Annotated in this window: 49 protein-coding genes, 1 tRNA gene and 1 pseudogene (2 of these 51 cut by a window edge); 28 read left to right on the plus strand and 23 right to left on the minus strand. The window is 53.6% G+C overall.

Translation table 11 applies throughout. The annotated features are described in order from the left end of the window. The 4 genes from yfaE to ubiG all read right to left on the minus strand — a co-directional run. On the minus strand, positions 1–9 hold the 5' end (the start) of the coding sequence (gene yfaE, locus HV037_RS08670; protein ID WP_016153800.1) for a ferredoxin-like diferric-tyrosyl radical cofactor maintenance protein YfaE. The gene continues 246 nt to the left of window position 1, outside the view; the window shows 9 of its 255 coding nt (coding positions 1–9); the start codon lies at positions 7–9; its stop codon lies off the left edge, out of view. After that, complete coding sequence (gene nrdB, locus HV037_RS08675) at positions 9–1,139, minus strand: class Ia ribonucleoside-diphosphate reductase subunit beta (RefSeq protein WP_016153799.1); 1,131 nt, start codon at positions 1,137–1,139, stop codon at positions 9–11. Before nrdB ends, yfaE begins: the two co-directional genes overlap by 1 nt. A gap of 112 nt (positions 1,140–1,251) precedes the next feature. Next, a complete protein-coding gene (gene nrdA / locus HV037_RS08680; RefSeq protein ID WP_016153798.1) occupies positions 1,252–3,537 on the minus strand; it encodes a class 1a ribonucleoside-diphosphate reductase subunit alpha in 2,286 nt (761 codons plus the stop codon). A gap of 443 nt (positions 3,538–3,980) precedes the next feature. Beyond that, the gene (ubiG, locus tag HV037_RS08685) at positions 3,981–4,709 is read right to left on the minus strand and encodes a bifunctional 2-polyprenyl-6-hydroxyphenol methylase/3-demethylubiquinol 3-O-methyltransferase UbiG (protein WP_016157023.1); all 729 of its coding nucleotides are present in this window, start codon (positions 4,707–4,709) and stop codon (positions 3,981–3,983) included. 158 nt (positions 4,710–4,867) lie between these two features. Between ubiG and gyrA the strand changes: the two genes are divergently transcribed. Further along, positions 4,868–7,504, plus strand: coding sequence for a DNA topoisomerase (ATP-hydrolyzing) subunit A (gene gyrA, locus HV037_RS08690; RefSeq protein WP_049281471.1), 2,637 nt, complete (start codon positions 4,868–4,870; stop codon positions 7,502–7,504). Between the two features lie 43 nt (positions 7,505–7,547). Here the strand turns inward: gyrA and HV037_RS08695 are convergent, their stop codons facing one another. From HV037_RS08695 to atoS, 6 genes are all read right to left on the minus strand, one after another. Then, complete coding sequence (locus tag HV037_RS08695; protein ID WP_103284032.1) at positions 7,548–8,732, minus strand: acetyl-CoA C-acetyltransferase; 1,185 nt, start codon at positions 8,730–8,732, stop codon at positions 7,548–7,550. Between the two features lie 30 nt (positions 8,733–8,762). Next, entirely contained in the window at positions 8,763–10,085 is a 1,323-nt protein-coding gene (locus HV037_RS08700) for a TIGR00366 family protein (protein ID WP_016153794.1), read from the minus strand. Further along, complete coding sequence (locus HV037_RS08705; protein WP_016153793.1) at positions 10,082–10,732, minus strand: 3-oxoacid CoA-transferase subunit B; 651 nt, start codon at positions 10,730–10,732, stop codon at positions 10,082–10,084. The genes HV037_RS08700 and HV037_RS08705 overlap by 4 nt, the downstream gene beginning before the upstream one ends. Positions 10,733–10,734: 2 nt before the next feature. Then, a complete protein-coding gene (atoD, locus tag HV037_RS08710; RefSeq protein ID WP_016153792.1) occupies positions 10,735–11,394 on the minus strand; it encodes an acetate CoA-transferase subunit alpha in 660 nt (219 codons plus the stop codon). A 199-nt stretch (positions 11,395–11,593) separates the two neighbouring features. Further along, positions 11,594–12,979, minus strand: a complete 1,386-nt coding sequence (atoC, locus tag HV037_RS08715) for an acetoacetate metabolism transcriptional regulator AtoC (RefSeq protein ID WP_103284031.1) — start codon at positions 12,977–12,979, stop codon at positions 11,594–11,596. Next, positions 12,976–14,814, minus strand: a complete 1,839-nt coding sequence (atoS, locus tag HV037_RS08720; RefSeq protein WP_032947136.1) for a two-component system sensor histidine kinase AtoS — start codon at positions 14,812–14,814, stop codon at positions 12,976–12,978. Before atoS ends, atoC begins: the two co-directional genes overlap by 4 nt. Positions 14,815–14,982: 168 nt before the next feature. On the opposite strand from atoS, the gene rcsC reads away from it, so the two are divergent. Beyond that, positions 14,983–17,829 carry a two-component system sensor histidine kinase RcsC gene (gene rcsC, locus HV037_RS08725; protein WP_103284030.1) on the plus strand — a complete coding sequence of 949 codons (2,847 nt, stop codon included), beginning with the start codon at positions 14,983–14,985 and terminating at the stop codon, positions 17,827–17,829. A gap of 111 nt (positions 17,830–17,940) precedes the next feature. On the opposite strand, the gene rcsB is transcribed toward rcsC, so the two are convergent. Then, positions 17,941–18,591, minus strand: coding sequence for a response regulator transcription factor RcsB (rcsB, locus tag HV037_RS08730; RefSeq protein ID WP_003027592.1), 651 nt, complete (start codon positions 18,589–18,591; stop codon positions 17,941–17,943). Between the two features lie 16 nt (positions 18,592–18,607). Continuing rightward, the gene (gene rcsD, locus HV037_RS08735; RefSeq protein ID WP_016157016.1) at positions 18,608–21,277 is read right to left on the minus strand and encodes a phosphotransferase RcsD; all 2,670 of its coding nucleotides are present in this window, start codon (positions 21,275–21,277) and stop codon (positions 18,608–18,610) included. Between the two features lie 737 nt (positions 21,278–22,014). Here rcsD and HV037_RS08740 point away from each other — a divergent pair. From HV037_RS08740 to mgtE, 6 genes and pseudogenes are all read left to right on the plus strand, one after another. Then, positions 22,015–23,139, plus strand: a complete 1,125-nt coding sequence (locus HV037_RS08740) for a porin OmpC (RefSeq protein WP_016157015.1) — start codon at positions 22,015–22,017, stop codon at positions 23,137–23,139. A 115-nt stretch (positions 23,140–23,254) separates the two neighbouring features. Continuing rightward, complete coding sequence (gene apbE, locus HV037_RS08745; RefSeq protein WP_016157014.1) at positions 23,255–24,307, plus strand: FAD:protein FMN transferase ApbE; 1,053 nt, start codon at positions 23,255–23,257, stop codon at positions 24,305–24,307. Positions 24,308–24,386: 79 nt separating this feature from the next. Beyond that, positions 24,387–25,451 carry a bifunctional DNA-binding transcriptional regulator/O6-methylguanine-DNA methyltransferase Ada gene (ada, locus tag HV037_RS08750; RefSeq protein WP_049040858.1) on the plus strand — a complete coding sequence of 355 codons (1,065 nt, stop codon included), beginning with the start codon at positions 24,387–24,389 and terminating at the stop codon, positions 25,449–25,451. After that, positions 25,451–26,141: pseudogene (gene alkB, locus HV037_RS08755) on the plus strand (DNA oxidative demethylase AlkB). The gene ada and the pseudogene alkB overlap by 1 nt, the downstream one beginning before the upstream one ends. A gap of 35 nt (positions 26,142–26,176) precedes the next feature. After that, entirely contained in the window at positions 26,177–27,820 is a 1,644-nt protein-coding gene (locus HV037_RS08760) for a multidrug ABC transporter permease/ATP-binding protein (RefSeq protein WP_016157011.1), read from the plus strand. A gap of 104 nt (positions 27,821–27,924) precedes the next feature. Next, positions 27,925–29,361, plus strand: a complete 1,437-nt coding sequence (mgtE, locus tag HV037_RS08765) for a magnesium transporter (protein ID WP_016153782.1) — start codon at positions 27,925–27,927, stop codon at positions 29,359–29,361. On the opposite strand, the gene HV037_RS08770 is transcribed toward mgtE, so the two are convergent. Then, the gene (locus HV037_RS08770; RefSeq protein WP_016157010.1) at positions 29,324–30,571 is read right to left on the minus strand and encodes a SulP family inorganic anion transporter; all 1,248 of its coding nucleotides are present in this window, start codon (positions 30,569–30,571) and stop codon (positions 29,324–29,326) included. The two genes, mgtE and HV037_RS08770, sit on opposite strands and share 38 nt — an antisense overlap. A 278-nt stretch (positions 30,572–30,849) precedes the next feature. Here HV037_RS08770 and mqo point away from each other — a divergent pair, with 278 nt between their 5' ends. After that, positions 30,850–32,511, plus strand: a complete 1,662-nt coding sequence (mqo, locus tag HV037_RS08775; protein WP_016153779.1) for a malate dehydrogenase (quinone) — start codon at positions 30,850–30,852, stop codon at positions 32,509–32,511. 47 nt (positions 32,512–32,558) lie between these two features. Here the strand turns inward: mqo and eco are convergent, their stop codons facing one another. After that, positions 32,559–33,056 carry a serine protease inhibitor ecotin gene (gene eco, locus HV037_RS08780; RefSeq protein WP_029139607.1) on the minus strand — a complete coding sequence of 166 codons (498 nt, stop codon included), beginning with the start codon at positions 33,054–33,056 and terminating at the stop codon, positions 32,559–32,561. Positions 33,057–33,469: 413 nt separating this feature from the next. On the opposite strand from eco, the gene napF reads away from it, so the two are divergent. The 15 genes from napF to HV037_RS08855 all read left to right on the plus strand — a co-directional run bounded on the left by napF (position 33,470) and on the right by HV037_RS08855 (position 45,655). After that, positions 33,470–33,961 (plus strand): ferredoxin-type protein NapF, encoded by a 492-nt coding sequence (gene napF / locus HV037_RS08785; RefSeq protein WP_016157008.1) that lies wholly within the window; start codon positions 33,470–33,472, stop codon positions 33,959–33,961. Further along, positions 33,951–34,214 (plus strand): chaperone NapD, encoded by a 264-nt coding sequence (napD, locus tag HV037_RS08790; protein ID WP_016153776.1) that lies wholly within the window; start codon positions 33,951–33,953, stop codon positions 34,212–34,214. The genes napF and napD overlap by 11 nt, the downstream gene beginning before the upstream one ends. After that, positions 34,211–36,697 (plus strand): nitrate reductase catalytic subunit NapA, encoded by a 2,487-nt coding sequence (napA, locus tag HV037_RS08795; RefSeq protein WP_016153775.1) that lies wholly within the window; start codon positions 34,211–34,213, stop codon positions 36,695–36,697. Before napD ends, napA begins: the two co-directional genes overlap by 4 nt. Before the next feature lie 6 nt (positions 36,698–36,703). After that, positions 36,704–37,399 (plus strand): ferredoxin-type protein NapG, encoded by a 696-nt coding sequence (gene napG / locus HV037_RS08800; protein WP_016153774.1) that lies wholly within the window; start codon positions 36,704–36,706, stop codon positions 37,397–37,399. Continuing rightward, positions 37,386–38,249, plus strand: coding sequence for a quinol dehydrogenase ferredoxin subunit NapH (napH, locus tag HV037_RS08805; RefSeq protein WP_016153773.1), 864 nt, complete (start codon positions 37,386–37,388; stop codon positions 38,247–38,249). The genes napG and napH overlap by 14 nt, the downstream gene beginning before the upstream one ends. Continuing rightward, positions 38,246–38,695 carry a nitrate reductase cytochrome c-type subunit gene (gene napB / locus HV037_RS08810; protein WP_016153772.1) on the plus strand — a complete coding sequence of 150 codons (450 nt, stop codon included), beginning with the start codon at positions 38,246–38,248 and terminating at the stop codon, positions 38,693–38,695. Before napH ends, napB begins: the two co-directional genes overlap by 4 nt. A 9-nt stretch (positions 38,696–38,704) precedes the next feature. Beyond that, entirely contained in the window at positions 38,705–39,307 is a 603-nt protein-coding gene (gene napC, locus HV037_RS08815) for a cytochrome c-type protein NapC (protein ID WP_003027548.1), read from the plus strand. Between the two features lie 20 nt (positions 39,308–39,327). Further along, a complete protein-coding gene (ccmA, locus tag HV037_RS08820) occupies positions 39,328–39,948 on the plus strand; it encodes a cytochrome c biogenesis heme-transporting ATPase CcmA (RefSeq protein ID WP_016153771.1) in 621 nt (206 codons plus the stop codon). Further along, complete coding sequence (gene ccmB, locus HV037_RS08825; protein WP_003027542.1) at positions 39,945–40,604, plus strand: heme exporter protein CcmB; 660 nt, start codon at positions 39,945–39,947, stop codon at positions 40,602–40,604. The genes ccmA and ccmB overlap by 4 nt, the downstream gene beginning before the upstream one ends. A 76-nt stretch (positions 40,605–40,680) precedes the next feature. Continuing rightward, positions 40,681–41,418, plus strand: a complete 738-nt coding sequence (locus tag HV037_RS08830; RefSeq protein ID WP_016153769.1) for a heme ABC transporter permease — start codon at positions 40,681–40,683, stop codon at positions 41,416–41,418. Continuing rightward, positions 41,415–41,627 (plus strand): heme exporter protein CcmD, encoded by a 213-nt coding sequence (gene ccmD, locus HV037_RS08835; protein ID WP_016153768.1) that lies wholly within the window; start codon positions 41,415–41,417, stop codon positions 41,625–41,627. The genes HV037_RS08830 and ccmD overlap by 4 nt, the downstream gene beginning before the upstream one ends. Continuing rightward, positions 41,624–42,103, plus strand: a complete 480-nt coding sequence (ccmE, locus tag HV037_RS08840) for a cytochrome c maturation protein CcmE (protein ID WP_016153767.1) — start codon at positions 41,624–41,626, stop codon at positions 42,101–42,103. Before ccmD ends, ccmE begins: the two co-directional genes overlap by 4 nt. Then, entirely contained in the window at positions 42,100–44,055 is a 1,956-nt protein-coding gene (locus HV037_RS08845) for a heme lyase CcmF/NrfE family subunit (protein WP_016153766.1), read from the plus strand. Before ccmE ends, HV037_RS08845 begins: the two co-directional genes overlap by 4 nt. After that, positions 44,052–44,609 (plus strand): thiol:disulfide interchange protein DsbE, encoded by a 558-nt coding sequence (gene dsbE / locus HV037_RS08850; protein ID WP_103284029.1) that lies wholly within the window; start codon positions 44,052–44,054, stop codon positions 44,607–44,609. The genes HV037_RS08845 and dsbE overlap by 4 nt, the downstream gene beginning before the upstream one ends. Beyond that, the gene (locus HV037_RS08855; protein ID WP_103284028.1) at positions 44,606–45,655 is read left to right on the plus strand and encodes a cytochrome c-type biogenesis protein CcmH; all 1,050 of its coding nucleotides are present in this window, start codon (positions 44,606–44,608) and stop codon (positions 45,653–45,655) included. Before dsbE ends, HV037_RS08855 begins: the two co-directional genes overlap by 4 nt. A gap of 59 nt (positions 45,656–45,714) precedes the next feature. Here the strand turns inward: HV037_RS08855 and narP are convergent, their stop codons facing one another. From narP to HV037_RS08875, 4 genes are all read right to left on the minus strand, one after another. Then, on the minus strand, positions 45,715–46,362 hold the full coding sequence (narP, locus tag HV037_RS08860) for a nitrate/nitrite response regulator protein NarP (RefSeq protein WP_016153764.1): 648 nt from the start codon (positions 46,360–46,362) through the stop codon (positions 45,715–45,717). A 207-nt stretch (positions 46,363–46,569) separates the two neighbouring features. After that, positions 46,570–46,646, minus strand: a tRNA-Pro gene (locus HV037_RS08865). A 74-nt stretch (positions 46,647–46,720) separates the two neighbouring features. Continuing rightward, the gene (gene yejM / locus HV037_RS08870; protein WP_016153760.1) at positions 46,721–48,481 is read right to left on the minus strand and encodes an LPS biosynthesis-modulating metalloenzyme YejM; all 1,761 of its coding nucleotides are present in this window, start codon (positions 48,479–48,481) and stop codon (positions 46,721–46,723) included. 31 nt (positions 48,482–48,512) lie between these two features. Next, positions 48,513–48,740, minus strand: a complete 228-nt coding sequence (locus tag HV037_RS08875; protein ID WP_003027506.1) for a YejL family protein — start codon at positions 48,738–48,740, stop codon at positions 48,513–48,515. Between the two features lie 134 nt (positions 48,741–48,874). On the opposite strand from HV037_RS08875, the gene yejK reads away from it, so the two are divergent. After that, positions 48,875–49,882 (plus strand): nucleoid-associated protein YejK, encoded by a 1,008-nt coding sequence (yejK, locus tag HV037_RS08880; RefSeq protein ID WP_103284027.1) that lies wholly within the window; start codon positions 48,875–48,877, stop codon positions 49,880–49,882. A gap of 120 nt (positions 49,883–50,002) precedes the next feature. On the opposite strand, the gene rplY is transcribed toward yejK, so the two are convergent. Then, on the minus strand, positions 50,003–50,287 hold the full coding sequence (rplY, locus tag HV037_RS08885) for a 50S ribosomal protein L25 (RefSeq protein ID WP_181500247.1): 285 nt from the start codon (positions 50,285–50,287) through the stop codon (positions 50,003–50,005). 124 nt (positions 50,288–50,411) lie between these two features. Beyond that, entirely contained in the window at positions 50,412–52,172 is a 1,761-nt protein-coding gene (locus HV037_RS08890; RefSeq protein WP_032931694.1) for a DEAD/DEAH box helicase, read from the minus strand. Positions 52,173–52,322: 150 nt separating this feature from the next. On the opposite strand from HV037_RS08890, the gene rsuA reads away from it, so the two are divergent. From rsuA to HV037_RS08905, 3 genes are all read left to right on the plus strand, one after another. After that, positions 52,323–53,030, plus strand: a complete 708-nt coding sequence (gene rsuA, locus HV037_RS08895) for a 16S rRNA pseudouridine(516) synthase RsuA (RefSeq protein WP_016153756.1) — start codon at positions 52,323–52,325, stop codon at positions 53,028–53,030. Positions 53,031–53,045: 15 nt separating this feature from the next. Then, the gene (locus HV037_RS08900; RefSeq protein ID WP_016157000.1) at positions 53,046–54,236 is read left to right on the plus strand and encodes a Bcr/CflA family multidrug efflux MFS transporter; all 1,191 of its coding nucleotides are present in this window, start codon (positions 53,046–53,048) and stop codon (positions 54,234–54,236) included. Between the two features lie 333 nt (positions 54,237–54,569). Then, positions 54,570–54,914, plus strand: a complete 345-nt coding sequence (locus HV037_RS08905; RefSeq protein ID WP_029139605.1) for a YejG family protein — start codon at positions 54,570–54,572, stop codon at positions 54,912–54,914. A gap of 3 nt (positions 54,915–54,917) precedes the next feature. On the opposite strand, the gene yejF is transcribed toward HV037_RS08905, so the two are convergent. The 3 genes in view from yejF to HV037_RS08920 are tightly spaced (at most 1 nt apart) and all read right to left on the minus strand, a layout consistent with a single transcriptional unit that may run on beyond the window. After that, a complete protein-coding gene (yejF, locus tag HV037_RS08910; RefSeq protein ID WP_049268560.1) occupies positions 54,918–56,507 on the minus strand; it encodes a microcin C ABC transporter ATP-binding protein YejF in 1,590 nt (529 codons plus the stop codon). Between the two features lies 1 nt (position 56,508). After that, positions 56,509–57,534, minus strand: coding sequence for an ABC transporter permease (locus tag HV037_RS08915; RefSeq protein WP_016153752.1), 1,026 nt, complete (start codon positions 57,532–57,534; stop codon positions 56,509–56,511). Further along, on the minus strand, positions 57,534–57,671 hold the end of the coding sequence (locus tag HV037_RS08920) for a microcin C ABC transporter permease YejB (RefSeq protein ID WP_016153751.1). It continues 957 nt past the right edge of the window; 138 of the gene's 1,095 nt are visible here — the last part of the coding sequence; its start codon lies off the right edge, out of view; it ends in the stop codon at positions 57,534–57,536. Before HV037_RS08920 ends, HV037_RS08915 begins: the two co-directional genes overlap by 1 nt.

A 57,671-nucleotide genomic window follows, 5' to 3' on the forward strand; every position in this document is an offset into this window, starting at 1 on the left:
GCGGCCCATCAGAGCTGGAAGTTACTCAGGTCGTCGGTATCGACTTCCGAATCGATCTGGCCGACCAGGTAAGAGCTGACTTCCACTTCCTGCGGCGCAACCTGCACGTTATCAGACACCAGCCAGGTGTTGATCCATGGGATTGGGTTAGAGCGGGTCTGGAACGGCAAGTCGAGTCCGACAGCCTGCATACGGATGTTGGTGATGTACTCAACGTACTGGCACAGAATGTCTTTGTTCAGGCCAATCATTGAGCCGTCACGGAACAGATAATCCGCCCACTCTTTTTCCTGCAGCGCGGCCTGTACGAACAGGTCGTAGCATTCTTGTTTACACTCTTCGGCGATTTCCGCCATTTCCGGATCGTCCACGCCGCTGCGCAGCAGATTCAGCATATGCTGGGTCCCGGTCAAATGCAGGGCTTCATCGCGGGCGATCAGGCGAATAATTTTCGCGTTGCCTTCCATCAGTTCACGTTCGGCGAAGGCGAAGGAGCAGGCGAAGCTGACGTAGAAGCGGATCGCTTCCAGCGCGTTCACGCTCATCAGGCACAGATACAGCTTCTTCTTCAGTTCACGCAGGCTTACGACAACCGTTTTACCGTTAACGGTATGCGTGCCTTCGCCCAGCAAATGCCAGTAGCTGGTCATCTCAATCAATTCGTCGTAATAGCTGGAAATGCCTTCCGCGCGTTTCTGGATTTGCTCGTTGGTGACGATGTCATCAAACACCACCGCCGGATCGTTCACGATGTTACGAATGATGTGGGTGTAGGAACGGGAGTGGATCGTTTCTGAAAACGCCCATGTTTCCACCCAGGTTTCCAGCTCAGGGATCGAGATTAACGGCAGCAGCGCCACGTTCGGGCTACGTCCCTGAATGGAGTCCAGCAGCGTCTGATATTTCAGGTTGCTGATGAAGATATGCTTTTCATGTTCCGGCAGCGCCTGGAAGTCGATGCGATCGCGAGAAACATCAACTTCTTCCGGACGCCAGAAGAAAGAGAGCTGCTTTTCGATCAGTTTTTCGAAGATGTCATATTTTTGCTGATCGTAGCGGGCGACGTTCACCGGCTGGCCGAAGAACATCGGTTCCAGAAGTTGGTTATTTTTCGTCTGTGAAAAAGTGGTGTATGCCATTGATGTGAATCCTTTGTGGGATGAGTGCCGGATGGCGTTACAAGCACCCTTTCCGGCCTACAAACCAAGCTACTGTAGGCCGGGTGAGCCTGGTGCCACCCGGCATCGTTCATCAGATCTTACATGCGCCGCTTTCGCAGCCGTCGTCCTGAATGGACGGCACCAGATCGTCCTGAGAATCTTCCGCACCGTCACGGGTGTTTTGATAATACAGCGTTTTGACACCAAATTTGTAGGCGGTGAGCAGGTCTTTCAGCAACTGCTGCATCGGTACTTTTCCGGATGGGAAGCGCGACGGATCATAGTTGGTGTTGGCGGAAATCGACTGATCGATAAATTTCTGCATGATACCTACCAGCTGCAAATAGCCATCGTTGTTCGGCATTTCCCACAGCAGTTCGTACGCGTCGTGCAGGTGTTCGTAGTCCGGCACGACCTGGCGCAGAATACCGTCTTTCGACGCTTTGATGCTCACATAGCCGCGCGGTGGTTCAATACCGTTGGTGGCGTTAGAGATCTGCGAAGAGGTCTCCGATGGCATCAGGGCTGACAGCGTGGAGTTACGCAGACCGTGCGTTTTGATGGATTCGCGCAGTTGTTCCCAGTCCAGATGCAGCGGCTCGTTGACAATAGCATCGAGATCTTTTTTATAGGTATCGATCGGCAGAATACCTTTGGAGTAGGTCGTTTCGTTAAACCACGGGCACGCGCCTTGCTCTTTCGCCAGCTCGTTAGAGGCTTTCATCAGGTAATACTGAATGGCTTCAAAGGTTTTGTGAGTCAGGTTGTTCGCGCTGCCGTCAGAATAACGCTTACCGTTTTTCGCCAGCCAGTAGGCGTAGTTGATCACGCCAATACCCAGCGTACGGCGACCCATCGCGCCGCGTTTGGCGGCAGGAATCGGATAATCCTGATAATCGAGCAGCGCATCCAGCGCGCGTACCGCCAATTCGGCCAGCTCTTCCAGCTCGTCCAGGCTGTTGATAGCACCGAGGTTAAATGCGGACAGCGTACACAGCGCAATTTCGCCGTTTTCGTCGTTAACGTCGGTCAGCGGTTTGGTCGGCAGGGCGATTTCCAGGCACAGGTTAGACTGGCGCACCGGAGCGACAATGGGATCAAACGGGCTATGGGTGTTGCAGTGGTCAACGTTCTGAATATAGATACGCCCGGTAGAGGCACGTTCCTGCATCATCAGTGAGAACAGCTCAACGGCTTTGACGCGTTGCTTGCGGATACTGTCGTCGTTTTCATATTTGGTGTACAGACGTTCGAATTCGTCCTGGTCAGCGAAGAACGCATCATACAGGCCTGGAACGTCGGACGGGCTGAACAGCGTGATGTCGCCGCCCTTCAGCAGACGGGTGTACATCAGTTTGTTGATCTGTACGCCGTAGTCCATGTGACGCACGCGGTTGCCTTCGACGCCACGGTTGTTTTTCAGGACCAGCAGGCTTTCAACTTCCAGGTGCCACATTGGGTAGAACAGCGTTGCAGCACCGCCGCGTACGCCGCCCTGGGAGCAGGATTTTACCGCGGTCTGGAAGTGCTTGTAGAACGGAATACAACCGGTGTGGAACGCTTCACCGCCGCGGATCGGGCTACCCAGCGCACGGATGCGACCGGCGTTGATACCGATGCCGGCGCGCTGGGAAACGTATTTCACAATCGCGCTGGAGGTGGCGTTGATGGAGTCCAGGCTGTCGCCGCACTCGATCAGTACGCAGGAGCTGAACTGACGGGTAGGGGTACGCACGCCGGACATAATCGGCGTCGGCAGTGAAATTTTAAACGTAGAAACGGCGTCGTAGAAACGTTTTACGTATTGCAGACGCGTTTCACGCGGATAGTTAGAGAACAGGCAGGCCGCTACCAGAATGTAGAGGAACTGCGCGCTTTCATAAATCTCACCGGTAACACGGTTTTGTACCAGGTATTTACCTTCTAACTGCTTCACCGCAGCGTAGGAGAAGGTCATATCACGGTCGTGTACGATGAACGAGTCCATCTGCTTGAACTCTTCTTCCGTGTAGTCTTCCAGCAGATGATTGTCGTATTTGCCCATTTCAACCATTTTCACGACATGGTCGAACAGTTTCGGCGGTTCAAACTCGCCGTAGGCTTTTTTGCGCAGATGGAAAATTGCCAGGCGAGCAGCCAGGTATTGATAATCCGGTGCCTCGCGGGAGATCAGGTCGGCGGCAGCTTTGATGATTGTTTCATGGATATCGGATGTCTTGATACCGTCATAAAACTGAATGTGGGAGCGCAACTCGACCTGAGAAATCGATACGTTATTCAGTCCTTCTGCCGCCCAATCCAGAACTCGGTGGATTTTGTCGAGATTGATGCGCTCTGTACTACCATCACGCTTTGTCACCAGCAGACTCTGATTCATGTGGTTTTTTACCTGTCCGTGAAAGAAAAAATATCCCCCATATTATCCACAAAGTCATGTTGTGACTAAGTCTGTGGATAAATACTATATGTAGGGGTTGTTTGATAAAGTAGACGCTATATGGTGAGTATTCTAGTAGGGATTCTTTTCAGTACAAGAGTTGATTTTGAGGTTAAATTGAGGTTGCAAAAGGGTAATAATCGCTAAGTGCGCGTCTTATAAGGCCTGGCGAGGATGTCAATAATTGAGAAAAAAAATAGAAAATTTGATCGAGTGCTGATTTCTTCATCTAAGGCAAGGTAAGTTCTTATGACCTAGCGCAAAAATTGCCCTGACGATCCTACTCAGGATTGGTAGGCGATGCGCAGGCCCGAAAGCTGCGCACTATCGGGCACGGTGCCGGATTGCGGCGTTGCACGCCTTATCCGGCCGGGTGGAGGAGGTTAATCTGCTTGCGCGGTAGTGTGTAGCATATAGTTCACATCAACGCCGGGGCCGAGTTTAAAACTGTTGGTGATCGGGTTGTAGTGCAGGCCGGTCATATGACGCTCTTTCAGCACGGTCTGGTCAACCCACTCTAACAGTTCAGCCGGCTTAATGAATTTTTTCACATCATGCGTGCCTTTCGGCACCATACGCAAAATATATTCCGCGCCGACCACCGCCATTAGCCAGGATTTGCCGTTGCGATTAAGCGTGGAGAAAAACACTTCGCCGCCCGGTTTGACCAGTCTGGCGCAGGCCCTGACCACCGACTGCGGGTCCGGTACGTGCTCCAGCATTTCCATGCAGGTCACAACGTCATACTGATGCGCATGTTTTTCCGCATGTTCTTCAACCGTTTCTTGAACGTATTCCACCTGGATGCCACTCTCCAGCGCATGCAGTTTTGCTACCTGTAACGGTTCAAAGCCCATGTCCAGCCCGGTGACGGTTGCGCCCTCGCGCGCCATGCTTTCCGCCAGAATGCCGCCGCCGCAGCCGACGTCGAGTACCTTTTTACCAAACAGGCCGCCTGAGCGCTCCGTGATATAGCCCAGGCGAAGTGGGTTAATACGGTGCAGTGGCTTAAATTCACCCTCAAGATCCCACCAGCGTGACGCGACTGCTTCAAACTTGGCAATTTCTTCCTGATCAACGTTGTGAGTTACCGGAGGTTTTTCGGCATTCATTGGGGCTTCTACTCCTAAATTTGCGATGCAAATGAGTATATCAGCCTGACGGGATGAATAAAGCCTCTGTCAGGGGGAATCCATTTACCTGAATCTGCACGGATGTGTTATAATTTGCGACCTTTGAATCCGGGATACAGTAGAGGGATAGCGGTTAGATGAGCGACCTTGCGAGAGAAATTACACCGGTCAACATTGAGGAAGAGCTGAAGAGCTCCTATCTGGATTATGCGATGTCGGTCATTGTTGGCCGTGCGCTGCCGGACGTCCGAGATGGCCTGAAGCCGGTTCACCGTCGCGTACTTTACGCCATGAACGTATTGGGCAACGACTGGAATAAAGCCTATAAAAAATCTGCCCGTGTCGTTGGTGACGTAATCGGTAAATACCACCCTCATGGTGATATCGCCGTTTACGACACCATTGTTCGTATGGCGCAGCCATTCTCCTTGCGTTACATGCTGGTAGATGGTCAGGGTAACTTTGGTTCTGTCGATGGCGACTCCGCAGCGGCGATGCGTTATACGGAAATCCGTATGTCGAAAATCGCCCATGAGCTGATGGCTGACCTGGAAAAAGAAACGGTGGATTTCGTCGATAACTACGACGGCACCGAACAAATTCCTGACGTCATGCCAACCAAAATTCCTAACCTGCTGGTGAACGGCTCGTCCGGTATCGCGGTAGGTATGGCGACCAACATTCCGCCGCACAACCTGACGGAAGTGATCAACGGCTGCCTGGCATACATTGACGATGAAGACATCAGCATTGAAGGGCTGATGGAACATATTCCGGGTCCGGACTTCCCGACCGCCGCGATCATCAACGGTCGTCGTGGTATTGAAGAAGCCTACCGTACCGGCCGTGGCAAGGTGTACATTCGCGCGCGCGCGGAAGTCGAAGCGGATGCCAAAACTGGCCGTGAAACCATCATCGTCCATGAAATTCCGTATCAGGTGAACAAAGCGCGCCTGATCGAGAAAATCGCCGAGCTGGTAAAAGACAAACGCGTTGAAGGTATCAGCGCGCTGCGTGACGAGTCTGACAAAGACGGTATGCGCATCGTGATTGAAGTGAAACGCGACGCAGTCGGGGAAGTGGTTCTGAACAACCTCTACTCCCAGACCCAACTGCAGGTTTCTTTCGGTATCAACATGGTTGCGTTGCACCATGGACAGCCGAAAATCATGAACCTGAAAGATATTATTGCTGCGTTTGTACGTCACCGCCGTGAAGTCGTAACCCGCCGTACTATCTTTGAACTGCGTAAAGCCCGCGACCGTGCGCACATCCTTGAAGCACTGGCGATTGCGCTGGCGAACATCGATCCGATCATCGAACTGATCCGCCGTGCGCCGACCCCGGCAGAAGCGAAAGCAGCGCTGGTCGCGCGTTCGTGGGAGCTGGGTAACGTTTCTGCCATGTTGGAACGTGCCGGCGATGATGCCGCGCGTCCTGAATGGCTGGAACCGGAATTTGGCGTGCGTGACGGTCAGTACTACCTGACTGAACAGCAGGCCCAGGCCATTCTGGATCTGCGTTTGCAGAAACTGACCGGCCTTGAGCACGAAAAACTGCTCGACGAATACAAAGAGCTGCTGGAGCAGATCGCTGAACTGCTGCACATTCTGGGCAGCGCCGATCGTCTGATGGAAGTCATCCGTGAAGAGATGGAGCTGATTCGTGAACAGTTCGGCGACGCACGTCGGACCGAAATCACCGCGAACAGCGCTGACATCAACATCGAAGATCTGATTAGCCAGGAAGATGTTGTCGTGACCTTGTCTCATCAAGGCTACGTGAAATATCAGCCGTTAACCGATTACGAAGCGCAGCGTCGTGGCGGTAAAGGCAAATCTGCAGCACGAATTAAAGAAGAAGACTTTATCGACCGCCTGCTGGTGGCCAACACCCATGACACGATCCTCTGCTTCTCCAGCCGCGGTCGTTTGTACTGGATGAAGGTTTATCAGTTGCCGGAAGCAAGCCGTGGTGCGCGTGGACGTCCTATCGTCAACCTGCTGCCACTGGAAGCTAACGAACGTATCACCGCAATTCTGCCAGTACGTGAGTACGAAGAAGGCGTCAACGTCTTCATGGCAACCGCCAGCGGTACCGTGAAGAAAACAGCGCTGACCGAGTTCAGCCGTCCGCGTTCAGCCGGTATCATTGCGGTTAACCTGAACGAAGGCGATGAGCTGATTGGCGTTGACCTGACGTCTGGCAGTGACGAAGTTATGCTGTTCTCTGCTGCCGGTAAAGTGGTGCGCTTCAAAGAGGGGGCTGTTCGTCCGATGGGACGTACCGCGACCGGCGTACGCGGTATCAAACTGGCGGAAAGTGACAGCGTGGTATCGCTGATCGTTCCGCGCGGTGAAGGTGCTATCCTCACCGTTACCCAGAACGGCTACGGTAAACGTACGGCGGCGGAAGAGTATCCGACCAAGTCTCGTGCGACCCAGGGCGTTATCTCCATCAAGGTCACCGAGCGCAACGGTTCCGTTGTCGGCGCAGTGCAGGTTGAAGATACCGACCAGATCATGATGATCACCGATGCAGGTACGCTGGTGCGTACTCGCGTGTCGGAAATCAGCGTGGTAGGGCGTAACACCCAGGGCGTTATCCTCATCCGTACTGCGGAAGATGAAAACGTTGTGGGTCTGCAACGCGTTGCTGAACCGGTTGATGATGAAGAGCTCGACTCCATCGACGGTAGCGCTGCTGAAGGGGACGAGGATATCGCGCCTGAAGCGGAAAGCGATGACGATGCAGCGGACGACGCTGAAGAGTAATTAAGACGTGATAAAAAGGGCCGGAAATATCCGGCCCTTTTTTTTAATTCATTCGCTCCACTATCATCGCAATGCCCTGACCGCCGCCGATGCACAGCGTGGCCAGTCCAAGCGTTTGATCCCGTGCCTGTAGCGCATGCAGCAGCGTCACCAGTATTCGCGCGCCGCTGGCGCCAATAGGGTGTCCCAGCGCAATTGCCCCACCGTTGACGTTAACCTTTTGCGGATCAAATCCCAGCGTTTTACCAACGGCAAGAAACTGAGCAGCAAATGCCTCGTTAGCTTCGATCAGATCGATATCAGAAAGCTGTAAGCCGCTCAGTTGCAGTGCCTTCAGCGTGGCGGGAACCGGCCCCATGCCCATCATAGCCGGAGCTACGCCGCCACTGGCCCAGGCTTTGATTCGCGCCAGTGGCTTCAGCCCAGCCTCCAGTGCTGCCGACTCTTCCATTATCACTAATGCCGCTGCACCGTCGTTGATCCCCGAGGCGTTACCTGCGGTGACGGTTCCTGCTTTATCAAAGGCTGGACGCAATGCGGCGAGGCCTTCTGCCGTCGAGTCAGCTTTGGGGAATTCGTCACGCTCAAAGATGATGGTTTTCTTCCGTGATGACACGCTGACGGGCACGATTTCAGCCTCAAATGCGCCAGACTCGATTGCGGCAACGGCTTTACGCTGTGACTGCAGAGCCAGTTCATCCTGCATTTCGCGGCTGATGCCATACTCTTTGGCAACATTTTCTGCAGTGATCCCCATGTGGTAACCATGCTCGGCGCAGATCAGACCGTCGCGCAGAATCACGTCGGACAATTGCCCGTCACCGAGGCGATAGCCCCAGCGGGCTTTTGCGTCTAACAGGTAGGGGGCCAGGCTCATGTTTTCCATCCCACCCGCGACGATCGCCTGGGCTTGTCCGGCCTTGATAGCGAGGGCGGCAAGCGCCACGCTTTTCAGGCCAGAGCCGCACACTTTGTTGACGGTAAAGCCGCAAATGGTGTCGGACAGGCCGCTTTTTAATAATGCCTGACGCGCTGGGTTTTGCCCGAGTCCTGACTGCAGCACGTTGCCCATAATCACCTCGTCCACGCGCTGTGGGTCAAGGTGCGCGCGTTCAAGAGCGGCTCTAATGACGGTTGATCCAAGCTCGACGGCACCCGTAGTTGCCAGTGCGCCGTTAAAACTGCCGATTGCGGTACGTGCCGCGCTGACGATGACACAGTTTTTCATTTTTCAGTTCCTTTAATTAAGTTGTTGCCGTCAGAACAAGGTCAATCCAATAACAAAAATGACGCCGGAGAAGAGCAGGGCGGTGATGCAGTAGCCCATAATGTCGCGTACTCCGAGACCGGCGATGGCCAGCGCGGGTAGCGCCCAGAACGGTTGTGCCATGTTCATCCACTGCTCACCGTAGGCGATGGCCATGACTGATTTGCCAAGATCGGCACCCAGCGCCTGAGCGGCAGGCATGACGAACGGTCCCTGAATAACCCAATGGCCACCGCCGGATGGCACGGCAAAGTTAATCAGGGCTGAACTGAAGAAAGTCATCAGTGGGAAGGTATCTTTGTTGGCAACGTTGATGAAAAATTCAGTAATGAGCCCACCGAGGCCGGAGTGCTCCATCATCAACTGAATGCCGGCATAGAAGGGGAATTGCACCAGAATCCCGGCGGTACTCCGTGCGGCAGCACTAACGGCACGCATATAGGCCATCGGCGTTTTGTGCAGCAGCAGACCGGCAATCATAAACATCAGGTTGACGGTGTTGATGGTGATGTTGAAACCTTTCTCGGCAAAGTAGATACCCAGATAGGCAATCCCTAATGCACCGATGATCAGCGCCAGAATGCGGCTCTCTTCCAGTTTTTCAGATGGCGGCGCATCCGGCGGCAGTTTCTTTTGAAAATCAGCTTCTTCCAATAAAAGTTTTGGATCGATGCTCACCACATCTGAAGGTTTTGGCGTCATCATCCGGGTGATAAACGGCATCACCACAATCAGGCCGAGCGTGATGAAAATATTGAAGCCGGTGAACAGGGTATCCGCGACAGGAATGAGGCCCGCTACGTGCTCGACCGGGTTGCCAGGCGTTGCCGCCAGCAAAGGCATTGAGCCGGAGAAGCCGCCGCCCCAGGTCAGGAACCCGATGTAGGCGCAGGCAATCAGTAACGGATAATCGGAACCCGGTACCCGACGAGCAACTTCGCGGGCGAACATCGCCCCGACCACCAGACCAAATCCCCAGTTAATAACGCAGGCAACTGAACCAAAAAAAGTCACCAGCATGACGCCCTGAGCGGGGGTTTTGGCGGCGGATGCCGCCGTACGCAGCAGGCTTTTCACCGGCCCGGAACTGGCTAACGCATGGCCGGTTACGATGATCAGCGCCATCTGCATACCAAACGCCAGCAGGTTCCAGAAACCGTCACCCCAGAATTTCACCATGCTGATGGGGGTCTGCGGCGTTAACCACAGCGCGATGCCAAAGGTCAGCAACGTTAATAACATGGCGAAAATCAGTGGGTCGGGCAGCCAGCGGCTGACTACCCGTGTCATAAAGCGAGCGATGCGGCCAATCATGCGTCACCTCGCAGGATGCGCAGATCGTCGGCAATTTCAAACTGTGCTTCGGTTTTTTCACATAGCGTGGCGATGTCGCATCCTTCGATGATTTCAGTCAGCCACATCTTGCCATCTATAAAGCGGAATACAGCCAGCTCGGTGACCAGCATATGCACAGCATGCTGTGCAGTGAGCGGCATGGTGCATTGACGCAGGATTTTTGCGGAGCCGTCTTTTGCGCAATGCTCCATGGCGATAATGACTTTACGCGCACCGGTCACCAGATCCATTGCGCCACCCATGCCGGGCACCATCTTGCCGGGAACCACCCAGTTGGCGAGGTTTGCCTGCTCGTCGACCTGCAACCCGCCAAGCACACAGGCATCAACATGACCGCCGCGAATCAACGCGAACGACATGGCGCTATCAAACATCGCCGCGCCCGGCAAAATACCGCACGGTTGGCCGCCCGCGTTCACCAGGTCAGGATGGGCGGTGGTGACTGGGCCCAGTCCCAGAAAACCGTTCTCAGATTGCAGCGTAATGTGAATATCAGCAGGTAAGTAGTTAGCTACCATCGTTGGCAGGCCGATACCTAAGTTGACGATATCGCCATCGCGAAGTTCTTGCGCCACCCGGCGCGCAATACGTTGTTTAGCATCCATGATTAGCTCTCCTGTGGAATGACGATATGGTCGATAACGGCGGCGGGGGTCACAATCTGGTCAGGCTGCAGCTCCCCTGTTTCAACCATTTCGTCCGGTTCGACCAGCGTGATATCAGCGGCGAGGGCAATCAGAGGGTTAAAGTTACGGGCGCTGAGCTGGTAGGTGAGGTTGCCAAGCATGTCAGAGCGGTGGGCGCGAATAAGCGCTAAATCGGCGCGTAATGGGCGTTCAAGCAGCCAGGTTTTACCCTCAAGCGTCATGGTTTGCTTGCCTTCTTCCACGATGGTGCCAACGCCAGTGGGGGTCAGAAAGCCGCCAAGACCCGCGCCGCCGCAACGAATCTGCTCGATCAGGGTACCTTGCGGAACCAGCTGTACATCCATCTCGCCGGCAATCATGCGACGACCGGTTTCCGGGTTTGTACCAATGTGCGAGGCAATCACTTTGCTCACCCGCCCATTGACGATCAGGGGGCCGATACCGGTATCGACAAAGGCGGTATCGTTAGCAATCAGTGTCAGATCTCTGACGCCGGATTCCAGTAGGGCTTCAACCAGACGAGGTGGTGTGCCAACGCCCATAAAACCACCGACCATGATGGTCATGCCGTCACGAAAGAAGCCCGCAGCGTCTTGTAAGGTAATCAGTTTTGTTTTCATTATGTTTCCCTTTTTGCATACTCCATTTTGGGTACGCTCAGGGAATTGCAAGCAGGGTGCCAGAATGACTAAAGAAACGTATTAATGTTTAGTTTATTGAATTTATTGGTTTATTTTTGTGGTCTTGGTGAAAGGAGACCACGAGGGGTTATGCAGAATTTTGCGCAGTGTGCAAAATTCTGCATAGCAAACTTGCGTATCAGGAACCCGATGGGTCGATGCCGTACTCTTGTAATTTATACATTAAAGCGCGACGGCTAATTCCCAGCATCAGCGCCGTGCGGGTGCGATTGCCGTCCTGACTGTCGAGGACTTCGAGGATAATTCGTTTTTCCTCACGCTTAATCTCTTCTTTCAGATTGCGTTCCCCGGAGTAAGTCGGTTTTGTCTCTGTTGTGGCGCTAACCGGGATGCGTAACGGGTCGGGGAGATCGTCGGCAAAGATCACCGCGCCGGTATTCATAACGACTGCACGTTCGATGACGTTTGACAGTTCGCGAATGTTACCGGGCCAGGGCCAGGCGGTGAGGATCGACATCGCCGTCGGGTCGATCTCGATAATATCCCGCTGATTTTCAGAGCTGAATTTTTGTAAAAAGTGGTTTGCTAATAAGGCAATATCTTCACGACGCTCGCGTAATGGCGGCAAAGTCAGATGGATAACGTTGAGCCGGTAAAACAGGTCTTCGCGAAACGTTCCTTCCTTCACCATCGTTTGCAGACAGCGGTTGGTGGCGGCGACGATTCGAATGTCAACGCGAATGGTCTGGTGCCCGCCGATGCGTTCAAACTCCCTCTCCTGCAAAATGCGCAGCAGCTTGGCCTGCAGCACCAGCGGCATCTCGCCAATTTCATCAAGCAATAAAGTTCCCTGATGAGCGCGTTCGAACAATCCCTGGCGCAACGTCTGTGCCCCGGTAAACGCGCCTTTTTCGTGACCAAATAGCTCGCTTTCCAACAACGACTCCGGCAGGGCCGCGCAGTTAATTTTGATAAAAGGGCCATTGGCGCGTTTGCTGTTGTAGTGAATGGCGCGGGCGATCAGCTCTTTTCCTGTGCCGCTTTCACCGCTAATCAACACGTTTGCCTGGGAGAGGGCGATTTTCGCCGTGTCTTTACAGATATCCATCATACGCGGGCTGGTGGTCAGAATGTGTCCCCACTGCCAGCTGGTGGTCAACGCTTTATGCAGATTGCGGATTTCCTGTTTCATCTCCTGCAGTTGCAATGCGTGTTGAATCACCATGCTTAGCTCGTCGAGATCAAAGGGCTTAATCACGTAGTCGAATGCGCCGCTACGTAAAGCTTCTACTGCGGTTTCTACTTCAGCGTAAGCGGTCATCAGAATGACGGGGATCCGTGGTTGCTGCGTGCGCATAACTTTCAGCGCGTCGATACCGTCCATCTCTGGCATGCGAATGTCCATCAGCACCACGTCTGGCTGCGTTTCGCTAAACAGGCTCAGCGCGGCTTTCCCGTCGCTGGCGCAATGTGTCTCATGCCCTTGCAGGGAAAATGCGGTGGCAAGCATACGGCGAACATTTTCTTCATCATCAACGATGAGAATACGATAGGTCGTTTTCATTCTGACGGATTTCCCTGCGGGTTAAGAGGTAAAATCAGAGTGAATATCGCCCCGCAGCCAGGCTGGCTGGTTACGTGGATATCCCCCTGATGCGCGTTAATGATGCGCTGGCTCAGCGCCAGTCCAAGACCGGTGCCTGATGCTTTTGTCGTAAAAAAGGGATCGAATATTTTCTTCTGTATGGCGAGATCGATACCGTTGCCATTATCTTCAATCATCACGGCCTGTTGCGAGGCCGAGTATTGCCAGGTACGGATGCGAATTTCGCCTCGCGCAGCGATCGCCTGTACCGCATTGATTAAAATATTGAGGATCACCTGTTTGAGAAGCTCGCGATCGGCGACGATCGGCGGCAGGCTGGGATCTAATTCCGTTGTAAAGGCGATCCGTGCCTGCAGGCCAGCGGTTTGCACCAGGATTAGCGTCTCTTCAATGAGCGCATTGAGCCGAATCTGTTGCCACTGGCTTTGTCGTGGGCGTGAGAAATCTAACAGTTGTTGAATAACTTTATTGATGGAATCAATTTCATTCAGCACAACAGATAAATATTCCTGATGTTCCGGCAGCGAGGTTTGCTGGCGGATGATCTGGACGTACCCACGAATTGCGGTCAGCGGGTTTCGCACTTCATGCGCGACGCCGGCCATCAGCTCACCCAGGGTGGCAAGCCTTTCGGTTTGCGCCAGTCGACGCTGGGTCTCTTTACGGGCGGTTAAATCGGAGAAAATAACCAGCGCGCCAATCAGCTCGCCGTGTGCGTTATGGATCCGACTGGTGGTTACACTGATCTCAATGGTGCGTTCTCGTCCTGGAAAGCTAATCTCCTGGGCCACATGTTCAGTACCGTGCTCAAGGGTGTCCAGTACCGGGCTATAAAACTGCGTATTGGCAAAGAGCGTCGCATAGGGCTGTCCGACCAGCTCATGCAGCGTGTAGCCCGTTATCTGTTCTGCCGCCGGGTTCATGGTGGTAACGTCGCCTTGCCTGTCGATGGCGATCACGCCATCTGCGGCATTTTCAATGATCAGATCGTTAAGGGTTTTGGTTTCCCGTAGCGTTTGTGCCAGCGCATTGACGCTACGGCTGATTTGTCCTAACTCGCCGGGGAGTTCAGGCAATCGGGTAGGGGTTTTTTGTGCCAGCGTGGAAAGCCCATCGGTGATGATGTCGATATTCGCACTGAGTCGGCGTGAGAAGTGCACGATGAGCAGCAGACTACAGATGAGCCCGGCAACCAGTACGGCAATAATCCTGACATCCATTCTCCAGGCCTGCTGGCGGATATCTTCGGTGAGCTCATTGGCCCAGATATACCCAATAACCTCTCCCTGGCGCGCTATTGGGATCATCGAGTTGAGTATGTCGCCGCGAACCTGTCGCCCGGAATAGACCACAGGCGCGTTGCTACTCATCACTTCGCGTCCGGGATGATCCTCGGTGATGGTGATACCTACGTTGCCTTGGTAAAGCGCGGAGGGAGCGTAGGTGATAATGGCATCCAGCGCTTTGTGATAATACCCGGCGCCAATGCCGGGAAACGCTTGCGTAATGCGCTCGGTGATGGGGGCCAACTCTTGATTAAGCGCGCGAATGCGTGCTTCACGCGGCAAATTTGGGTAGTGACTAAAGCGGTCGCCCAGCGCATCGTTTAGCAGGGTTATCACCGATGACAGTTTTTTCTCTTTTTCAGATAAGACTGCTGAACGGCCTTCAGTTTCTACGATATAACCTATAGATATCGTCGGAATGATGACCATCAGGATGGCCATCATGATCATTTGGTTGCGTAATCGTCGTGGGTATAACCGACGAGCCAGCCATCTCAGGTCGCGCATTCTGACATCCGTGCAGTGTTTTTCAGGCAAACGATGATTATCACGGGTTAAGACAATGGTTTCAGAGCGGTGTATCATATTCCCGTAAAGAGAGGGCATTGCGACGCCGGACATTTACCGCTACCTTAACCACACTCTATTAATGCCCTGAGGCGGAGCTTCGCCCCTTTGAAATACCTTGCTTCCGTTCATTCAACGCTAAAAGTCTCACGCTATCTGTTCAGGGCGTTGGCGCTCCTGATCTGGGGGCTAATCGCATTTGCCTCCGTTTTCTACATCGTGAATGCGCTGCACCAGAGAGAGTCCGAGATTCACCAGGAGCTTAACCTCAGTTCCGATCAGGCCCAACGTTACATTCAGCGCACCTCTGATGTGATTAAAGAGCTGAAATATATCGCGGAGAATCGCTTAACGGCGGAAAACGGCGTGATGTCGTTGCGCGCGCGAGATGATAAAACTGCCGTGCCAAACTTCGAGCCGCTGTTTGCCGACTCCGACTGCTCGGTGATGGGCAACGCCTGGCGAGGTTCTCTGGAATCGCTGACGTGGTTTATGCGCTACTGGCGGGATAACTTTTCCGCGGCCTATGATTTGAATCGTGTGTTCCTGATCGGCAGCGACAACCTTTGCATGGCCAATTTCGGTCTGCGTGATATGCCTGTCGAACGTGACGGGGCGTTGAAGGCGCTGCATGAGCGCATTATTAAGTATCGCAATGCACCGCAGGACGAAAACGGTAATAACCTGTTCTGGATTAGCCAGGGGCCGCGGCCGGGGATAGGCTATTTCTATGCGCTGACGCCGGTTTATCTCGCTAATCGCCTGCAGGCGCTGTTGGGTGTGGAACAGCCTATCCGCATGGAGAACTTTTTCACGCCGGGCAGTTTGCCGATGGGAGTGACCATCCTTGATGAAAATGGTCATGCGCTGATTTCGCTCACCGGCCCCGAGGGGAATATTAAGGCTGAACCTCGCTGGATGCAGGAGCGCTCCTGGTTTGGCTATACGTCGGGTTTTCACGAACTGGTGCTGAAGAAAAACCTGCCCCCGTCATCGCTAAGCATTGTTTATTCAGTACCGGTCGACCTGGTGCTGGAGCGGATCCGCATGATGATCCTGAACGCTATTCTGCTGAATGTGCTGGTTGGCGCGGCGTTATTTATGCTCACGCGCATGTATGAGCGGCGCATTTTTATTCCTGCGGAAAGCGATGCCCAGCGTCTGGAAGAGCACGAGCAGTTTAACCGTAAAATCGTGGCTTCCGCGCCGGTTGGGATTTGTATTCTGCGTACGATAGATGGCATTAACATCCTGAGTAATGAGCTGGCGCACACCTATCTCAACATGCTAACGCATGAAGACCGGCAACGGTTAACGCAAATTATCTGCGGCCAGCAGGTCAATTTTGTTGATGTGCTGACCAGCAACAATACCAATCTGCAAATCAGCTTTGTGCACTCGCGCTATCGTAATGAAAACGTGGCAATTTGTGTGCTGGTTGACATCAGCGCGCGCGTTAAAATGGAAGAGTCGTTGCAGGAGATGGCGCAGGCGGCGGAGCAGGCGAGCCAGTCCAAATCGATGTTCCTTGCGACGGTAAGCCACGAGCTGCGTACGCCGCTGTATGGCATTATCGGTAACCTTGATTTGTTGCAAACCAAAGAGTTACCCAACGGAGTGGATCGCCTGGTGACGGCGATGAACAACTCTTCCAGCCTGCTGTTGAAGATTATCAGCGATATTCTCGATTTCTCGAAAATTGAATCTGAACAGCTGAAGATTGAGCCGCGCGAGTTTTCACCGCGCGAAGTAATGAATCATATTACGGCTAACTATCTGCCGCTGGTGGTTCGCAAACAGCTGGGGTTGTACTGCTTTATAGACCCGAATGTACCGGTGGCGCTCAATGGTGACCCGATGCGTTTACAGCAGGTGATTTCCAATCTACTGAGTAATGCTATCAAGTTTACCGATACCGGCTGCATTGTGCTGCACGTGCAGTGCAACGAAGACTATCTCAGTATTCGCGTGCGTGATACCGGGGTTGGGATCCCAGCCAAAGAGGTCGTCCGCTTGTTCGATCCTTTCTTCCAGGTGGGAACCGGCGTACAGCGTAATTTCCAGGGAACCGGGCTTGGTTTGGCTATCTGTGAAAAACTGATCAGCATGATGGATGGGGATATTTCCGTCGATTCTGAACCGGGAATGGGTAGCCAGTTTATGCTGCGTATTCCGCTTTATGGCGCGCAGTACCCGCTGAAAAAAGGTATCGAAGGGCTTGTCGGTAAACGTTGCTGGCTGGCGGTGCGTAACGCGTCGCTGTACCAGTTTATTGAATCCAGTCTGGCGCGTAACGGGATGACGGTGCAGTGCTATGAGGGACAGCAACCGGATGCGGATGACCTGCTGATTGCCGACGATGTGCTGGAGCAGGCGTGGCAGGGACGCGCCGCGGTGATTTTCTGCCGTCGTCATATCGGTATTCCGCTGGAAAGGGGGCCTGGGGAGTGGGTGCACAGCGTGGCATCGCCTCACGAATTGCCCGCGCTGTTGGCGCATATCTACAGCCTTGAGCTGAGCAGTGAAGAGCTTTCAACGGCGTTGCCAGCCCCGGATAAAGTTGCTGCAACTAACGATGACATGATGATTCTGGTGGTCGACGATCATCCTATCAACAGGCGTTTACTGGCCGATCAGTTGGGATCGTTGGGGTATCAGTGTAAAACCGCGAATGACGGCGTGGACGCACTCAATGTACTGAGTAAAAACCATATCGACATCGTGCTGAGCGACGTTAACATGCCGAACATGGATGGTTATCGTCTGACCCAGCGTATTCGCCAGTTAGGATTAACCCTGCCGGTTGTCGGCGTGACGGCCAACGCGCTGGCTGAAGAGAAGCAGCGTTGTCTGGAGTCAGGTATGGATAGCTGTCTGTCTAAGCCGGTGACGTTAGATGTATTGAAGCAAACGCTGACGGTCTATGCGGAAAGAGTGAGAAAGGCGCGGGAATAAAAGAGGCCGGATGGGGCGTTTGCCTTATCCGGCCTACGGAACACGCACAACATCGTGTCATTCGTAGGCCTGATAAACGCCGTGCCATCAGGCACGTCGATGTTAAAAGAATTACTCTTTGTCTGACGGACTCAGCGTGACGGAAGAAAGGTAATTCAACAGGGCGATATCGTTTTCCACACCGAGTTTCATCATTGCCGACTTTTTCTGGCTGCTGATGGTTTTAATACTGCGGTTGAGTTTTTTCGCGATTTCAGTAACCAGGAAACCTTCGGCAAACAGGCGTAGAACTTCGCTCTCTTTCGGTGACAGACGTTTGTCGCCGTAACCGCTGGCGCTGATTTTTTCCAGCAGACGAGAAACGCTTTCCGGGGTGAATTTCTTACCCTTCTGCAGCGCGGCAAGCGCTTTCGGCAGATCTGTTGGCGCGCCTTGCTTCAGGACAATTCCTTCAATATCGAGATCCAGCACCGCGCTCAGGATTGCCGGGTTGTTGTTCATGGTGAGAACAATAATCGACAGGCTCGGGAAATGGCGCTTGATATACTTAATTAACGTGATCCCGTCACCGTATTTATCTCCCGGCATGGAGAGGTCGGTAATCAACACATGAGCATCTAACTTAGGCAAATTGTTGATCAGTGCAGTGGAGTCTTCAAATTCGCCGACAACGTTTACCCACTCGATTTGCTCAAGTGATTTACGAATACCGAACAGTACAATCGGGTGGTCATCGGCAATAATTACGTTCATAGTGTTCATGTATTGGGCTACCTTGCTACAGCAAGCTCTTGACGTAATCGTCAATGTCGCTGATGTATTTTTCTATACCTGGAGCATCTTTCTCTTGAATAAGATGTTCCAGCGCTTCACATAACTGCTTGCCGGGTACCAGATTAAGCATGGCAAACACGCCTTTCAGGCGATGGGCCGTTTGGGCTAACGCAGCGAAATCGCTGGTTGCTGCCTCAGTATACAACCTCTTAACATCATCCGGTACTGTGTCTACAAAGAGTGCATAGTAACCACTGGCATGAAGTTCGGCGTTTTCATCTCCGCCGAGGGGGAGTTCCTGGATCTCTTCTTGTGCCAGCTGCTCTTCTATCAGCTCGAGGACAGCTTCCTGCATAGCATTGCTCATATTAAAGTTGACGCGCAGCTGACCAGGGCCAATTTTCCGCACGCCAGACTCATCATCGCTTAAAAGAAGGCCTGAGGCAGTAAGATTAGACGGATTATCTGTTAAAAAGAGATCATATTCTTGACTATTCAACCGCTCATCAGGCGTGATGCAGGTTGCTCCCCAGTTCTCCAGTTGGCGTAATACGATGCTGCGTACGTCATTAGAGGTGACATCAACCATTATGCAGACGTCATCTAACAAACGCTCTTCACTTTCAGCATGTTGATCGTGCAGCGGCATTTTAACATGGACTATATAACGTGTTCCAAGTTCTTCCCGCGCTTTAATGTTCAGGTGTCCACCTAGCTTGCGGGCGAGCTGATCGCATAACCAGAACGTCAGCGGGTTGGCCTTGCTATACCGATCGCCCTGGGTGTCATTGATGAACGGGAAGTGCAGGTTATCAACTTCATTCAACGTGACACCTTGCCCGGTATCCAGAATGCGGAAGGTCAGGCGTTCAGTCTCCGATTCATCCTGGTCGACTTCCAGCGTGATTTTGCCAATTTGCGTGGTGGTTACCGCATATTGGATCAGCAACAGCAAAATACGGCGCAGGGCATCGCGGTCGCCGCGGCGTTCATCATGGGCGCTAAGGTGATTTTTAATCAGTAGCTGCAGCCCTTTACGTTTAATGGCTGGCAGAACCTCCGGAACCACGTCATCAATTAACGACTGCACGGAAAACAGCGTCGATTCACTTTTCCAGGCGTCGCTTTCCAGCAGGTTGGCCAACTGGATTTCATCTACCATACGCACCAGAACGTCTGCCTGATTGGCCAGTTTCTGGCTGTCCGGGCTATTCAGTGCGGCAGCATTAGCGGCAAGTGTTTTCGCCGGGTCTTTCAGTGCGCTGCCGATATTCTGCATAAAGGCCGCCCGGGCCTGCTGGTTTTTCTCATACAGTCGCTGCGCTTGTTTCAGCTTCTTATTAACCAGCACTTCGCGGTCCTGGTCACGAATAATAAAGATCTGCGTTCTCGAGGAGATCTGGCTGCGGAACAGCCGGATTTCATACAGCTCATTATTGATGGTGGCCTGAATCACCCCCTGATGCTGCTCCGCCATACTGGTAATGTTTTGCAAATTTAAATGCGGTAACAGGTGGTCGGCAATTTTATTGCTGATAACCGTGCGGTTTGCTTCTTGATCGTGCACCAGCAAGCCCAGAGGCAGCAGGGACACAATCTCTTCATTGATGGCGCGCAGAACACGCAGTTCATTATTTGCCGCAAGGTTTGGTGCCACTTCGGTGGAACGGGCAGGGAGGTGGCGAAAGGTGGTATAGCCAAACAGCGCCAGGGCCAACAAAGCAATGTTGAGTAACAGCGGCAGCAGAATGCTTTGTAAGGTGTCGAGCAGCAATGAGCCAAACGGAACCTGCCACACCAGCCGCATATCCGTTGAGTTTAGCGCCGAAGAGATCTCAATTTTACTGTTGTTGAAATTAATGCTGACACTGTCAGGCGACTCTTTTTCATTCAGATGCTCGGTTGTTGACGTGGCATCTGGAACCAGATGGAAGCTGTCCAGCGGCATGCCGGGTGGGATCAAGTCATTAATCGGCAGGTCAAAGGCGACAACCGTTGCCAGATGTCCAGGCTGATTAAAGGTCGTGCGTAGCGTGAAGTAATGCCCGTTCTGCCACGCCAGACGGCGCAGTGAAGAGAAGCTTTCACGTTCATCCAGCGCATTGGCCTGTTGTAACATTTCCGCGCGCCGTGAATCGACAATATTACCAATCGTCGACTCTTTAAAACCGGAAGTCAGATCTTTTAGCGGCAGCGTTGAGATAAGGATCAGGCTATTGTCCTGACCATTCAGGTAATACATAGACCACGGAACATTTTCCGCGCCCCACAGCGTATCAAGATAGGTTGAGATGCGTTGGGTCATCTCCAGCGTAGAACTGTCATGGGAACCGAAAATCAGCGCCTCGGTCTTTCTGCGCGGTTTCTCAAGATAATAGACGTCTTGTTTCAGACGCGTTTCCTGCAGTCCTTCTGCACCAGGTGAACTGGCCGTAGCGGCAATATTGTCATAGATTTGCCAGGTCACGTATCGCCAGGTATCGACCCTTTTATGAATGGCATGGGTGATATCGACAATCTGATAGCTCTTATCCTTTAACCAGGTGTTGACGGCGCTCTGGACCATAACGCCCATCATCACCAACAGCACAACGATCAGTAATAAGAAGAAACGGGTAATACTTCCCGGTAGCAGGGAGAATCGGGTAGAAGCCGTTGTGTCAGACTGACTCATTCGTGTTTATGACCTGTTAAACGACGCGAAAGATGATGGGGCAGTATAAAGGGTAATATATGAATTGCCACACTTACACCACGCCGGATGGCCCGCATTTTTTACGCTCCATTCTGTTGCAGCCATCACTATCCAAAGGTGTACAGTGGATAAAGGCGGGTACAAATATTTATACGGAATGTATACATTTAGCATTAAATAACAAGAAATTATTAATCAGATTTATATCTGAATACGACGCAATGAGATAGTTAATAGTTGTTATAGTTTTGCATCGGTAGCACAGAACGGTAAGTTTTGTGTAAAGAAGGGTAAAAAAAACCGAACGCGAAGCATTCGGTTGAAATAGGGGTAAACAGACATTCATGAATGAATGACGGTAATAAATAAAGTTAATGATGATAGCGGGTCTATTTTAGTTGCGAGTGAAGATTTTGTTTTGTCATTCAGTGCTATAACTATTTTCAATGTAACTTATTGATTTTAAATTTAATTAAAACAGTTCTTGATTATTTGTGCTTATTTTGCCTGTTTTTTGATTTTAAAAAAGTTCCCTCTTATTAATATTTTGAAACATCTATGTCGATAAATGAAACACCTTAAAAGTTTTAGTATCATATTCGTGTTGGATTATTCTGTGTTTTTGCGGAGAATGAAGTTGCCGACTGGTTAATGACCTTAATCAGTATGCAGTGGCATAAAAAAGCAATAAAGGCATATAACAGAGGGTTAATAACATGAAAGTTAAAGTACTGTCCCTCCTGGTACCAGCACTGCTGGTAGCAGGCGCAGCAAATGCGGCTGAAATTTATAACAAAGACGGCAACAAATTAGACCTGTACGGCAAAGTCGACGGTCTGCACTATTTCTCCGATAACAAAGGTGATGATGGTGATAAGACTTACATGCGTATCGGCTTCAAAGGCGAAACCCAGGTTAACGACCAACTGACCGGTTACGGCCAGTGGGAATACCAGATTCAAGGCAACCAGAGTGAATCCAGCAACGACGCCTGGACGCGTGTGGCATTCGCAGGCCTGAAATTCGCTGATGCAGGTTCTTTCGACTACGGTCGTAACTACGGTGTAACTTATGATGTAACGTCCTGGACCGACGTCCTGCCAGAGTTCGGCGGTGACACCTACGGTGCGGACAACTTCATGCAGCAGCGTGGTAACGGTTATGCGACCTACCGTAATACAGATTTCTTTGGCCTGGTTGATGGTCTGAACTTTGCCCTGCAGTACCAGGGTAAAAACGGCAGCGTAAGTGGTGAAAACGAAGGTGGTCGTAGCCTGCTGACCCAGAATGGCGATGGTTACGGCGGCTCTCTGACTTACGATCTCGGCTCTGGCTTTGGTATCGGTGGTGCGATCACTACCTCTAAACGTACCGCTGATCAGAATGCTCTTGGCGTGTACGGTAATGGTGACCGTGCAACGGTTTATACCGGTGGTCTGAAATACGACGCTAACAACGTTTACTTGGCTGCACAGTACTCCCAGTCCTATAACGCAACCCGTTTCGGTACCTCTAACGGTAGCAACCGGACTGCTGCATATGGCTTCGCAGATAAAGCACAGAACTTTGAAGTTGTGGCACAGTACCAGTTCGATTTCGGTCTGCGTCCTTCCGTGGCTTACCTGCAGTCAAAAGGCAAAGACATCAGCAATGGCTTCACCAACTACGGTGACCAGGATATCGTGAAATATGTTGATGTTGGCGCGACTTACTACTTCAACAAAAACATGTCTACCTATGTTGATTACAAAATCAACCTGCTGGATGACAATGCGTTTACCCAGGCAGCAGGTATTGCTACCGATGATATCGTAGCGCTGGGTCTGGTTTACCAGTTCTAATCTGCGCTCATGTCGTTAAAAGGCCCTGCGGGGCCTTTTTTAATGCCGTTTTTTCGTCGTACAAACAACGATTTTTGGTGTACTCTTGCGCCCGTTCGCATGAGGATAATTACGTATGGAAGTGAATTTCTATCGCGCAGCACTACTGGCTGTGACGATCTTTTTTGTCGGGTGCGATGAAGCCCCGAAACCTGCCCAGACCACACAACCTGCCACCGTTCTGGAAGGTAAAACCATGGGCACTTTCTGGCGGGTCAGTGCGGTGGGCGTAGATGCCAAACGCGCCGGGGAACTGCAGGCGAAGATCCAGGCTCAGTTGGATGCCGACGATCAGCTTCTCTCTACCTATAAAAATGATTCTGCGTTAATGCGCTTTAACCTGTCGAAAAGCCTGTCGCCATGGCCGGTTAATGATGCTATGGCCGATATCGTGACTTCCGCGCTGCGCATTGGCGCAAAAACCGGTGGGGCCATGGATATTACCTTGGGACCGTTGGTCAATCTGTGGGGCTTTGGCCCGGATCAGCAACCGGTGCATATTCCCACTCAGGCGCAAATTGACGCCGCAAAAGCGCAAACCGGGCTTTCACATCTGAAGGTTGTTAATGAGGCGCATCGGAACTACCTGCAAAAAGATTTGCCCGAGCTGTACGTGGATCTCTCGACCGTTGGCGAAGGTTATGCCGCCGATCATCTGGCACGATTAATGGAGCAGGAAGGGATCGCCCGTTATCTGGTATCCGTTGGTGGAGCATTGAACAGCCGCGGTATGAATGCAGATGGGCTTTCGTGGCGAGTCGCGATTCAGAAACCGACCGATCGCGAAAACGCGGTGCAGGCGATTGTCGACATTAACGGGCATGGCATTAGCACCTCCGGCAGCTACCGTAACTATTATGAGCTGGATGGTAAGCGCCTTTCCCATGTTATTGATCCGCAAACCGGTCGTCCGATTGAACACAACCTGGTATCTGTAACGGTAATCGCACCAACGGCGCTGGAGGCTGACGGTTGGGATACCGGTTTGATGGTTCTCGGTCCGGAAAAGGCCAAAGAGGTGGTGCGTCGTGAAGGACTCGCGGTCTATATGATTATAAAAGAGGGCGAGGGGTTTAAAACCTGGATGTCGCCGCAGTTTAAAAGCTTCCTGCTCAGCGAAAAAAATTAAAAAGCAAGATTGCGGGTTTTTGTATCCGGCTATGGGGACACACTGAGGCTAAGCGCTATGCTTAACAAAGGAGTCCATAATGAAAAATCGTTTACACATAACTGATGATGACCGCTGGCAGTCCGTTGTGGATCGTGACGCCGACGCTGACGGTCAGTTTGTTTTCGCCGTCCAGACTACCGGTATTTTCTGCCGTCCGTCCTGTCGGGCGAAACATGCCCTGCGCAAAAATGTCAGTTTCTTTGCCGATGCCCGGCAGGCGCTGGCCGCCGGTTTTCGTCCCTGTAAACGTTGTCAGCCGGATAAAGACAGCGCCCACCAGCATCGGCTGGAGAAAATAGCCCACGCCTGCCAGTTGCTGGAGCAGGAATCTCCCCTCACGCTGGACGAGCTGGCGCAGCAGGTGGCGATGAGCCCGTATCACTTACATCGCCTGTTCAAAGCCACAACGGGCATGACCCCCAAAGCGTGGCAGCAGTCCTGGCGAGCCCGCCGTCTGCGCGATGCCCTCGCGAAAGGCGTTCCGGTAACGCAGGCAATTCTCAACGCCGGATTTCCCGACAGCAGCAGCTACTACCGAAAAGCGGATCAGACGTTAGGCATGACCGCAAAGCAATTTCGTAAAGGTGGTGACAACGTTTCTGTACGCTATACCCTGGCAGATTGCACTCTGGGTCGCTGTCTGGTGGCGGAAAGCGAACGTGGTATCTGCGCGATCTTACTTGGTGATGATGACGCTACGTTGGTTGCGGATCTGCATGAGCTGTTTCCCGCCGCTCAGGATGTGCCAGCAGATGCCGATTTTCAGCAGCGCGTGCGCGAAGTGATCGCCGCAATCAATGCGCGTGACGCGCCGTTATCGCTGCCGCTGGATATCCGGGGAACCGCATTTCAGCAGCAGGTGTGGCAGGCGTTGCGCGCAATTCCGTGCGGCGAAACGATGAGCTACCAGCAACTGGCCAGCGCCATTGGCAAACCGAAGGCGGTGCGTGCGGTGGCCAGCGCCTGTGGGGCGAATAAACTGGCAATCGTCATCCCGTGTCACCGGGTGATCCGCGGCGATGGCGCGCTTTCGGGCTACCGGTGGGGCATTGCGCGCAAAGCACAGTTACTGCAACGTGAAACGACTGGCGAGGAAACATAATGCTCGATCTCTTTGCGGATGCGAAACCCTGGCAGGAGCCGCTGGCGTCAGGCGCGGTTATTCTGCGACGCTTCGCTTTTGACTGCGCACCGTCTCTGCTGCAGGCGATAGCGGCTATCGCCAGACAGTCGCCGTTTCGCCAGATGGTGACGCCCGGCGGCTACACGATGTCGGTGGCAATGACCAACTGCGGTCGTCTGGGCTGGACGACCGATCAACATGGTTACCTTTATTCTCCTTTTGATCCGCTAACCGGCGCGCACTGGCCGCCGCTGCCGGATGCATTCGCTGACCTGTGCCAACAGGCAGCGACGGCGGCGGGCTATGCTGATTTTCAACCCGATGCCTGTCTGATTAACCGCTACACGCCAGGGGCAAAGCTGTCCTTACATCAGGATAAAGACGAACCCGACCTGCGGGCGCCGATTGTCTCGGTGTCGCTAGGATTGCCGGCCATCTTTCAATTTGGCGGCTTGCGCCGTAATGATCCCTTAAAGCGTTTGCTGCTGGAACATGGCGATGTGGTGGTGTGGGGCGGTACTTCACGGCTGTTTTATCATGGGATCCAGCCGCTTAAGACGGGGTATCATCCGTTGACTGGAGACTGTCGCTACAATCTGACGTTTCGTCAGGCGGGTAAAAAAGAATAAAAATAAGAATTATTATTGCTGTCAGCGAAGAGATGTTTAAACTGCGGGCTGTTATTACTTGTCCGGGTTGTTCGCATGGAACTTTTACTTCTTGTCTGGCGGCAGTATCGCTGGCCATTTATCAGCGTCATGGCGCTCAGCCTCGCCAGCGCTGCGTTGGGGATTGGGCTGATTGCGTTTATCAACCAGCGTCTGATTGAAACGGTCGACACCACGCTGATGGTGCTGCCGGAGTTTCTTGGCCTGTTGCTGCTATTGATGGTTGTCACTCTCGGCTCTCAGCTGGCGTTGACCACGCTCGGCCACCACTTTGTCTACCGCCTGCGTAGCGAATTTATCAAACGTATTCTGGATACCCACGTCGAGCGTATTGAACAGCTTGGCAGCGCCTCGTTGCTGGCCGGTTTAACCAGCGACATTCGCAACATCACCATCGCCTTTGTTCGTCTGCCTGAGCTGGTGCAGGGGATTATCCTGACCATCGGATCGGCGGCGTATCTGGCGATGCTGTCGACCAAAATGCTGCTGGTGACGGCTATCTGGATGGCAATCACCATCTGGGGGGGATTTGTGCTGGTGGCGCGGGTGTATAAGCACATGGCTACCCTGCGCGAAACGGAAGACAAGTTGTACAACGATTATCAGACGGTGCTGGAAGGGCGCAAAGAGCTGACGCTCAACCGCGAGCGCGCCGAGCATATCTTTAATCAGATGTACGTCCCGGATGCCAAAGAGTACCGTCACCATATTATTCGCGCCGATACCTTCCACCTGAGCGCGGTCAACTGGTCAAACATTATGATGCTGGGCGCCATTGGCCTGGTGTTCTGGATGGCGAATAGTCTGGGCTGGGCGGATACCGCCGTGGCGGCGACTTACTCACTGACGCTGTTATTCCTGCGTACGCCGCTGCTCTCTGCCGTTGGCGCGCTACCGACCCTGCTCACTGCGCAGGTGGCTTTCAACAAGCTGAATAAATTCGCACTGGCACCTTTTAAGGCCGAATTCCCGCGGCCAACCGCTTTTCCAAACTGGCAAACGCTGGAACTGCGTAACGTGGTTTTCCACTATCAGGATAATGCCTTTTCCGTAGGGCCGGTCAATCTGACGATTCATCGCGGTGAACTGATCTTCCTGATTGGCGGCAACGGCAGCGGGAAATCTACGCTGGCGATGTTACTGACCGGGCTATACCAGCCGCAGTCAGGTGAAATTTTGCTTGATGGTAAGGCCGTGGCCGTTGAAAAGCCGGAAGATTATCGCAAGCTGTTCTCCGCCGTGTTTACCGATGTCTGGCTGTTCGACAAACTGCTGGGGCCGGAAGGTAAAGAAGCCAATCCGCAGCTGGTAGCGAAGTGGCTGGAACATCTAAAGATGGGTCACAAGCTGGAGATGAACGATGGCCGCATCCTCAATCTGAAGCTGTCGAAAGGGCAGAAGAAACGCGTGGCGCTGCTGCTGGCTCTGGCGGAGGAGCGCGACATCATTCTGCTGGATGAATGGGCTGCCGATCAGGATCCCCATTTCCGTCGTGAGTTCTATCAGGTCCTGTTACCGCTGATGCAAGAAATGGGTAAAACTATCTTCGCCATTAGCCATGACGATCACTATTTTATTCACGCCGATCGTCTGCTGGAAATGCGTAACGGACAGTTGAGTGAACTGCTGGGCGATGAGCGTGATGCCGCCTCGCGTGACGCGGTGGCCCGCACTGCGTGATCCCACATGCCGCCGGTTTTTATCCACCCGGCGGCACTGTTTATTGTTATTTACATAAAACGGCATCATGATTAATGATATTTCATATCATGGATTTATGATTAATGCCTGTAACAAACAAAAACAGCGCCAGACTGCGTGATGAAGAGCGTGCGCGTCTTATCTGGCTGCTGACCACTGATAAAGCCGTTGTTTCAACGCTATTGGGCAAGCTTACCCTGGCTGAGCAATATGATGTCGGCACGTTAGCCGACGATATTGCTGAGGTAGGGGCGCTGGTTGCCCACCTGCCGCCGCCCGATCTGGCGGATACCCTCGAAGCATTACCTTCTGAAGAGCGTCACGCCCTGTGGCGGCTGGTCGAAAGTGAAAAGCGCGGTAACGTCCTGCTTGAGGCGTCTGAAAACGTCTGGGACGACCTGATCGATGAGATGAGCGATCGTGAGCTGCTGGATGCGTTGCAATACCTTGATATCGACGAACAGATTTATCTGGTTCAGCATCTCCCTCGTAACCTCACGGGTCGACTGTTGGCGACGTTACCGGCCGAGGAGCGGGCGCGCGTCCGCCAGGTGCTGCACTACGAGAAGAATCGCGTCGGTGCGATTATGGAGTTCGAAGTTATCACCGTGCGTCCGGACGTGACGCTGGAAGTGGTGCAACGCTACCTGCGGCGGCTGGGAAAAATGCCGGAGAACACCGATAAACTCTTCGTGACCGACCGCAATAAAGTGCTGGTCGGGGAACTGACGCTCACCTGTATTCTGCTCAATGACGTGCAGCGAAAAGTCAGCGAGGTGATGGAAGATGATCCGCTCACCTTTTCTCCGGAAGATATCGCCGAACACGCCGCGCGAACCTTTGAACGTGACGACCTGGTCAGTGCCGCGGTCGTTGACTCTTCAGGTAAACTGATGGGCCGTTTAACCATCGATGAGATCGTCGATGTGGTCTATGAAGAAACCGATACCGATCTGCGTCGAATGGGCGGCTTAAGCGCCGGAGAGGATGTGTTTGCCCCCGTCACGAAAGCGGTAAAAACCCGCTGGGCGTGGTTGGCCGTTAACCTTTGTACCGCCTTTATCGCTTCGCGAGTGATCGACGGCTTTGAACATACAATTTCGCAACTGGTCGCGCTGGCCTCGCTGATGCCGATTGTGGCGGGGATCGGCGGCAACACCGGGAATCAAACCATCACCATGATTGTTCGCGCGCTGGCGCTACAAAATATTCAGCCGGGAAACCTGACGTTTTTGATCCTGCGCGAAATGGGCGTGGCGTTGATTAATGGCCTCGTGTGGGGCGGAATTATGGGCGGCATTACCTGGTGGCTGTACGATGACATGGCGCTCGGCGGCGTGATGACCCTGGCGATGATGCTCAATTTGCTGATGGCGGCGTTGATGGGCGTTATTATTCCGATGACGATGGTGAAGCTCGGGCGCGACCCGGCGGTCGGCTCGAGCGTCATGATTACGGCAATCACCGATACCGGTGGTTTCTTTATTTTTCTCGGTCTGGCAACGCTGTTTCTGATGTAGCCGCACGTTTGCCTCTGACGATACGCGGCAGAATGAGCATCGTCATCACCCCGGCAACCACGCCAAGCGCCAGGTTGCCGGTTGACACCGTTGCCGCGACGGTCATTAGCATCACCAGCGTTTCAGTAACGGGGAGTTGCCGCAACGTAGCGGGCTGGATGCTGTGCCAACTGAAGGTTTTCACCGCTACAATCACCATAATTCCCGCCAGCACCGACATGGGGATTTTCGCCATTACTTCGCTTAACCCAGTGACCAGCAACAACAGCACCAGCCCGGCGGCGACCGTCGAGATGCGGCTGCGTCCTTTGCCCATCTCGACGTTAACGATGGTTTGACCAATCATCGCACACCCGGCGATGCCGCCATAAAAACCGGCCAGAATATTGGCTATCCCCAACCCGGCGCTCTCGCGATTCTTATTCGACGGCGTAGCCGTCAGGTCATCCACCAGACGGGCGGTTAACAGCGACTCCATTAATCCGACAAAAGCGATGCTCAGCGCGCAGGGCCAGATAATCGCCAGCGTTTGCAGGTTGAGCGGTACCAATAACTGCGTGAATCCCGGCAGGCCGCCGCGCATTGAACCTTCGTCACCGACGGTCGGTAATAGTTGTCCGCTGGTGACAGTGAACACCGTCAGCAGCACGATGGCGATAAGCGGCGCGGGGATCGTTTTAATAAAACGCGGAACCCACAGCACAATCAACAGGGTCAGGACAAACAGCCCCCAGATTAGCGGGCTTTTACCCCAGAAATGCGGGACCTGGGCAAAGAAAATCAAAATACCCAGCGCGTTCACAAAACCGGTCATGACGGCTGTAGGAATGAATCGCATCAGACGCGCCATCCCCAATACGCCAAACAGGATCTGAATAATCCCGGCCAGCACCACCGCAGGCAGGATGTACTGGACGCCGTGTTGATGCACCATCGGGCCAATCACCAGCGCGACCGATCCTGCCGCTGCGGTAACCATTGCCGGACGGCCACCTAAAAATGACATTGCCAGGCACAGTACGACTGAGGCTATCAGGCTGACTTTAGGATCGACGCCGGCGATAACGGAAAAAGAGATCACTTCCGGGATCAGCGCCAGGGCGGTTACCACACCGGCCAGCGTTTCGCGAACCAGTAAACGGGGTTGGCGCAGCACTGCGCGCGTCGCGTGCTCCGCTACTGCGACAGAGGAGGGTTGAGTTGCAGACATCGTTACTCTTAGGTCAAAAATGGCCCGGTAAAGCAGACCGACAGGCATCCGTGCGGTGAATAGCAAAGCGCAGCATAGTACCTGTCTGACGGACCGGTTTCCAGAAATGATTGTCAATAACCGTATAAACTATCAACGTATTAATAACATTTTTAAAAATTAAATATAATTTATAAACAATATTTAAATATTTTTACTTAAGTGTTACCGTTGATACCGCTCGATTTTCACCTGCATTAAAAGCAAAAAAGCGATACTAAAAGTAAGGCATTAACATTATGAAAAAAGTGACTGCCATGCTCTTCACCATGGCCGTTGGGCTGAATGTTGTCTCGATGGCGGCAAAAGCGAAAGCGGCGGAAGAGCAGGAAACGGATGTACTGTTGATTGGCGGCGGCATCATGAGCGCCACGCTGGGAACCTATTTACAGGAGCTGGAACCGCAATGGTCAATGACCATGGTTGAGCGACTGGATGGTGTAGCGCAGGAAAGCTCAAACGGCTGGAATAACGCCGGAACAGGCCACTCCGCACTGATGGAGCTGAACTACACGCCTAAAAAGGCCGACGGTAGCATCAGCATTGAAAAGGCAGTCGAAATCAACGAAGCCTTCCAGATCTCCCGCCAGTTTTGGGCCTATCAGGTCAATAATGGCGTAATGCATGAACCACGCTCATTTATCACCACCGTTCCGCACATGAGTTTTGTCTGGGGTGACGAGAACGTGAACTTCCTGCGTGCCCGTTACACCGCACTGCAGCAGAGCACGTTATTCCGTGGCATGCGTTATTCCGAAGATCACGCGCAGATTAAAGAGTGGGCGCCGCTGGTCATGGAAGGCCGCGATCCGAAGCAGAAAGTCGCGGCAACGCGTACCGAGATTGGTACTGACGTAAACTACGGCGAAATCACGCGCCAGCTGATTGCCTCGTTGCAGAAAAAGCCCAACTTTGCGCTGCAGCTGAGTACCGAAGTGCGTGGCTTTAAACGCAATGCCGACAATAGCTGGACCGTCACGGTCGCCGATCTGAAAAATAACGAAGCGGAACACGATATCAAGGCGAAGTTTGTCTTTATCGGTGCCGGTGGCGCTGCGCTGAAGCTGTTGCAGGAAACCGACATTCCGGAAGCGAAAGGTTATGCCGGATTCCCGGTTGGCGGGCAGTTCCTGGTTGCGGATAATCCGGACGTGGTGAATCGCCACCTGGCGAAAGTGTACGGCCAGGCCTCCGTTGGCGCGCCGCCGATGTCCGTGCCGCACATCGATACCCGTATCCTTGATGGCAAACGCGTCGTACTGTTTGGGCCATTCGCGACATTCTCCACCAAGTTCCTGAAAAACGGTTCATTGTGGGATCTGCTCAGCTCGACCACCACCTCGAACTTTATGCCGATGGTCAACGTGGGTCTGGATAACTTCGATCTGGTGAAATATCTGGTAAGCCAGGTGATGCTCAGCGATGACGACCGTTTTGCCGCGCTGCAAGAGTACTATCCGCAGGCGAAAAAAGAAGACTGGCGTTTATGGCAGGCGGGCCAGCGTGTGCAGATCATTAAAAGTGATGCGGAGAAGGGCGGTGTGCTGCGTCTGGGTACCGAAGTCGTCAGCGATAAAGAGGGCACCATTGCCGCGCTGCTGGGCGCTTCTCCGGGTGCATCAACCGCGGCGCCGATTATGCTGCATCTGATGGAAAAAGTGTTTAAAGATAAAGTGGCCAGCCCTGAGTGGCAGGCGAAACTGAAAACCATTATTCCGTCTTATGGTACCAAGCTGAACGGTAACGTTGAGGCTACGGAACAAGAGCTGCAATACACCAGTGACGTTCTGGGGCTGAAATATGACAAGCCGCAGGCTGCTGATGAAGCGCCGAAACCTCAGCTGAAACCTCAGGCGCAACCGCAGCCTGAGCAGAAAGCTGTAGCGGATATCGCACTGTAAATAAAATGCCGGATAAGGCGGTACGCCGCCCTCCGGCACATTCTTACTTATCGCGCGACTGCGTCCTGAATCTTCTCTTCCGCTTTCCAGATACGGTATTTCACTTCCACGTTCTCCGGCGTATAGACCACAATCGGTAACTTGCTGTTGTAGCGCAGCATGCCGTCATCACCCAGATACGCGGTAATAAATTTCTTCTCTTTCTTACCGTCCGGGCAGGCCATCATGGTTGAAACCGGAGACGTCACTTTGTCGAAGACATAGTAGTCATATCCCCAACCTTCCAGCGTTTTGCTGTCCAGTTCTCCGCCCAGGCGGTGTTGGTTGCAGTCAACTTCCAGCGTTTGTCCGATAAGCAGTTCTACTTTCAGAGTAGATTCATCTTTCTCAGGAGTAAGCTGGATAACCTGGCGCTTCATACCCTTTTCCGCCTTAGGATAAGGGGCGACTTTTTCCAGCGGCTGAGCGCCGGCATCGTTACTGGCAGCCCATGCAGAGGCGCTGGCAAAGGCGGCGAAAAGTACGGCAGGGACAATTGTTTTCATCTTATTGTTCACAGTGTTTCCTTTCTTCTGTCTTATGAACGAGTCTGGGGCAGGTTAACATATTTACATAATCGATTAATCTGGATTTACTTATATTTTAAGTGTATTTGGTAGAAGTCTGCTTTCATGCTAGCGATATATTCTAAGAATAATCTTAATTATAAAATCATTCTCTTTTTGAGTGGTTCGCTATATACAGTGTTATATAACTCATTGAAATGTGAGCAAAAGCGCATTTTTTCCCGCCAACTCAACACTCCTTTGATCCGGCAACAGCATTTACCCCGATTGGGGTATGCACCTCTAACACATCCTGAAATATCTTACGACTAAAAATAACTACTCATAAATAGTGCAGTTTTTTATGTCGTTCAACCCGCCAGGGAAGGGCGTCATTATGGAAGGACAATGTCATGGTTGATTTATCCCGTCGAGGCATGTTGACAGGCAGTTGGCGAAATGCCAACTCAGGGATCCGTCCGCCCTGGAGCAAGGAAGACTCTCACTTTCTGGCCCATTGCCTTCGTTGTGACGCCTGCATCCAGGCGTGTGAAACCGACATCCTGCAGCGAGGCCAGGGCGGTTACCCAAGCGTAAATTTCAAACACGGCGAGTGTAGCTTTTGCTATGCCTGCGCAGAGGCCTGTTCTGAATCCCTTTTTCTTCCGCGCCACACCAGGGCATGGGATCTGAATTTTACGATTGGGGAAAACTGTCTCGCACATCAGTCCGTTGAATGTCATCGCTGTCAGGATAGCTGTGAACCCATGGCTATAACCTTTCGTCCCACGCTGTCCGGCATTTATCAGCCGCAGCTCGACAATCAGGACTGTAACGGATGTGGCGCATGTGTCGCTATCTGCCCGGTATCAGCCATTAACGCGGAGTACAACCATGGACAATAACTGGCAGGTCTGCAGCCTGGTCGTTCAGGCCAAAAGTCAGCATATCAATGATATCGCCACGCAGTTGCGTTCGTTCCCAGGTTGCGAAGTTGCACTCAGCGATGTGGAAAGCGGTCAACTGATCGTGGTGGTGGAAGCTGAGCACAGCGAAACGTTAATGAAAACTATTGAGTCAGTGCGCAACGTTGCGGGCGTGCTGGCGGTGTCGCTGGTTTATCACCAGCAGGATGAGCAAGGTGAGGAAACACCATGAAACTCAGTCGTCGTAGCTTTATGAAAGCTAACGCCGTTGCGGCCGCTGCGGCGGCTGCCGGGTTAAGCGTGCCGGGCGTAGCCCGTGCGGTAGTCGGTCAGCAAGAAGCCATCAAATGGGACAAAGCCCCGTGCCGTTTTTGCGGGACGGGCTGTGGCGTATTGGTCGGGACGCAGCAAGGGCGTGTTGTGGCATGCCAGGGCGATCCGGATGCGCCGGTTAACCGTGGGCTTAACTGCATCAAAGGTTACTTCCTGCCGAAAATCATGTACGGAAAAGACCGTTTAACGCAGCCGATGCTGCGCATGAAGGACGGTAAGTATCACAAAGAAGGCGAGTTCACCCCGATTAGCTGGGACCAGGCCTTTGACGTGATGGAAGAGAAATTCAAAACGTCCCTGAAAGAGAAAGGCCCGGAGTCTATCGGTATGTTCGGCTCGGGTCAGTGGACGATTTGGGAAGGTTATGCCGCTGCCAAATTGTTTAAGGCGGGTTTCCGTTCGAATAACATCGACCCGAACGCGCGTCACTGCATGGCGTCAGCGGTAGTCGGCTTTATGCGTACCTTCGGTATGGATGAACCTATGGGCTGCTATGACGATATCGAGCATGCAGATGCTTTCGTCCTGTGGGGCGCGAATATGGCGGAGATGCACCCGATCCTGTGGTCGCGCATCACCAACCGTCGTCTGTCCGATCCCAATGTTAATGTCGCGGTGCTCTCCACCTTCCAGCACCGCAGCTTTGAGCTGGCGGATAACGGCATGGTCTTCACGCCGCAAACCGATCTGGTGATCCTCAACTACATCGCTAACTACATCATTCAAAACAACGCGATCAACCAGGATTTCTTTAGCAAGCACGTTAATCTGCGTAAAGGCGTGACGGACATTGGCTACGGCCTGCGTCCAACCCATCCGCTGGAAAAAGCGGCGAAAAACCCGGGATCCGATGCCTCTGAGCCGATGAGCTTTGAGGATTACAAAGCCTTTGTTGCCGAGTACACGCTGGATAAAACCGCCGAAATGACCGGCGTACCGAAAGATCAGCTGGAACAGCTGGCGCAGCTGTATGCCGATCCGAAGAAAAAAGTCATCTCCTACTGGACGATGGGCTTCAACCAGCATACCCGCGGCGTGTGGGCCAACAACCTGGTCTATAACCTGCACCTGTTGACCGGTAAAATCTCCCAGCCAGGCTGCGGTCCGTTCTCTTTGACCGGTCAGCCTTCCGCCTGCGGTACCGCGCGTGAAGTCGGTACGTTCTCCCACCGTCTGCCTGCGGACATGGTGGTTACGAACGAAAAACACCGCGATATCTGCGAGAAGCACTGGAATATTCCGGCGGGGACCATTCCGGCAAAAATCGGTCTGCATGCCGTGGCACAAGACCGTGCGCTGAAAGATGGCAAGCTCAATGTCTACTGGGCGATGTGTACCAACAACATGCAGGCCGGTCCGAACATCAACGAAGAGCGTATGCCGGGCTGGCGCGATCCGCGCAACTTCATCATCGTCTCCGATCCGTACCCGACGGTCAGCGCTCTGTCGGCCGACCTGATCCTGCCGACCGCGATGTGGGTAGAGAAAGAAGGTGCTTACGGTAACGCGGAACGTCGTACACAGTTCTGGCGTCAGCAGATTAAAGCGCCGGGTGAATCGAAATCGGATCTGTGGCAACTGGTGCAGTTCTCTCGTCGCTTCAAAACAGAAGAAGTGTGGCCGGAAGCGCTGTTGGCACAGAAACCGGAACTGCGCGGCAAAACGCTGTATGACGTCCTGTTTGCCACGCCTGCAGTGACGAAATTCCCGGTGGCTGAACTGGCTGAAGATCAGCTGAACGATGAATCCCGCGAGCTGGGCTTCTATCTGCAAAAAGGACTGTTCGAAGAGTACGCCTGGTTTGGTCGCGGTCACGGGCATGACCTTGCGCCATTTGACGATTACCACAAAGCGCGCGGTTTACGCTGGCCGGTCGTTGAGGGCAAAGAGACCCAGTGGCGCTACAGCGAAGGCAACGACCCTTACGTGAAAGCGGGCGAAAGCTACAAGTTCTACGGTAAGCCGGACGGCAAAGCGGTCATCTTCGCGCTGCCATTTGAACCTGCCGCAGAAGCGCCGGATAAAGAGTACGACCTGTGGCTGTCTACCGGACGTGTGCTGGAGCACTGGCATACCGGCAGCATGACGCGTCGCGTACCTGAGCTGCACCGTGCTTTCCCGGAAGCTGTGCTGTTTATCCATCCGCTGGATGCAAAAGCACGCGATCTGCGCCGTGGCGACAAAGTCAAAGTGGTTTCCCGTCGTGGTGAAGTTATCTCGATAGTTGAAACGCGCGGGCGTAACCGTCCACCGCAGGGGCTGGTCTACATGCCGTTCTTCGACGCCGCACAGCTGGTGAACAACCTGACGCTGGATGCGACGGATCCGCTCTCCAAAGAGACGGATTTCAAGAAGTGCGCTGTGAAACTGGCGAAGGTGTAACGCGTTATGTCCCGGTCAGCAAAACCCCAAAATGGCCGCCGCCGCTTTCTGCGCGATATGGTTCGCGCAGCGGGCGGACTGGCCGTCGTTGGCGTGGCGCTGGGGTTGCAACAGCAAACCGCACGTGCAACCGGCGTGCGGCTACGCCCGCCAGGCGCACTGAGCGAGGAGGCATTCGCTAGTGCCTGCGTGCGCTGTGGTCAGTGCGTTCAGGCCTGCCCGTATGACACGCTGAAGCTGGCGACGCTGGCCTCAGGGCTGGCTGCCGGTACGCCGTATTTTGTCGCGCGTGATATTCCCTGCGAAATGTGTGAAGACATTCCGTGCGCCAAAGTTTGCCCCAGCGGCGCGTTGGACAGGGACATTGAATCTATTGACGATTCACGCATGGGGCTGGCGGTACTGCTGGATCACGAAAACTGCCTCAACTATCAGGGATTACGCTGCGACGTTTGCTATCGCGAATGCCCGAAAATCGATGAGGCTATCACCCTGGAGCTGGACCGCAACATGCGTACCGGCAAGCATGCGCGGTTTATTCCGACCGTACACAGCGATGCCTGCACCGGCTGCGGGAAATGCGAAAAAGTCTGCGTCCTGGAGCAGCCAGCAATAAAAGTGCTGCCCCTGTCGCTGGCGAAAGGGGAGTTAGGACACCATTACCGCTTCGGTTGGCTGGAGGGGAACAATGGCAAATCGTAAACGTGACGCCGGGCGTGAAGCGCAGGCAAAAAAAGGATGGTGGAAGAGTCATCGCTGGCTGGTGCTGCGTCGTCTGAGCCAGTTTCTGATACTGGCGATGTTCCTTAGCGGCCCGTGGCTTGGCGTCTGGATCCTGCATGGCAATTACAGTAGCAGCCTGTTGCTGGACTCCATCCCGTTCACCGATCCGTTGATTACCCTGCAAAGCCTGGCCAGCGGGCACCTGCCGGCGACGGTTGCGTTAACGGGGGCTGTCATCATCACGGTGCTGTATGCCCTGGCGGGTAAGCGACTGTTTTGCAGTTGGGTTTGTCCCATGAACCCTGTCACCGATTTAGCCAGTTGGTTGCGCAGAAGGTTTGACCTGAATCAGTCTGCAACCCTGCCGCGCCATATACGGTACGTCCTGCTGGTGGTTATCCTGGTCGGTTCCGCCGTGACCGGTACGCTGCTGTGGGAGTGGATAAACCCAGTCTCTCTGCTCGGACGGAGCCTGGTCATGGGATTTGGCAGCGGAGCGCTGCTGATCCTCGCGCTGTTTTTATTTGATCTACTGGTCGTTGAGCATGGCTGGTGCGGGCATCTTTGCCCACTGGGTGCGCTGTATAGCGTGGTGGGGAGTAAAGGTGCATTAACCGTTTCGGCAAAAGAACGTAACAGATGTAACCGCTGTATGGATTGTTTTCATGTTTGCCCGGAACCGCATGTGCTACGTGCGCCGGTGCTGGATGAGCAAAGTCCGGTGCAGGTAACCAGCCGCGATTGCATGGCCTGCGGTCGCTGTGTGGATGTCTGTTCTGAGGATGTTTTTACAATAACAACACGATGGAGTTCGGGAGCGAAATCATGAAAAGCCATGACCTGATTAAAGCGCTGAGTCAATGGACGGCTGCGCTGGCCCTGGTAGTCAGTGGGGCCGTTTGGGCTGCAAACGGAGTGGATCTGAGTCAGTCACCGGAAGTCTCAGGGACACAAGAAGGGGCGATTCGCATGCCGAAAGAGCAAGTGCGTATGCCGCTGAACTATGTGAATCAGCCGCCGATGGTTCCGCACAGCGTTGAAGGGTATCAGGTGACGACTAACACTAACCGCTGCCTGCAATGTCACGGTGTGGAAAGCTATCGCACCACCGGTGCGCCGCGCATCAGTCCGACGCACTTTATGGACAGCGACGGTAAGGTATTGGCTGAAGTCGCGCCGCGTCGTTATTTCTGCCTGCAATGTCACGTTCCGCAGGCTGACGCCGCGCCAATTGTTGAAAATACCTTCACCCCCTCGAAAGGTTACGGGAAATAAGAGGTCATTATGGAAAATTCTAACCGTAAACCAGGCTGGATTAAGCGCGTCTGGCAATGGTGGCGTCGCCCCAGCCGTCTGGCGCTCGGCACGCTGTTGTTAATCGGCTTTGTGGGCGGCATTATTTTCTGGGGCGGCTTTAATACCGGTATGGAAAAGGCCAATACAGAAGAGTTCTGCATTAGCTGTCACGAAATGCGCAATACGGTGTACCAGGAATACATGGAAACCGTACACTACAACAACCGTAGTGGTGTGCGAGCGACTTGCCCTGATTGCCACGTCCCACATGAGTGGGGGCCGAAAATGATTCGTAAGATCAAGGCCAGTAAAGAGCTGTACGCGAAAGCACTGGGGCTGATAGATACACCGCAGAAATTTGAAGACCATCGTTTAACGATGGCGCAAAATGAGTGGCGGCGTATGAAAGATAACAATTCGCAAGAGTGTCGAAACTGTCACAACTTCGAGTTTATGGATTTAACCGCCCAGAAAGGCGTTGCGGCCAAAATGCACGACCAGGCCGTGAAAGACGGGCAAACCTGTATTGACTGTCATAAAGGGATAGCGCACAAACTGCCTGATATGCGCGAAGTCAAACCGGGATTTTAACAGGATGTAGATAACCAGGTATGCTTGAAGCCAGAGAATTACTTTGCGAGCGGGATGACAGAATACTGTTCAGCGATTTGTCATTTCGCGTCAACGCAGGGGAATGGGTACAAATTACCGGCAGCAACGGCGCAGGGAAAACCACTTTGCTGCGGTTACTTACCGGGCTGGCGCGTCCCGACGCAGGGGAGGTTTGCTGGCAAGAGCAACCGCTGCATCACGTGCGGGACAGCTACCATCAACAACTGCTGTGGATCGGACATCAGCCGGGGATAAAAACCCGGCTTTCGGCGTTGGAAAACCTGCGTTTCTTTCACCATGACGGCGACGTCGCACAGTGTCTGGCTGCGCTGGCGCAGGCGGGGCTTGCCGGATATGAAGATATCCCGGTGAATCAACTCTCCGCCGGACAACAGAGGCGCGTGGCGCTGGCCCGTTTGTGGCTGACTCGCGCCCGGCTGTGGATCCTCGACGAACCCTTTACCGCCATTGATGTGAACGGCGTTGAGCGACTGACTCAGCGTATGGCGCAGCATACGGAGCAGGGCGGTATTGTTATTCTCACCACCCACCAACCGCTCAATGTAGAGACCGATAAAGTGCGACGTATTGCGCTGACCAGCGAGAGGGCAACGCAATGATGTGGCGAATCTTCCGTTTAGAACTACGAGTTGCGTTTCGTCATAGTGCGGAAATCGCCAATCCTTTATGGTTCTTCCTGATTGTTATTACGCTGTTCCCGCTGAGCATTGGGCCGGAGCCGCAACTGCTGGCGCGTATTGCGCCGGGCATCATCTGGGTTGCGGCGCTGCTGGCGTCGTTGCTGGCGCTGGAGCGCCTGTTTCGTGATGATCTGCAGGACGGCAGCCTTGAGCAACTGATGCTGCTGCCGCTGCCGCTGCCGGCAGTGGTGCTGGCGAAAGTGATGGCGCACTGGGTCGTGACCGGCCTGCCGCTGCTGATCCTCTCGCCGCTGGTGGCGTTGCTGCTGGGCATGGATATGTACGGCTGGAAAATTATGGCGCTGACCTTGTTACTCGGGACGCCGACGCTGGGCTTCCTCGGCGCGCCGGGCGTGGGGTTGACGGTGGGCTTAAAGCGCGGCGGCGTGCTGTTAAGCGTGCTGGTACTTCCGCTCACCATACCCTTACTGATTTTTGCGACCGCGGCGATGGATGCGGCTTCCATGCACTTACCGGTTGAAGGGTACATGGCGATTCTGGGCGCGTTGCTGGTCGGCAGCGCCACGCTAAGCCCGTTTGCCACAGCTGCGGCGTTACGGATCAGCGTGCAGTAGCGCAGTTGAGATATGCAGGCCGGGCAAGGTGCTCCGGCACAATGGATATTAATTTACGGAGTCTGGTGACTGAACTATGTGGAAAACACTTCATCAATTGGCGATGCCTCCTCGGCTCTATCAGATCTGCGGCTGGTTTATCCCGTGGCTGGCGATTGCCAGCGCGGTGGTACTGATAACCGGATTGATCTGGGGCTTTGGCTTCGCGCCTGCGGATTATCAGCAGGGGCAGAGCTATCGCATTATTTATCTGCACGTTCCGGCAGCAATCTGGTCGATGGGTATTTATGCATCGATGGCCGTTGCCGCGTTTATTGGCCTGGTCTGGCAGATGAAAATGGCCAATCTGGCGCTGGCCGCGATGGCGCCCATTGGTGCCGTGTTTACCTTTATTGCGCTGGTGACGGGCTCTGCATGGGGCAAACCGATGTGGGGCACCTGGTGGGTCTGGGATGCCCGACTCACCTCTGAACTGGTGCTGCTGTTTCTCTACGTTGGCGCCATTGCGCTGTGGCATGCCTTTGACGACCGCCGTCTGGCTGGTCGCGCTGCCGGCATTCTGGTGCTGATTGGCGTGGTCAACTTGCCGATTATTCACTACTCGGTCGAGTGGTGGAATACGCTGCATCAGGGGTCGACTCGTATGCAGCAGAGTATCGATCCGGCAATGCGCGCGCCGCTGCGTCTGGCGATCGTCGGCTACCTGTTACTGTTTGTCACGCTGGCGCTGATGCGCATGCGTAACCTGATTTTGATGATGGAAAAACGCCGCCCGTGGGTGAGCGAACTGATCTTAAAAAGAGGCCGCCAATGACCCCTGCATTTGCATCATGGAGTGATTTTTTCGCGATGGGCGGTTACGCCTTGTATGTCTGGCTGGCTGTGGCGATGAGCATTGTCCCGCTGGTGGCGCTGGTGCTGCATTCTGCGTTACAGCATCGTGCAATCTTACGCGGTGTCGCGCAGCAGCGGGCGAGAGAAGCGCGCATGCGCGCGGCGCAAGTGCAACGGGAGGCGGCGTGAATATTCGACGTAAAAATCGGTTATGGATAGCCTGCGCGGTCCTGGCAGGTCTGGCTTTGACCATTTCGCTGGTGCTCTACGCGCTGCGTTCCAATATCGATCTGTTCTATACGCCGGGAGAGATACTCTACGGTAAGCGCGAAACGCAGCAAATGCCTGAAGTCGGCCAGCGCCTGCGCGTGGGCGGTATGGTTATGCCTGGCAGCGTAAAGCGCGATCCGCAGTCGCTGAAGGTGAATTTCAGCATCTATGACGCCGAAGGTGTGGTGGATGTCACCTATGAAGGCATTCTGCCGGATCTGTTCCGCGAAGGGCAGGGCGTCGTCGTTCAGGGCGAACTGGACGGGGGAAATCATGTGCAGGCCAAAGAAGTGCTTGCTAAACATGATGAAAATTACACCCCGCCGGAAGTCGAAAAAGCGATGCAGGAAAACCACCGTCGCCCGGAAAGTGTTTATAAGGATAAAACGTCATGATGCCTGAAATTGGCAATGCGCTGTTGTGCCTTGCGCTTGGCGTTGCATTACTGCTGTCGGTCTATCCGCTATGGGGCGTAGCGCGCGGCGACGTGCGGATGATGGCCTCCGCGCGTCCCTTTGCCTGGGTACTGTTTATCTGTGTGATGGGGGCGTTCCTGATTCTGGTCAACGCCTTCGTGGTTAATGACTTTACCGTGACCTACGTCGCCAGCAACTCCAACACCCAGCTTCCGGTCTGGTATCGGGTGGCGGCGACGTGGGGGGCGCATGAAGGCTCGTTGCTGCTGTGGGTGTTGCTGATGAGCGGCTGGACGTTCGCCGTTGCGGCGTTCAGCCAGCGCATGCCGCTGGATATCGTCGCCCGCGTGCTGGCGGTCATGGGAATGGTCAGCGTCGGTTTCCTGCTATTTATTCTGTTTACCTCCAACCCGTTTGCCCGCACGTTGCCGAACTTCCCGATTGAAGGACGTGACCTGAACCCGCTGTTGCAGGATCCGGGGCTGATTTTCCATCCGCCGCTGCTGTACATGGGGTATGTCGGCTTCTCGGTTGCCTTTGCGTTTGCGATTGCTGCGCTGATGAGCGGTCGACTGGACAGCACATTCGCCCGTTTTTCGCGTCCGTGGACGCTGGCGGCGTGGGTGTTTCTGACGCTGGGCATTGTGCTCGGTTCGGCCTGGGCCTATTACGAGCTGGGCTGGGGCGGCTGGTGGTTCTGGGATCCGGTTGAAAACGCCTCGTTTATGCCATGGCTGGTGGGAACGGCGCTGATGCACTCGTTGTCGGTAACCGAACAGCGCGCCAGCTTTAAAGCCTGGACGCTGTTGCTGTCAATCTGCGCATTCTCACTTTGTCTGTTAGGTACTTTCCTGGTGCGCTCCGGCGTACTGGTGTCGGTGCATGCTTTCGCCTCCGATCCGTCGCGCGGGATGTTTATTCTGGCCTTTATGGTGCTGGTAATTGGCGGCTCCCTGCTGCTGTTTGCGGTGCGCGGTCACAAGGTTCGCTCACGGGTAAACAACGCGCTGTGGTCGCGTGAATCGCTGCTGCTGGGGAATAACGTCCTGCTGATTGCCGCCATGCTGGTGGTGCTACTGGGCACGCTGCTGCCGCTGGTGCACAAACAGCTGGGACTGGGCAGCATTTCGATTGGCGAGCCGTTTTTCAACACCATGTTCACCTGGCTGATGGCGCCGTTCGCACTGTTGTTGGGGATTGGGCCATTAGTGCGCTGGGGCCGTGACCGACCGCGTAAACTGAAAACGTTATTGCTTATCGCGTTTGTCACCACCCTTGTTCTGTCACTGCTGCTGCCGTGGCTGCTAGAGGATCGCATTGCCGCCATGACAGTGGTGGGGCTGGCGATGGCGTGCTGGATATTCGTACTGGCGATGTCCGAAGCGTTCCTGCGTATTTCCCGTGGGACAAAGCTAACGCCAAGCTATTGGGGCATGGTATCGGGTCACGTCGGGCTGGCAATTACCATTGTTGGTATTGCCTTTAGCCAGAACTACAGCGTTGAACGCGATGTGCGCATGAAAGCGGGTGATAGCGTTAGTATCCATAACTATCAGTTCACTTTCCGCGAAGTGAAAGATATTACCGGGCCAAACTACCGGGGCGGCGTTGCCATTATTGGCGTTACCCGAGACGGTAAGCCGGAAGCCACGCTGCATGCGGAAAAACGCTTCTATAACAGCACCAGTTCGATGATGACCGAAGCGGCAATTGACGGTGGATTCACGCGCGATCTGTACGCTGCGCTGGGTGAAGAACTGGATAATGGCGCATGGGCTGTACGCCTGTACTACAAACCGTTTATTCGCTGGATTTGGGCCGGAGGATTGCTAATGGCGCTGGGCGGGTTGTTCTGCCTGTTTGATCCACGCTATCGCCAGCGGACGCGTCCTCGCGCCGCGGTGCAAAAAAATGCGTCGGAGGCTGTATGAAGCGCAACGCACTGTTAATTCCGTTTATTATTTTTCTCATCATTGCGGCGGCGCTGTTGTGGCAGCTCGCGCGTAACGCTCAGGGGGACGATCCCACTAATCTGGAATCGGCGCTGATCGGCAAACCTGTTCCGACATTCCGCCTGGAGTCACTGGAAAATCCGGGTCAGTACTATCAGGCCGATGTGCTGACGCAGGGCAAACCGGTATTGCTGAACGTCTGGGCGACCTGGTGCCCGACCTGTCGCGCCGAGCATCAGTATCTGAATCAGCTGTCTGCGCAAGGCGTGCGGGTAGTGGGTCTGAACTATAAAGATGATCGTCAGAAAGCCATTGTCTGGCTGAAAGAGCTGGGTAATCCTTACTCATTAAGTCTGTTTGACGGCGACGGTATGCTCGGTCTGGATCTTGGCGTGTACGGTGCTCCGGAGACGTTCCTGATCGACGGCAAAGGCATTATTCGCTATCGCCATGCCGGCGATCTGAACGCCCGGGTGTGGGAGAGCGAGATCAAACCGTTATGGGACAAGTACAGTAAGGAGGCTGCGCAATGAGATTTTTACTGGGCCTGCTAATGCTGGTTATCTCGGGATCCGCGCTTGCGACTATTGACGTGATGCAGTTTAAGGACGAAGCGCAGGAGCAGCAGTTCCGTCAGCTTACTGAACAACTGCGTTGTCCTAAATGCCAGAACAACAGCATTGCCGATTCTAACTCGATGATTGCCACCGACCTGCGTCAGAAAGTGTACGAACTGATGCAGGAAGGAAAAAGCCAGAAAGAAATTGTCGATTACATGGTGGCGCGCTACGGCAACTTCGTCACGTACGATCCGCCGTTAACGCCGCTCACCGTGCTGCTGTGGGTGATGCCGGTGGTAGCGATTGGTCTGGGGGGCTGGATTATTTTCGCCCGTACTCGCCGACGCGTTCGGGTGAAACAGGAAGAGTTTCCTGACGATGTTATTCCGAATGGCAAGCGCGGTGGATTCGGGTTGTTTGTACCTGGTATCGTGGTGGCGCTGGTGGTTGGCGCAGTAAGCTATTACCAAACCGGCAGCTATAAGCCGGTTCAGGTCTGGCAGCAGGCCACTGCTCAGGCTCCGGCGCTGCTGGAGCGGGCGTTGGATCCGAAAGCGGAACCGCTCAATGAAGAAGATATGGCGCGTCTGGCGCTGGGGCTGCGCACACGTTTACAAGCCGATCCCGCAAATGTTGAAGGCTGGATCATGCTTGGACGCATTGGCATGGTTCTCGGTAACGCCAGTACGGCCACTGAAGCCTATGCCAATGCCTATCGACTGGATCCTAAAAACAGCGATGCGGCGCTGGGCTATGCGGAAGCGCTGACCCGTTCTTCCGATCCTGATGATAACCGTCGGGGAGGGGAGCTGTTACGCCAACTGGTGCGTGGCGAACATGCCAATGTGCGGGTTCTCAGCATGTACGCTTTCAACGCCTTTGAACAGCAGCGCTTTGGCGAGGCGGTTGCGGCGTGGGAGATGATGCTGAAACTATTACCTGCCAACGATACCCGTCGGGCGGTAATAGAACGGAGCATTAAGCAGGCGATGGAGCAGCTAACGCCGCAGGAGAAATAAGTATCCAGAATAGCCCCGATAGCGCTTCGCATATCGGGGCTATCCGGCCTCTTCATGGATTACTGCATTCCACGCGTTTGTAAAAACAGGATAGTGGCAGCAACGCGAGAGCGCACATTGAGTTTGCGCAGCAGGTTGCGAATATGCACTTTCACGGTCTGTTCGGAAATATTCAGCACTGACGCAATCTGTTTGTTCGACAGCCCCTGAGCCAGTTCATGCAATACATCCAGTTCACGTTCGGTGAGAATGCTGAAGGGATCTTCTTGTGCGCCGAACAGATCGCGTTCGCGCAGATATTCGCTGACGCGTGTGCTAAAAGCTTTACCGCCTTTGGCGCCGCTGCGAATGGCCTCCAGCAAGACTTCAGGATCGCTGTCTTTGAGTAAATAACCATCCGCGCCGGCATCAATTAAGGCGTACACATCGCTGGCTGCATCCGAGACGGTAAGAATAATAATTTGCGCGGTGACGCCATCCCGGCGCAGCGCGTTCAGGGTGTCCAGTCCGCTCATGCCTTTCATATTGAGATCCAGCAGGATCACATCCAGGTCCAGACGGTTAGCCAGATCGATAGCGCTGGCACCGTCACCTGCTTCCGCGACTACGTTAAATGCGGGATCCAGTTGCAATAATTGACTAATTCCTCGCCGCATTAGTGGGTGGTCGTCGACAATCAGCACCCGAAAAGGCGTTGCTTCAGGCATACTATTCTCCTGAGTTTTTATTAGTATCATTATTGTTTTCAGCGCATCACTCGTCTAGTTTCATCGCGCTGATGAGAGGGTAAATTTTACCCCAATTTGTGCATGGGTAAGTAGTAAAACCTGTGCTAAAGGCCGGGGTAATAATAAGGAACGTGGAATCGCGGGCATAAAAAAACCAACCATGAAGGTTGGTTTTTCTGGGATTTTTGGTCGGCACGAGAGGATTTGAACCTCCGACCCCCGACACCCCATGACGGTGCGCTACCAGGCTGCGCTACGTGCCGACGCTATGGCTGCTAATACTACTGCTTTCCGCTGCGAATGCAAGGGGAAGCATCGCTAAGTGATTTATAATTAATCAGTTAGCAATAAATCGTTTCTCATCCGTCAGAACCTGTAGCAGCAGGCTTAGCTGCGGTTTCTGATCTTTTATTTTTTCGCCGCGTAAATCATAGGTCTGATAATTACCGTTGTTGTTCAGCACCAGCGTCATCTCTGGCGTGGTAACGGCCATCGTGCTGCCGTCGGCGGCGGTAACCCAGTAATGGCGGCGGTTTGCATTGAACAGATCCTGCCCCTGCGAGTATTCGTTAGCAGGCGTGCTGACGTGCAGCAGGCGCTGCATGAGCGTTGTCATCAGGTCTGTATGATCGGTCAGGCTATTGATGCGTTGGGCAGGCGTTCCCGGCCAGTGAATAACCAGCGGAACCTGCAGATGGCCACGCGACCAGGCAAAATTGTTCTCTTCCTGAGTCAGCGGCACGCCCCGACCTGCGGTAATAATCACCACTGTGTTGTTCAGTTTACCGGAGTCGCGCAGGGCACTAAGAATACGGTTAATATTGGCATCCACATCCTGAGCGGCGCTGGCATAGCGTTTGGCAAAGTTCTTCTGGTTGCTGTTATCAAGGTTCGTCCCGTTAAAGGAGACCCACGAGAACCAGCGGTTATCTTCCTGCGCGTAGCGCCCCAGCCAGTTAATCCACTGGCTTGCGGTTTGTTCGTCAGATTGCGTTTGTACGCTTGGCATGGAGAAGTCTGACAGTAGCGCCTGGCGATACAGCGGGCTGGTAAAGCCATCCGAGGAGAATAGCCCTAACTGGTAACCCTGCTGGTTCAGTGCAGTAATCAGCGCCGCAGGCGTACGGGTCGACAAAATGCCGTCCATGTAGCTTGGCGAAACACCATAGAACAGGCCAAAGATGCCGTTATCCGTGGTGTTGCCTGAGCTCATGTGACGCGTAAACGAGATATTCTGCCCGGCGAATTCGGCCAGCGCAGGCATCTGTTTTTCAAAGCGTGAGTAGTTCAGACCGTCGACGGTAATCAGCAGCACGTTCTGACCGGTGCCCATATCGCGATAGCGCAGTTCGCTGAGCGGGTACTGCACGGAAACCGCTTCCGGATTGCCCTGTTCGATCAGGCGACGCTGATACTCTTGCGCATCCAGCAGGCCATGTTTTTCCAGGAATTTACGTGCCGTCATCGGGTAGGAGAGCGGCAGATTCGCACGCTGCATGGTAATCGGGCGATAGAAATTGGCATCCGCCCAGATATACACCACGTGCGAGGCGATAAAGGAAACGAAGAAGAATGCTGCTAACGGTTTGGCAAAATGGCGACGACGCGTCAGGCTGCGCAGCTTTTGCCAGCTCCAGGTCGCAAACAGCATTTCAATTAACAGAATAACCGGTACGCTGATAAACATCAGCTGCCAGTCACGCGCCGCTTCATTCTGGTCTGGGTTGATGACCAGTTCCCAGACGATCGGATTGAGATGCAGGTGGAAGCGGGTGAAAACTTCGCTGTCGATTAGCAACAGCGTCATGCCAGCCGTCGCCAGAATAGCTGATAAGAATCGCATCAGCCTCTGGGACATGACGATAAACGTCAGGGGAAACAGGATCAGCAGATAGGTGGCGAACACCAGAAAGCTAAAATGCCCGACAACGCTCAGGTAGGAATAAACACGACCAGCAAGGGTTGTCGGCCAGTCGGCGACAAACAGGTAACGGCTACCGAGCACCATGGCCAACAGAATGTTGAACAAGGCAAACCAGTGCCCCCAGCTAACCATCTGGGAGACTTTCTCACGGTAGCGTTGACGATGAGTTACCATAAACTGTTGTTCGTTTCCCCGGAGCAGGCTCTTAATGCGCTTGGTCGTCGTTTACCGAAGACTGCAATGCGCGGGCAAAAGAGTTGGCAATCGCCTGGCGCTGGGCCGGTGCGATGCTTGTATTGATAAGGTTAGTCACCATATTTCCCAGTACCATCAGGGAAAGGTCGGTCGGCGCCTTATGTTTTTCCAGTACGTTGAGCATCTCATTCAGCAGTTGTTCAACGTGTTCGTCACTATAGCGGGAAATTTGTGGCATAAATCGAAATCAGTCTGTTCATGAAAGGGCAACATATTACCGTACAGACAGTTTTTTTTCTGCTTTTTTATCTTCTATTGCGTCACTGCCCGGCAGGTGGTTGAATACCGCCCGGTCTAAAAGGAGAGTTTATCATGAGTCTGGATATCAACCAGATTGCCCTGCACCAGCTTATCAAACGTGACGAGCAGAACCTTGAGCTGGTCTTGCGCGATTCATTACTGGAACCGACAGCGACCGTTGTCGATATGATGGCTGAGTTGCATCGGGTATACAGCGCCAAGAATAAAGCTTATGGCCTGTTTAGCGCAGAGAGTGAACTGGCGCAAACGCTGCGTTTACAGCGTCAGGGCGAAGAGGATTTTCTGGCCTTTAGTCGTGCAGCGACAGGGCGCTTGCGGGACGAACTGGCGAAATATCCTTTTGCCGATGGCGGCATTGTCCTGTTCTGCCATTACCGCTATCTGGCGGTAGAGTATCTGCTGGTCGCCGTGCTGAACAATTTAAGCAGTATGCGCGTCAATGAAAATCTGGATATCAACCCGACACACTATCTGGATATCAATCATGCGGATATCGTGGCGCGTATTGATTTAACCGAGTGGGAAACCAACCCGGAGTCCACGCGCTATCTGACGTTCCTGAAAGGGCGGGTAGGGCGCAAAGTCGCCGATTTCTTTATGGACTTCCTGGGCGCCAGCGAGGGGCTTAACGCCAAAGCGCAAAACCGCGGCCTGTTGCAGGCGATCGATGACTTTACCGCCGAGGCGCAACTCGATAAAGCTGAACGCCAGAACGTGCGTCAGCAGGTGTACAGCTACTGCAACGAGCAACTGCAGGCCGGTGAAGAGATCGAGTTGGAGTCGCTGTCCAAAGAGCTTTCCGGCGTCAGTGAAGTCAGCTTCAGCGAATTTACCGCTGATAAAGGCTACGAACTGGAAGAGAGCTTCCCGGCAGATCGCAGCACGCTGCGCCAGTTAACCAAATTTGCCGGAAGCGGCGGCGGGTTAACCATCAACTTCGACGCCATGTTATTGGGTGAGCGTATTTTCTGGGATCCAGCCACAGATACTTTGACCATCAAAGGTACGCCGCCGAACCTGCGCGATCAGCTACAGCGTCGTACCTCGGGCGGGAAATAAAGCCGTTTGCCGGATGGGGGCGTTAACGCCTTATCCGGCTTGCGTGATTCATCTTTACCGCCAACAAAATCCCATAAAAAAACCCCGCCGAGGCGGGGTTTTTCTTCAACTTGTAGGCGATTACGCGCGAACGAAGTCGATGTGTGCCAGCTTCGGCTTGAACGGGTGACGCTGTACAGCCTGAGCTTTAACTTTCACTTCTTTACCTTCAACAACGATGGTCAGAACTTCGCTGTAGAATTCAGCTTTAGCTTGCATGTTCATAACTGCATCGTGATCCAGTTCGATAGCAACCGGGGCTTCTGCGCCACCATAGATGATTGCCGGGAACTTGTTAGCGGCACGCAGGCGGCGGCTCGCACCCTTACCCTGCTCTTTACGTACTTCAGCGTTGATAGTAAACATTTAAATCTCTCTTTTATAATTCCTGCTACAGGCGACCCAGCAACAGGTAAGTGATCTGCTTTGCGTATGCAAAAGCGGGCGAGATTCTATACTTAAACGGCTGGTACATCAATCAAAAGTACGATTAACCGCGTAATTCATGTGCCCGACGATAGCGTCCTTCATAATCGAAGACCTTTTCACGGACCTGCCAGTACTGACCTTTCATGCGCGCCACCACGAAATCAGGATGACGTAACAGCGCCTGCTGGGCGAGGATATCGGCGGCGGTTATCCAGCGTAAGGGAATGCCGGGCGTTCGGGTGTGCGGGCGAATAAACAGTTGCTCGAAAGCCGTACGTTGCGCGGGAGTATGCAGGCGAAAGCGTTCGCTAACGTCGGCACCATCTTCATCGTAATAGGTGATTTTTAGCCATTCGCCTTTTTCATCCTGGCCGTTTTGTAACACCATGCCGCTACAGCGCAGGACCAGCGCATCTTTGAGCCTGAGCGCGGCTTTCAGCATGTCATCCGGGTCAACCAGCACCGTGTCGCACTCCCGACAACGGCGGGCGGCGATATCATTTTCCGCGTTGCATTGTGGGCAGTTTTTAAAACGAAAACGAAAATCGCACTGTTCGCGATGGCCGTCATCATCTTCAAACCACCCCTGACAGCGGCGACCAAAGTGTTCAATCAGCGTGCCGTCTGCCGTTGTTTTGCCCCAGAAGGTGTTTGCAAACCCGCAGGCGGGACAGAACACCTGCACCGGAACGTTATCGCTTTTCCCTTTCGGCGCACCCACTTCCGGCGCGTAAAGATCGTGCGGGTTACCGGCATAATCGAGGATCAGACAGTCGGTTTTACCCGGCGCCAGGCGCAGGCCGCGACCGACAATTTGTTGGTAAAGGCTAACTGACTCCGTCGGGCGCAGAATGGCGATAAGGTCGACGTGCGGGGCATCGAAGCCAGTGGTCAGGACCGACACATTCACCAGATAGCGAAAGCGCTGGGCTTTGAACTCTTCAATCAGCACATCACGCTCAGCGCCAGGCGTGTCTCCGGTGATTAGCGCGGCATCGTCAGCAGGCAGCAGGCCCAGGATTTCTTTGGCGTGCTCCACTGTAGCAGCGAAAATCATCACCCCTTTGCGCGTCTGGGCAAACTCGACAATCTGGCTGATGATATGCGGCGTTATTCGCTGCTGCTTTTTCAGTTCCTGATTGAGATCTGTTTCGCTAAACAGGCCGTTACTCTGTGCCTGCAGGCGGCTGAAATCATACTGCACTACCGGCATGTCGAGGCGTTCTGGCGGCGTCAGGTAGCCGTGTTTAATCATGTAACGCAACGGTAATTCATAAATGCAGTCACGAAACAGCGCTTTTTCGTCGCCGCGCACCATACCGTGATAATGAAAGTGATAAATCCAGCCTTTGCCCAAACGAAAAGGAGTGGCAGTAAGCCCGAGCAGGCGTAAGTGGGGATTTACTTTGGTCAGGTGAGTGAGGATTTGCTGATATTGACTCTCGTCATCATCACCAATACGGTGACATTCATCGACGATAAGCAGCGAGAACTCTCCCTGAAAGGCGTCAAGATTACGCGCCACCGACTGTACGCTGCCAAATACCACTTTCCCGTGGCTCTCTTTACGCTTCAGACCTGCGGCAAAAATATCGGCTTCCAGCCCCAGCGCGCGATATTTGGCATGGTTTTGCGCGACCAGTTCTTTAACGTGCGCCAGTATCAGCACGCGACCACGCGCCACGCGGGCCAGTTCAGCAATCACCAGGCTTTTTCCCGCACCGGTTGGCAGGACGATAACCGCTGGCGTGCGATGGTGGCGGAAATGGTTGAGCGTGGCATCCACGGCTTCTTTTTGGTACGGGCGAAGAGTAAAAATCATGGGCTCATTAAGGTAAGCAGCAACAATGTATAGTATGCCATGAATCATTTCCCTTGAGGGATGGTGTAACGCCGCTATACTGGGCGGATAATCGTCCCACTTTTCGGGCGCAATCCCGCTTCTTGTTTTTTACAGGCAAAAATCACACTCATGCGACTTGATAAATTTATCGCTCAGCAACTCGGCGTCAGCCGCGCTATTGCCGGGCGTGAGATCCGTGCTAACCGCGTTACCGTCGACGGTGAAATCGTCAAAAACAGTGCCTTTAAGCTGCTGCCAGAACACGACGTAGAATATGACGGCAATTCCCTGATTCAACAAAATGGCCCGCGCTATTTTATGCTGAATAAACCTCAGGGTTATGTTTGCTCAACGGATGACCCGGATCACCCGACAGTGCTCTATTTCCTTGATGAGCCGGTTGCCTACAAACTGCATGCGGCAGGGCGCCTGGATATCGACACCACCGGACTGGTGCTGATGACCGATGACGGACAGTGGTCGCATCGCATCACTTCGCCACGTCACCATTGTGAGAAAACCTATCTGGTAACGCTGGAGTCGCCGGTGGCAGATGACACCGCCGAACAGTTTGCCCATGGCGTACAACTGCATAATGAGAAAGACCTGACCAAACCGGCCGTGCTGGAGGTTATTACGCCAACTCAGGTGCGATTGACCATCAGCGAAGGGCGCTATCATCAGGTTAAACGTATGTTTGCCGCCGTCGGTAACCACGTTGTGGAACTGCACCGTGAACGGATTGGTGACATCAAGCTTGATGAGGATCTGGAGCCGGGTGAATACCGTCCATTGACCGAAGAAGAAATCGCCAGCGTTAACTTAACCCCGCGTTAATTTCAGGAGCTAAATGTGACCACCCGGCAGAACTCGTCAATTGCCATTGTCTTTATCCTTGGCTTGTTAGCCATGCTGATGCCGTTGTCGATTGATATGTATCTTCCGGCACTACCTGTTATCTCTGAACAGTTTGGTGTGCCTGCAGGTAGCGCGCAGATGACCCTCAGTACCTATATTCTTGGGTTCGCGGTGGGGCAGTTACTCTATGGTCCAATGGCTGACAGCATTGGGCGCAAGCCGGTGATTCTGGGCGGGACGCTGGTGTTTGCGGCGGCGGCAGTTGCCTGTGCGCTGGCACAAACTATCGATCAACTGATCGTGATGCGTTTCTTCCATGGTCTGGCTGCTGCAGCGGCGAGCGTGGTTATCAACGCCCTGATGCGCGATATCTATCCGAAGGAAGAGTTTTCGCGCATGATGTCCTTTGTCATGCTGGTCACGACAATTGCACCCTTACTGGCACCCATCGTGGGCGGCTGGGTATTGGTATGGCTGAGCTGGCACTACATCTTTTGGATCCTCGCCGTGGCGGCTATTCTGGCGTCGGTGATGATCTTTACGCTGATCAAAGAGACCTTGCCAGTTGAGCGCCGCCAGCCGTTTCGCTTGCGTACTACTCTCGGCAACTTTGCCTCGCTGTTTCGCCACAAGCGTGTACTGAGCTATATGCTGGCCAGTGGGTTTAGTTTTGCCGGGATGTTCTCGTTCCTGAGCGCCGGACCTTTTGTTTACATTGAGATCAACCACGTTTCACCGCAGCATTTCGGCTATTACTTCGCGCTGAACATTGTTTTCCTGTTCGTGATGACCATCATCAACAGCCGCTTTGTTCGTCGAGTTGGGGCATTGAATATGTTCCGTGCTGGCCTGTGGATCCAGTTCGTGATGGCGGGCTGGATGGTCTTTAGCGCGCTGTTCGGGGTTGGTTTCTGGGCGCTGGTGGTGGGCGTTGCGGCGTTTGTTGGCTGCGTGTCGATGGTGTCATCCAACGCCATGGCGGTCATTCTGGATGAATTTCCACATATGGCGGGAACGGCGTCATCGCTGGCAGGGACGTTCCGTTTTGGCATTGGCGCCATCGTTGGGGCGCTGCTGTCACTGGCGACTTTTAACTCGGCCTGGCCGATGATCTGGTCAATAGCGTTTTGCGCTACCTGCTCAATTCTCTTCTATCTCTACGCCAGCCGCGCCAAAAAACGGTGATCTATTACACAACCTGGGGGCGATAGGGCCTCCAGAGTTGATGTACATCAACCGAAAATCTATCAATTTCCCCGCTTATGTTTATTTTATGTAAAATCAATTTATGTAAAAAGTCACATCATTGTAGTTAAAAAGGTTGAGTTAGATCGCAGAAACGAGTACATATAGCGCGGAAATATGCCAGAACCGTTGAATAAATTTAAATATTTGGTTCAGAAAGTGGCATAAAGTCAGGGTGTAAACGTTTACGAACTGTTTAAAGACGTATTGTCAATGATGTGTTAATATTGATGTAAAATAATTGTGAAGTGATTGTACTTCCAGGGAAAGAAAGTGATGACATTACAACTCTCAATCGTTCATCGTCTGCCACAGTGCTATCGTTGGTCGGTGGGTTTCGCAGGTTCAAAGGTTGAACCGATTCCGCAAAACGGTCAGAGCAATGAGAACAGCCTGGTGGCGCTCAAATTGCTTAGCCCTGATGGTGACAGCGCGTGGTCAGTCATGCATAAACTCAGCCAGGCCCTCAGCGACATTGAGGTACCTTGTTCCGTGTTGGAATGCGAAGGAGAGCCGTGCCTGTTTGTGAATCGCCAGGATGAATTTGCCGCGACCTGCAGACTGAAAAATTTCGGCGTAGCCATCGCAGAGCCGTTTTCAAATAACAATCCGTTTTGAGCGTCAGCTTAGCGCGAGCAGCTGACGCGTATATGCCTGCTGTGGCGCGTTAAATACGTGCTCGCATTGTCCTTGCTCCACGACCTCTCCCTGCCTTAGCACAATAACCTGATGGCATAACGCGCGTACTACGTGCAAATCATGGCTGATAAAGATATAAGCCAGGCGATGCTTTTCCTGTAAAGACTTTAATAACGTCAGGATTTGCGCCTGTACGGTTCTGTCGAGCGACGATGTTGGTTCATCCAGAATGATCAGGGAAGGCTTGAGAATCAAGGCTCTGGCAATGGCTATGCGTTGACGTTGACCGCCGGAAAACTCCGCCGGGTAACGATGCCGCGTTTCGCTATCCAGTCCCACTTCCGCCATTACCGCTTTCACCTGCGCTTCGCGCTGTTCGGCTGACAGAGTTGGCTGATGAACGCGTAGTCCCTCCTCAATAATCTGTAGCACGCTCAGGCGCGGGTTCAGCGAGGAGTTGGGATCCTGAAAAACAACCTGAATGCGGTGACGTACCGGTAACAGCTGGCGGCGATTTAAGGTATGCAGCGCGAGGCCATCGAACACAATGCTTCCCTGTGAGGTGATTAACCTCAGTAACGCCAGCCCGGTAGTGCTTTTCCCCGATCCTGACTCCCCGACCAGCCCCAGCGTTTCACCGGGTCGGAGGGAAAAACTGACGTTGTTAACCACAACGTTATGGTCCACCACGCGCTTCAGGATACCTTTACGGATGGGGAAGGCAACGCAGAGTTTTTCCACTTCCAGCAATGGCGCTTGCCCGGCAGGTACAGGCACCGGATCGCCGGAAGGTTCGCTGTTTAACAATTTCTGCGTGTAGGGATGCGTTGGCGCAGTGAGCAGCTGTGCTGCTCGATTTTGCTCAACGCACTGGCCGTTTTGCATCACCGCAACGGTATCGGCCAGTTTTTTCACAATGCTGAGGTTGTGGGTGATAAACAGTAATCCCATGTTCAGCTCGCGCTGTAGCTCCCGCAGCAGCTGTAGTATTTGCGCCTGTACGGATACATCCAGCGCGGTGGTCGGTTCATCGGCAATAAGCAGCTCCGGTCGCGTAAGCAGCGCCATGGCGATCATTACGCGCTGGCGTTCGCCGCCGGACAGTTGGTGCGGATAGTCTGCGAGACGTTTGGCCGCCTGACGGATGCCGACCCGATCCAGACAGGTCAGTATTTCTGCCCGCGCGGCCTCCCGACGCATTCCCCGATGCAGCGACAGCACTTCATACAGCTGTTTTTCAAGGTTGTGAAGCGGGTTTAGCGACACCATTGGCTCCTGGAAAATCATGGCGATTTTATTCCCACGAACGCCGCGAAGCGTCTGCTCATCGGCATGAAGCAATGATTCGCCATGAAAACGGATGTCGCCGGAAAGGTAGACTGCGGGAGGGGTCGGTAATAACCGTAGAATAGAAAGCGCGGTCACGCTTTTACCTGAACCGGACTCGCCCACCAGCGCCAGAGTTTGCCCGGCATCAACCCTCAGTGAGAGGGTATTGACCACGGTGCGCACGGTCTCCTGTTGGCGAAAACCTACCGATAAATTTTCAATAGCTAACAGTGGTTGTGTCATCTTAAATCGCCTTGTTGGGATCGAACGCGTCGCGTACCGCTTCACCAATAAATATCAGTAGCGATAATAGCAGGGCAACGGAGATGAACGCGGTGATGCCAAGCCACGGTGCCTGCAGGTTGTTTTTACCCTGTAACAGGAGTTCTCCCAGCGATGGCGAGCCAAGCGGTAAGCCGAAGCCAAGAAAATCCAGCGAGGTCAGAGTGGTGATCGAGGCGCATAATATAAACGGTAAAAAGGTCAGGGCGGCGACCATCGCATTGGGCAGCATATGGCGCAGAATAATACTGCGATCGCTCACGCCGAGCGCCTGAGCGGCACGAATGTAATCAAAGTTTCGGGTACGTAAAAATTCCGCGCGTACCACGCCAACCAGACTCATCCAGCCAAACAGCACGGTAATGCCCAGTAGCCACCAGAAGTTTGGCTGGACCACGCTCGACAGCAGTATGATCAAAAACAGCGTTGGCATACCTGACCAAACCTCAATGAATCGTTGCCCCCACAGATCCACCTTGCCGCCATAATAGCCCTGGATTGCGCCAGCCATGATCCCCATCACGCTGGAGCACAGGGTTAGCATTAATCCAAACAGGACAGAAATACGTGTGCCGTAGAGGATCCGTGCCAGCACATCACCACCGTTGGCGTCCGTTCCCAGCCAGTTTTGTGCAGAAGGCGGGGAAGGGAAGGGCTTATCAGTGGCAAAGTTAATGCTGGTGGCTCCAAAGCGTATCGGCGCCCACAGGATCCAGCCCCGGTTTTCCAGGCGCTGCTGTAACCACGGATCCTGATAATCAGCCTGGGTCGCCAATGGTCCGCCGAAGTCGCTTTCACTGTAGTTTTTGAACAGGGGGAAATACCAGCTACTGTCGTAGCGCACCAGTAGCGGCTTATCATTGGCAATCAGTTCTGAACACAGGCTAAGGCCGAAGAGCAGTAGAAAAATCCACAGCGACCAATAGCCGCGACGGTTATGGCGAAAACGCGCCCAGCGGGCCTGATTGACGGGGCTTAATCGCGACATTAGCGTCCCTCAAAATCAATACGGGGATCGACCAGCGTGTAGCTGATGTCGCTGAGGATATTCAGCAGCAGACCGATCAGGGTGAAGATATAGAGCGTGCCAAACATTACCGGGTAGTCACGTGATACGGTGGATTC

The sequence above is a fragment of the Citrobacter sp. RHBSTW-00017 genome, from assembly GCF_013797615.1.
Taxonomy (GTDB): domain Bacteria; phylum Pseudomonadota; class Gammaproteobacteria; order Enterobacterales; family Enterobacteriaceae; genus Citrobacter; species Citrobacter braakii.

Coding starts and splice junctions, on each gene's coding strand:
- nrdB (WP_016153799.1), bottom strand. CDS start 1,139: ATGGCATACACCACTTTTTCACAGACGAAAAATAACCAACTTCTGGAA.
- nrdA (WP_016153798.1), bottom strand. CDS start 3,537: ATGAATCAGAGTCTGCTGGTGACAAAGCGTGATGGTAGTACAGAGCGC.
- ubiG (WP_016157023.1), bottom strand. CDS start 4,709: ATGAATGCCGAAAAACCTCCGGTAACTCACAACGTTGATCAGGAAGAA.
- gyrA (WP_049281471.1), top strand. CDS start 4,868: ATGAGCGACCTTGCGAGAGAAATTACACCGGTCAACATTGAGGAAGAG.
- HV037_RS08695 (WP_103284032.1), bottom strand. CDS start 8,732: ATGAAAAACTGTGTCATCGTCAGCGCGGCACGTACCGCAATCGGCAGT.
- HV037_RS08700 (WP_016153794.1), bottom strand. CDS start 10,085: ATGATTGGCCGCATCGCTCGCTTTATGACACGGGTAGTCAGCCGCTGG.
- HV037_RS08705 (WP_016153793.1), bottom strand. CDS start 10,732: ATGGATGCTAAACAACGTATTGCGCGCCGGGTGGCGCAAGAACTTCGC.
- atoD (WP_016153792.1), bottom strand. CDS start 11,394: ATGAAAACAAAACTGATTACCTTACAAGACGCTGCGGGCTTCTTTCGT.
- atoC (WP_103284031.1), bottom strand. CDS start 12,979: ATGAAAACGACCTATCGTATTCTCATCGTTGATGATGAAGAAAATGTT.
- atoS (WP_032947136.1), bottom strand. CDS start 14,814: ATGCGCGACCTGAGATGGCTGGCTCGTCGGTTATACCCACGACGATTA.
- rcsB (WP_003027592.1), bottom strand. CDS start 18,591: ATGAACACTATGAACGTAATTATTGCCGATGACCACCCGATTGTACTG.
- rcsD (WP_016157016.1), bottom strand. CDS start 21,277: ATGAGTCAGTCTGACACAACGGCTTCTACCCGATTCTCCCTGCTACCG.
- HV037_RS08740 (WP_016157015.1), top strand. CDS start 22,015: ATGAAAGTTAAAGTACTGTCCCTCCTGGTACCAGCACTGCTGGTAGCA.
- apbE (WP_016157014.1), top strand. CDS start 23,255: ATGGAAGTGAATTTCTATCGCGCAGCACTACTGGCTGTGACGATCTTT.
- ada (WP_049040858.1), top strand. CDS start 24,387: ATGAAAAATCGTTTACACATAACTGATGATGACCGCTGGCAGTCCGTT.
- HV037_RS08760 (WP_016157011.1), top strand. CDS start 26,177: ATGGAACTTTTACTTCTTGTCTGGCGGCAGTATCGCTGGCCATTTATC.
- mgtE (WP_016153782.1), top strand. CDS start 27,925: ATGCCTGTAACAAACAAAAACAGCGCCAGACTGCGTGATGAAGAGCGT.
- HV037_RS08770 (WP_016157010.1), bottom strand. CDS start 30,571: ATGTCTGCAACTCAACCCTCCTCTGTCGCAGTAGCGGAGCACGCGACG.
- mqo (WP_016153779.1), top strand. CDS start 30,850: ATGAAAAAAGTGACTGCCATGCTCTTCACCATGGCCGTTGGGCTGAAT.
- eco (WP_029139607.1), bottom strand. CDS start 33,056: ATGAAAACAATTGTCCCTGCCGTACTTTTCGCCGCCTTTGCCAGCGCC.
- napF (WP_016157008.1), top strand. CDS start 33,470: ATGGTTGATTTATCCCGTCGAGGCATGTTGACAGGCAGTTGGCGAAAT.
- napD (WP_016153776.1), top strand. CDS start 33,951: ATGGACAATAACTGGCAGGTCTGCAGCCTGGTCGTTCAGGCCAAAAGT.
- napA (WP_016153775.1), top strand. CDS start 34,211: ATGAAACTCAGTCGTCGTAGCTTTATGAAAGCTAACGCCGTTGCGGCC.
- napG (WP_016153774.1), top strand. CDS start 36,704: ATGTCCCGGTCAGCAAAACCCCAAAATGGCCGCCGCCGCTTTCTGCGC.
- napH (WP_016153773.1), top strand. CDS start 37,386: ATGGCAAATCGTAAACGTGACGCCGGGCGTGAAGCGCAGGCAAAAAAA.
- napB (WP_016153772.1), top strand. CDS start 38,246: ATGAAAAGCCATGACCTGATTAAAGCGCTGAGTCAATGGACGGCTGCG.
- napC (WP_003027548.1), top strand. CDS start 38,705: ATGGAAAATTCTAACCGTAAACCAGGCTGGATTAAGCGCGTCTGGCAA.
- ccmA (WP_016153771.1), top strand. CDS start 39,328: ATGCTTGAAGCCAGAGAATTACTTTGCGAGCGGGATGACAGAATACTG.
- ccmB (WP_003027542.1), top strand. CDS start 39,945: ATGATGTGGCGAATCTTCCGTTTAGAACTACGAGTTGCGTTTCGTCAT.
- HV037_RS08830 (WP_016153769.1), top strand. CDS start 40,681: ATGTGGAAAACACTTCATCAATTGGCGATGCCTCCTCGGCTCTATCAG.
- ccmD (WP_016153768.1), top strand. CDS start 41,415: ATGACCCCTGCATTTGCATCATGGAGTGATTTTTTCGCGATGGGCGGT.
- HV037_RS08845 (WP_016153766.1), top strand. CDS start 42,100: ATGATGCCTGAAATTGGCAATGCGCTGTTGTGCCTTGCGCTTGGCGTT.
- dsbE (WP_103284029.1), top strand. CDS start 44,052: ATGAAGCGCAACGCACTGTTAATTCCGTTTATTATTTTTCTCATCATT.
- HV037_RS08855 (WP_103284028.1), top strand. CDS start 44,606: ATGAGATTTTTACTGGGCCTGCTAATGCTGGTTATCTCGGGATCCGCG.
- narP (WP_016153764.1), bottom strand. CDS start 46,362: ATGCCTGAAGCAACGCCTTTTCGGGTGCTGATTGTCGACGACCACCCA.
- yejM (WP_016153760.1), bottom strand. CDS start 48,481: ATGGTAACTCATCGTCAACGCTACCGTGAGAAAGTCTCCCAGATGGTT.
- HV037_RS08875 (WP_003027506.1), bottom strand. CDS start 48,740: ATGCCACAAATTTCCCGCTATAGTGACGAACACGTTGAACAACTGCTG.
- yejK (WP_103284027.1), top strand. CDS start 48,875: ATGAGTCTGGATATCAACCAGATTGCCCTGCACCAGCTTATCAAACGT.
- rplY (WP_181500247.1), bottom strand. CDS start 50,287: ATGTTTACTATCAACGCTGAAGTACGTAAAGAGCAGGGTAAGGGTGCG.
- HV037_RS08890 (WP_032931694.1), bottom strand. CDS start 52,172: ATGATTTTTACTCTTCGCCCGTACCAAAAAGAAGCCGTGGATGCCACG.
- rsuA (WP_016153756.1), top strand. CDS start 52,323: ATGCGACTTGATAAATTTATCGCTCAGCAACTCGGCGTCAGCCGCGCT.
- yejF (WP_049268560.1), bottom strand. CDS start 56,507: ATGACACAACCACTGTTAGCTATTGAAAATTTATCGGTAGGTTTTCGC.
- HV037_RS08915 (WP_016153752.1), bottom strand. CDS start 57,534: ATGTCGCGATTAAGCCCCGTCAATCAGGCCCGCTGGGCGCGTTTTCGC.